Genomic DNA, 57,671 nt, shown 5'->3' on the forward strand with positions numbered 1-57,671 from the left:
CCAGTAGCAGGGTCATGTCAGAAATAGATCCGGTGCCTACGTCCAAATCGCCGACGAGGAACAGGTCGGCGTCACCGGTCAGATGCAGGCGCCCACCGATATTGGTATTCGCATCGAAAGTAACGTCATCACCGGCGCGCTGCGTCAGGTTACCCGTCACGGATAGGGTTTCGAAAACTTGCACACCGTCGGTGTCGATTACCGCATTGTTCGCAACGAGCAACTGACTGGAAGCCGCCATCTGCCAGCTCTGGGCCAGTAATGCGGAGGTCGCAATACCACGCAGGTTTCGGCCAACATCCAGCGTAACCCCATCATTAACAAACACATCGCCCTGTGTTTCCAATCGCAGGTTATTGCCAGTAGTCACGTCATTGGCAAACGTAATATCGCTGTCGCTATCCAGGGTCAGGTTGGTACTGGTAGTTACTTCACCAAAAGTGCTGTCGTCACCACGCAGGGTAAACAGCGCAGAGCCACTTGAGGTCATCTGGCTGGCCGCATTCGCAGCGACCGCACGCGCCGTCACATCAATAGAACCGGCATCAAGCAAGCTAGTTGCAGCAAGGGCGAAATCGTTACCTGCGTTCGCGAGGAACTGACCAGTGGTAAAGACACTACCGCCCAGCGTTACGCCTCCGGCACCCGACTGCAAATTAATCGATGCAACTTTGCTACCCGCGCTGCCAATATCACCCTGAATTTCCAGGCCGTTGGCCGCGGTAACCACGACATTGCCGTCGGTAAGCAGATCGCCGGTAGCCAGCAGGGTTTCACTATCAAGATTGATAACCCCTGAGGCAGTAACATCAACCAAGTTCAGCGCGTCGCGCGCATCAACGTAGACGTTGTCGGCCTGCAGATATACCGCATCGATATCACCCAGTGTTGTATCCAGCAGGTTTAATGCGGTGAGATTGATATCGCCATTCGCAATCAAGGATTGCAGGTTGAGGCTATCGACGGCAGTGAGCTGGATATCGTCTTCGCTGCGAATGAACTTGCCAGCGGACATGGTAATGCTCTGGGCATCTGCCAGCAGTCGCGCATCGCCACCAGAAGAAGCAGTGGTATAGGCAATATCGAGATCGCCATTTAACTGCATTGCGCCGGTTGCCAGCAGGTCGAGATCACCCTCAGTGGTGATATCACCCAAAGTCATCGCGCCAGCGGTCGCGTCCAAGTCACCACTGCCGATATCGAAGGTCACTTCATCGACATCGATATTGTCTGCGGAAAGTTTTGCCAGATTAGTGACGGTTACGGTTACCGCACCACTGTCGAGGATGTCCCCCGCGGCGAAGAGATCCAGAGCAGAAGCACTGATACCACCGTCAATGACCAGATTACCGCTGGCATCGATGCTGAGAACACCATTCAAATTTGCGCCCAAGCGCGCCTCAGAAGTACCCGCGATATTCAGCCAGGCGTTGTCGGCATTGATATCCAGATCGCCACCACCGGACATACGCAGATTCAATGCCTGAGTATTGCTGCCCAGGTCATCTCCAGCGACCAGTTGAATCGCACTACCGGAAACAACACTTTCGCTATCCAGGCCGAGGATATCTGCATTACTGGTCAGGCTTGCAATGCCGCCCGCGCTCACCGCGTCGACAATCAAATCACCACCAACCTGGGTAAGGTACAGGTTGTTGGCTGCGCCTGCCTGGCGCAGCACACCATCCAGGTCTACCTGGACGCGGTTGCTTACGCTACCGATATCGCCCTGGGTGTTGGCCAGGTACAGGTCGTTTGCGGAAATGTTGGTACCGCTGATCGCGTCGATGGCACCGTTCACCGCCAGACGTACATCGCCATCGGTAGAAACAATGCTACCCAAGGTCAGGCCGCTGGCAGACTCCGCATAAATCTCGTCGGTCGCGGCAATGTTCAGTACGCCGGTGGTATCGATCTTGATCGGATCCACTTGCGAAACGGTAAAGGTAATCAACGAACCATTTTCGATGGTTTCAATATCGCCGGGGCCTGCTTCCAACAACGCGATTTTTTGCGCGTCAGTAATGGTCGGATTATCACGATCGATAACGAATACCAGATCCGCGAGGTCTTCACCCACGCTGCCACCACTGACATTCAGGTCGAGGTTCGGCGCAACGATGTTGGCTTCGCGATTGGTCAGTGTTGCCTGCGCGTCCGCATTCAGGGCCGCCGCATTAATACTGATATCAAGCTGGCTCTGGCTCCACTGCGCACCCTCAATCAGGTCTGCATACCAGGAGCTGGCCTCATCGATCACCAGCGCGTAGTCCGTGTCATAGCTACTGGTCAGCAAGTCGCCGTAGTCGTAACCCTCCAGGGTACCTTTCTGCTCTACACCAATCGCATCTTCTTCATTCGCATAGACATCCGGGGCCGCGACTTGATCTGCGAACCAGTCTTCCAGCGCGAAGTACTCATCTTTCGCCTGCTGGGTCGCCTCGGCAACTGTCGACACGCCATAGCGGGACATAAAGGTGTCTTCGAAGGCGCCGTCAATGGTGAAACCGGCTTCGGAGGAATCGCTCAGACGTTGCTTGATCAGCCAGTACGTGTGGTACTTGCTAGTGAACTGGTTTTCATAACCAGTAACCGCAATTTCACCGGCATCGGCATCCTGCAAGCCGAGACGGTCCCACACGGTCTGCAGATAGGCCAGCTCTTCATCGGTCTTTTCATTCTGGCCAATACCATTGATCAGGCTACCGTCGCCAAGAGTGATCACAACATCTTCACTGGCGGTAATAGTATTTACCGCCAGATCGCCGGATGCCTGGTAGATGACAATATCGTCGGCTGCTTCCAGTGTGATTTCGTTGAGGTCTACATTGATGTAATCGTAGGTGGACGAGGTGCCAATGGTGCCCGCGGAACCGATGCTACCGGAGTAGCTCACCAGGTCGAGGGTATCGCCCTGAATATGGGTACCAGTACCCACACCCTCCAGACCTTTGTCCACTGTGCCGGCGATATCGTACTTCGCACTGAATTTTTCCAACTGCACCGCGCCGGACTTGCCGGTGATATCAAAATACACAGAGCCTTTATTCGCATCGAGCGACACGGTGTTGGTAGCGATATTCAGCGGGTCATCCAGGCTTCCCAGGTCACCCTTACCGGCGTAAAGGCGCAGGGTTTCTGCATCGAACGCGGCACCGGTGCTGACATCCAAAATACCACTGGTGTTAATGTCGGTAGTACCCAGCGGGTTATAGATATTGCCGTTGATACTGACGTTTGCTGCCGAATCAATATCGATGCTGCCGGTAGCTACACCAGTAAAGGAAATACCAATACTGTGATCGGCTTTCACATAGGTGTGGGTTTCCATATTGAGGTAATACGGGATGTACACACTTGGGTCGGTATCAGTCCAGTTAGAACCGTAGTATTTATCGTAACTGTAACCGATCGCCCACCAGTAACGGCTGATGCTATCCGCATCGTATTCCTGACGGATGTAATTTGTCGCAGTGCCGTTGGTACACACATCCGGGTTTGACGCGCAAGTAGTGTAGTAGCTGGCCTCAACATCCCACTCCAGAGCGCCGTTTGCACCAGTGCCCTGCCATTCGCCCACAGTGTTCGGGTACTTAGCCAGGTAGCCATCCGGGAAGTCGGTGTAAGAACGGCTAACGGACGCATCCTCACGGATGTAATACAGCTGTCCGGCGAGCGGATCGTAAGTGGTGCTAGACGTGGTGCCGGTACCACCGGAAGAACGAATAAATGCACCATCCTCGTAGCTTGTCGCATACGAAGTCGTTTCGTATTCCTGAATCTGTCCGCCGGGGCTGTGTACATACCAGTGACTGAAGTAATCGTTGCTACTGCCACCGTCGTTCATGTTTTTGGTGAAGTTGTAGTCGGTGATACGCACGATACCCACAGCATCGTCACCGGCATCCAAACTATTAATCACCAACTCGGTATTGGAATTATTGTCGATATCGATCTGGCCAAGGCCATCGCGTACCAGAATATTCCCGTCCGCTCCGGTAGAGGAAATCTTGGCATTAATCGACAGGTAGCCACCGCCGGAAACCGGTACGTCGTCCACCAGGAGCTGGCCACTGGCGACGTCATAGGTCAACGAAATACTTTCGGCGCCATTAAATTTAGAGATCTGCGGATCGACATAAATATAGCGATTTTCAAACGGCGTCACATAGGCGCTGACGTAATCTGGATTGTCGACCCTCAGGGTTTGACCTGGTTGCAGTTCGATCTGATCACCACCGGAGAGACCTGCCAGATCGATATATTGCGCAATGGCAGAATCAAATCCACTGCCAACACTTACCGACCAGTTGTTGTCGGTACCCACTTCAATGGTGCCATTGATATCGACGCGACGTGCGTTAATCACGACTTTCTCGCCAACTATCGTGGTACCCGGTGAGCCGACATCGCTTTTCACCGAGTTATAGCTGGCAGTACGGACCAAATTGCTCTGCTTATTTTCAACCGGCTGGAAGCGCCAGTTTCGGCCACCGCGACTACTACTGTCGGTCTTGAACTTCAGGCGAATTTCGTCATCACCATCGTACTCTTGACTGTTACTGAAGCCCCAGTTGAAGAATACGTGCACGGTATCGTAGTCGCCGGCGTAGTATGAGTCTTCGCTGTTATCGCTGTTACTACCAATAAAACACTCATTAGCAGTGGCACAGGCATAGAACCAATTGTTGAACTCATCAATACCGGTTGCATCAATATCATCTTCGTAGCGATGGTTAATCCAGTACTGAACAAAATCGTCAGCGTCGTCGGGCTTCCACTTGTCGACAAAATTCACCAGTGATGAAGGTGCACGACCGTAATACACATCGCTATTGCCTGCATTCACCACCAGGCTGCCGTTTTCCACGGTGAGATTGATGGTATTGGCTTCAATACTCGCCTGTTGCAGCAAATCGCCCTCTTCCAGGGTGATATCTACTGTGGATAACAGGTTGGTAATAGCACCATCAATAATGACGTCAGAATTAAGGTAGTTGGTGCCACCCGGGTTGTGGACAATATGAATTCCGGAGCTAACGCCCGTCGTACTGCTGTCTTCCTCGGTGATATAAGCCTCATCCAGGGAGGCGCCGCCGGTGACGTACACATTGCCACCTGTTTGGTTGGCAATATGCAGATTACCGACCAACAAATGCTGGTCATCGCGGTTGTTGATATCGATGTAGGCATCACCGCGAGCGATAAATTCGGGGCGATTATTACTGCCGCCTTGCAAGTCAATGGTGTCCGCCAGCAGGCTAACGTTACCCGCTGATGCGCTGATATCGGTCACTGCGATTACGTTATTTTCCTGTTCGGACAAGGTATCCAGAACCACGGAAAGCGCAGCAATTTCGGTTTTCAGTTCGACAATTTCGTCGGTATACGGGTTTTCACCGGAGCTGCCGGTGCCGACTTCGGTGCTGGTGCCGCCGCTACCGGTATCGCCGGTATCTTCGTTACCATCGGTCTTGCCGCCTTCGTTACTGGTGCCGGACTCGGTCCAGGCCTCGTACTCATCCACCAGCGCCTGCAGTTCATCGATGTAGGCCTGCAAGCTGGCACGGGAAGAATACTTGCCACTGAGTTGACCAGCTGTACCGTAGCCGGCGAGGTCAGAGGTGATATTGCCCGAGTCATCCACATCCACCCACTGGTAGGCATTTTGACCCGCAACCACAGAGCCGGAACCTTCAAACACCAGCGAGTTATCACTGCTGGTATCGTTGGAACCGAAAGTGGTTTCTGTGGAGAAGAGTTCCAGATAGGGGTTGCGCTCTACACCATCGGCATTGGCATAGAGAGAGCCCTCATTGGCTTCCACGGTAACGTGGCTGTCACTACCCAGATCAATGTCATCACCAAAGATGACGGTGTTGGTGACATTAATATCGGCGTCGGCATCGTTGCCCGCCGGAATCGGCACTGCAGTCCAGTTGTACACATTGGTGCGCGCATCGGCTACCAGCTGGTTTTCATACAGGTAGCTAGAACCACGGCCGGCATAGATACCGATATTGTCGAGGGCGTTAATGATTACGTCCTGGCCGATATCCACCGTGTTGGTCACGTTAACGTTCACATCGGATACGCCGCCGGCCACACCGGCAACGGCCCACACGCTGGTTTCCGCCTGTGCCGTTGCAGAACCAATGGTGTAAGTACCGATACCGATTTCGCCAATCGGGTTGTACAACACTACATCATCACCAATGGTGACGGTGTTTTTGGTGGTGGCGTCCACGTCGGATTCCGAACCGGCGCCCTGCAGGGCACCACCCACTTTCAGTACCGCCGCATCGTATACATAGAAACGCGTGTGCGCGTCGATTGCGATACCGTGGTCATAAAAACTGTCGAGCCAGGCAAGATCGCTGATCGCCAGCACGGCATTGTTGCCAATGGTCACCGCCGCCTCGACACCGGTAAGATCCTGGTACGACAGACCTGCGGAACCGTTCGCGGCACCACCAGCACCGGCATTAATGCTGGTTGAGAAGCCGGACTCCGCTGGGTCCTGAATTTGCAACGCGCTGTTGTCGGCTTCGATTTCGATTTGCAGCGCTTCGAAGCTGACGTTGTTGCCCAGCGTCACTTCAACATCGTTGTCGATATCCGAGCTGGCTTCCGCACCGGAGCCACCGACCACCGAAACTGTGGTGGAGTCGACACCGGAGAAGAACTGGCTTTCATGCGCAGCAGAAAGACGTACCTCGCCGCCGAGTACCGGCACCGCGGTGTAACCGGATGCCCAGTCTGCGATCTCAACACTCGCGGACTTGTTGGAATTCGAATTGTTGTAGCTGTTCGCGTTGGAAACCGCCGCAGAACCCGCGTAGTAACCGCCACCACCGGCAGTGGTGAAGCTCTGGTTTTCGTCGTAGTTGTAGGCGTCTAGGATAAAGTCGCCGGTGCGCAACACCGCGTTGGAAATCGGGTTGCTGCCGTACTCTACGCGCGCGGAGGTACTGGACTCTGCGGTAGACCAGTTAAAGCCACCGGCAAACAGACCAACGAAGTAGCCATCCGCATCCGCGTACTGTATCGCGGTATTGCGCGCGTAAACGCCGAAATCGTTGTCTGGAATACGCACGCCGTCGCCCACTTTGGCAACCGCTTGTGAGCTATTTTCTGCCAGCGCTTCGGAGCCGGCCACGCCGGCCAGCAGACCGCCGGATGCGGCAAACGCATTGGCATCGGCACTGACATAATCGTCATTTGAGCCATCACCGGTTTCGGCACGAACATTTACATCCGCATTGCCGGTGAAGTAGGTACCATCGCCAACTTCAGCCACCGCCTTGGCATCCGCGATGGCATAGGAGAAGGAACCACCCATGGCACCACCGGCAGCAACGGTGACACCGTAAGCGCGGGAGAAGACTTCGGGGGTCGCCTGGGCATCGATATTGACCGCGGCATCGGCATCAATGGTGCCGTACACGGTGGCATTTACATTGGACTCGTCACGGGCGTCGGTCACGACACCCTGAACACCGGCAATCAAACCACCGGCCAGAGCAAAGGCACTAGTTTTTACCAGGCCAGCGGAATAAGCATCCAGCTCGACCGTGTTGTAACCACTGATGGCCTTGCCAGTTTCGCCCAGCCAGGCATCCACATCACTGTTCTTTTCAGCAAAGCCAATGGACGCACCAATCGCGCCAGCACCGACGGTAACACTTAGAGAGCCTTCGGTAGGATCGGACGGTTTGCCCGCATCCAGGTCGCCAACACGCAGTTCGGTGGTATCACGGGCGGATACAGAAATATCACCACTGTCATCACCGGTGGCAGAAGACACACCGGCCACGGTGCGCAGTTCACTGCGCACATCGTTGTAGTTCACGGTAATACCGGTACCACCGCCGCTGATCACCCAGGACTTCATTTCGCCCGCGGCGTCATCATCGGATATGTTCATCACCTGTGCATCGACGGTCACGTCGTTGGCGGTGAGATCGGTATCCACGGTAGCAATCGTCATGTCATACAGACGGGTAACACCCACGGCACCGGAGATGGCACCGCTACCCAATGCAACTGCACCCAATCCTTGATAGGTAAACAGCAAAGTCTGGGCGTCGACATCCAGCGTATCCACATCGATGTCACCGCCGGAAATACGCGCGGCCACCACACTCTCACCACCAATTTTCAGCGAATTACCGGATTCGGTAGTAGTACTGGTGCTCGGCGCAGTGGATGCCTCGATGGTGGAGCCACTCTCTTCTTCAATCGCGGCAATATCATCGCTCGAGAGATGCGGGTTGTAGCCAGCGGTATCTTCCGCCAGCACATTATTCGCGGTCTGGCGAGACGGATCGAATTCGTCTTCCGCATTGGTGCCGTCTTCGGTGGTGGTATCCCCCTGACCGAACAGCGCGACACCAATACTTACTGCAGCGCCAAAGTTGGTAGAGGCACCACCGGCCATGGAGATCATCCATGCTTGACGCTGAGCGGTGGCATCGATATCGAGCGTAGTGGCGTCGATGTCGGAACCAACCACTTCGGAGTACACCTGACTGCGGCCGAGTACCACGTTGGCTACTGCACCTACACCGACACTGCTGCCAGCACCGATACCCAGGGTTTCCTGGTCAACATCGAGAATATCCTGCGCATTGACAGTGACACTGGTGGCATCAGAAGTGCCGTCCTGGCCAACAATCTGCGTAGTGAAGTAATCGTCGGCGGTATTGGAATTGGTGCCATTGTCATGCAGCAGGCCGTGTACACCTGCGCGGGTTTCGCCCTTGAATTCGGTAACGTTGATCATCGCCGCCACACCGTAACCGGTGCTGAGGCCGGCACCCAGGGAGTAGCTGTTCACGCTCTCCAGGCGGTCGGCATCGACGGTTACGTTATCCGCCTTGATCAGGGTGGTGTCATCATCACCGGAATCATCCAAATCATTGCCAATCAGTGCAGTGCTATCGCCGCCCACCAGGTTAACCGCAAGGCCAAAACCGACGCCCACGGTGGTGCCGATACCCGCAGAACCGGCCGCGGAATTCACATCCTGGCGTCGCTCGGCATTCACCACCACATCCGAGGCGGTAATGGTGCTGTCGTGCAGCCACGCCTTGGTGCCGCCCATCATTTTATTGATGGTCACAGAGGCCGCGCCGCCGAGGCCACTCTCGGCGCCCACACCCGCGGCAATACCGGCGGAAACCGCCTGTGCTAGCTGAGTGGAGTTTGCTTCCAGCACCAGCTCATCCGCATCGATGGTGCTGTTATCGATCTCCGCGTTCGCCTCTTTACCCATATGGTTGGTAGAGAAGCCACCGATACCAGAGCCACCACCAGAAATCGCGATACCAGCAGAAACGCCCAGCCCGTAGTCATGACTGGAGCCACGCACAACAACGTCCGCGGTATCCGTGCCAGATACACCACTATTGATGGTGGAGTTTTTAATGTAAGCGTCCGTGCTGGACTCAAACACATTGGTGGCGACGTTCGCAGTAATCGCAATATTTTTGCTGCCGGAGCCACCGACGGTAATCGCCTGCTGCTTAACAAAGCTGGTGGCGTTAACCCCGACACCGGTAACCGCTTCATTGCCTTCGCTCAAATTCTGTGAGCCAAATGCGGTGGTGAGGTCATCCATCGATACGTCGGAATTTCCGACTGCGTTGGAGTTGCCATCAGAGTCTTCGTCAGTGGCGGAAAGGTCCGGCAACGCAGTCATGCCGGCAAGTTCACCATCAAGAATATTGAAGGTGCCGCCAAGGCCCAGGGCCTTAACGGTTGCGTCTTCGATATAGGCCTGGGTCTTGCCGTATTCAGCTGCGGTGGAAATTGCGATCGCCCCCGCGCCGCCATTCAGTCCAACACCAACTGCACCACTACCCACCAGATTTTCAGTGTGGGCTTGCGCTTCAACCCCGACGTTGCCGTAGGCGTCGATGTCGGCCTTCTCTGCGATACGTGCCGTCACATTGCCGTCGACAACGCCGGTACCAATGGACGGGGCTACCGAGATCTGATTCGATGCGGCAACACCCGCGTCGATGGTGAGCAACCAATTATCGCGCAGGGCATCGACGTAAACGTGTTTTGCCGCGAGTACCGTGCTGGTATCGCTGCTATCGTCGCCAAGAATTTCCGCAGTCACATCAGAATCGATGCGGTTGACCGCCAACGCAACACCGCCTGCAGAACCGCTGGAAGAACCTGCGCCCATCCAGGCGGTAGACACACTATCGGTGTAATCGGTGGACTGCACGCGAATGGTGCCGCCGCTATTGGTCGCGGAGCCGTCGGAGTTTTCCCCAACATTTTTGATCCCCGCCTGTACCGTTTGGTCGACGTCGGTAACACCGATGGCACCAGCGAATGCGAGGCCAGAACCTCCGGTAGAAGCACCAATACCAATGGCGTTACCTACCAGTAGGTTTTCATCGCCGTCGGAACCGCTGGACGCTTTCACGGTAATATCATCGGACACTTCCAGATCAATATTTCCGATGCGTGCACGGGTTTCGTGCCCGCTGTCACCCACGAGATTTAGGGCAACCGCCAGGCCGCCAGCCGCACCACTACCGGTGGAAACAGCCACCGCGCCCGCAACGTTAACTGCGTCCATATCGTTTTGCGCGGTAACGGCCACATCTTCGGCGTGAATGAGACCGTCTTTACTGCCACTCCAATCACCGATCTCGGCTTTCACGGTGTTGTTAAGGCTATTCACGGCAACCGAACCAATACCAGAATACTTGCCGGTGGCTACGCCAACACCGATGGACACGGTGTATAGCAGGGCCTCATCACGGGCACTTACATCCACACTACTGGCAGCAGTATCGGACTCATTGATATTGGCGTTGCGAATTTGCGCGGTTTTTTCCGTGCTGACATCCGCGTGGGCATAGGAAATACCCAAGTTGCTTTTGCCTACCTGCACCACACCGGCAACCGCAATAATGCGCTCCCCTTCGGTGCCATAGTTGTAGGCGGAGCCGGTGCCATCATCACTGGTGTGCACTTCGGTATTATCGAAGGCACTTGCACCAGAGAAGTCGTAATCGTCGTTGATACTGCTGGAACCCAGCCCGTCCAGGATAGTGTCGAGGCTGCCGTTTTTGCTTCCGGCGACATTAACGGAAACCGTATCCGCGCTGGTGATATCCACATTTTCCAGCAGCGCTTTGCTATCGCTGCGGATTGAACCAATGGCGAAGCTACCCATAAAGCCAAAGGCATTTTCGGCGTTGTCGTTGTAGCCTACACCCGCTGCACCGATACCAATACGCTGCAAACCGCGCGCACTGATATCGATATTTTGGAAATCATTAATTTCACTATCGGTACCGGAGTAGTCGGTAACGACAGCTTCTACTGCTTTGCCGCTGTAGACGTCTTCGTTGTACGCGCTGCTCCAGATATTGTTGCCGTCCGGGTTGCTGTCGCCAATCAAGTCCGCGGGGTCATCAATATCCGCATAGGTAATCGCCAGGCCAAAACCTTGTTGACCGCCGGCGTACAGCGTACCACCACCCACACCGACATCGGTGTTGTTATAGGCAGTCACTTCCAGGTCTTCATCACCACCTTCACTGGAACTGATTGAAGAGCCTTCGATACGTGCGGAGGTGCCGTCGCGCACCATGGCGCCGGAAATGGAAAGTCCGGCAGAAGTGGACTTGCCACCCTGCGATGGTTTGTCCACCGCGAGCGCCAGGCCGATGGAGGTCAGGTCGCCGCCGTGCAGAGCCTGCACGGCGACATCGCCCGCATCCACTACGTCGGAGTCCACCAGCCACGCCAGCGCATCATTAAAAGTAATCTGGTAAGCAATGGCACCAGCCATTGCCTTACTGTTGGGAGTAGACGGGGACTGAGACAGGTTGACCGCCGCCGAACCGGAGGCGGAAGCCGATACAATTTTTTGCAGCGCCTGGATGTCGAGATTCACCTCATCACCAGCGCCGCTGTGCGCGCGAATATTTGCCCCATCAACGATGGACTTGGCATCCAGGTTGGAAACAGAAACCGTTACGCTACCCGCGCCGGCAAAGCTGGTCGCATCCGCATCAACCTCGGCCACGCTGTCGCTACTATCGGAAGAGCTGCCGTTCGAAGCATCACTGGATGCCTGGTTAACCGAACTTTTGCTGCTACTACTGCTACTGCTGGCATCGCTGTGCTTGCCCGACAGTTTGCCGGAAATCTTGCTGGCCAGGCCGCCGGTCTTGCCATCCAACCAGCCTTTCAACTTGGTGGACATGCCCGGCTCATCGGTGTGTTCCTGCAGCAACGCACCGGCCGCCGCGAGGCTGCCATTCGTACCGGACGATTTACTGCGCACTTCGACATTGCGCGCAACAATGGCACGCTCGGTAGGTGCCGGTGCCGACGGAGCATCCGGTGCGGGCTGGGAATCGTTTTTGAACGAAACCTTTTCTTTTTCCTCAGAGTTGTCACCAATAAACGCCTTGGTGTCGCCCTGGGTGATGTTGACCGCGATGGCCACACCCACGGCACTCTCGCCGGTGGTCCAGTTAACCGCACCCCCCGCAGCCCAGTTGCCCATCTGGTGGTCGGCAACGATCACCAAATCATCGGCAGTAACGAACGCGCGATTGCTCAGCGAGGCATGAGTCAGAGCTTCAGAATTCAGTACGGAAATCGCGCCGTTGAAACCAGTACCGGCACCCCAACCGGAAGAAGGGGTAACCACAAAGTGGCGCTCGTCGGTTTCTGCGGTAATGGAAATATCACCGGCCGCGGTAATGGTCGACTCGCCGATACCCGCGACCGCGTCCGCATTTTGCTGAACGAATACGATAGAGCCACCAACGGATTTACCTTCCTGGTTGGTACCGTTGGCGTTAGGGATCAGGCCGAGACTACCAATGTTGCCCGCGACGTTGGCGCTTTCGATTAAGTTGAAAGCGCGCACCGAGACTGACTCATCAAAGTCGAAGGTATAGGTTACCGTCTTGAACGGCTCGAAATCGTCGAGAATACCCGGCGTGCCGCTATTGGTTTCTACCTTGCGCTCAGCGCTCCAACTGCCGGTTCCGGTGGTGATAACAGTGGCGTTGTCACCGATCCAGGCTTTGGTGTCGATATCATTCCACACCACATTGACGGTGCCACCGTAGGCTTCCTTATCGGCACTCGCACCGGAGTTGGCAAAGGTAGTCAGGATATTACTTTCCAGCCCGCCGGTACTGCTGAATTTGTTCTTGATGTCGGACATGGTGTCCCACCGATCGTAGGTGGAAACGATCGGCATTTTCTGCTCGGCCACCACACCGAGATTTTGCGCGTTGACGGTAACGTAGTCACCGACTTCGGCAACGGCCTCGCCCTCATTGATTGCGAAGTTAAACGCGAGCGCGGCACTTTTTTCTGCATTGGCAACAACGTTGCCGCGCTTTTTCGGCGAGGAAATACTGGATTGCGCCGTGGTGCGATAGCCACCCTGGTCACCACCCACCGCACCGCGGCCATCACCGCCACCGATGGCATCGTTGTCGGTACCGAGATCGGTACCCGCCGCTACCAGTACATCGCCACTGGCGTTAATAGTGGGCGCTTCATCCGCGCCGGAAACATTGTTGCCGAGATAGGCGTAGGCTTCGTGATCAGACAGGTTGAGAGACAGCGCAAGGCCACCCTTCCACTCAACCTCACCTGGCTTGCCGTTATCTTCCGGAGATTCAGTACTTTCCGGCAAGTACTTGGTGAGCAGCCCGGATGCGCCGGACTGCACTTTGCTGGCGCCCTTGATCAACCGGGAACCGAACATCCGCAGGAGTTTGCCCGCACCAATTTTCACACCGGAATGCACGCGCTGCTCTACGGTGCGATCCAGTGCGGTCACGGTTACATTGCCGACCTTGTCGCCGATGCTACCAATATCCGCGCCCATTTCTGCGGTTGCGTTGGTATTAAAATCGCCCACGGCAACCGCGATACCGTAGCGGGTACCGGTGAGGCCATAAACACTGGATGAGGAGTAGAAACGGTTCAGGTTCTCTGCCGAGAGCACCAGGTTGGCCGCATCCAAGTCTGCGCCATTTTCAATGCGAGCGGTGGCATTAACATCACCCTCGGCCACTGACGCGGCAACCACGGCCTTGTTCGAGTTTTGCGCCTGGATAACAAAGGCGGAGGCTGCCACATAGGCCTCATTGTGCGCGGTAACGCTGAGGTCCTGCCCCGCATGCACAATTGCCCCGGATTGAATTTCGGTGGTACTGGTCGCATCGGAATGGCTGTAAATACCGGCCAGGGCAACGCCCGCAGGTGCGCCGCCAAGTACGGCCGCCAGCGATTCACTCATGGCATGGGATTCAGAAGCCAGGGTGATGTCATCGGTCGCATTGAGGTCGGCAGTGCCGGTCACGGTTACGGTGGCATCCGCCAGCGCTTCCATATAGTTAAATTCAACACCCAGCAGTTGGGCTACGGTCTTAACACCGAGCGTAGTGCCCAACTCAGCATACATGGAGCTAATGGCGATGCTTTCGGCCTTGGCGGTAATGTTCGCCGCATCGATCTCACCAGACAGGGTAATACTGGTGGTGGCACTCGCGGTGCCATAGCCAACTTCGCTCTTGTCGCTGGCAGTAATGGTGACATCACCATCCTTAGCCACCCCGGTTGCGTCCAGGTGGCTACCATCTTCCAGCGTGATCTCGCGACCATCGATGGTGATATCGCCACCGCCGGTGGACAAACTGCCCGCTACATTGATGGTGTCACCGTCCAGAGCGATATTCGCCGCGGTAATATCGGTAGCCGAAGAAACCGTGATGGTATCCGCAATCAGTTCGAGGTCGCCGCCGTATACCAGCGACTTGGTCCAGGTCAGGTCATCGGAATCCAGGGTAAGCTTCGCCGCATTCAGTCCGCTCAGGTCGAGACTGTCGTCGATCGATGAGCGCAGGATGATGTCGCCAGTGGCGTTGAGCGTGCCGCTGGTATCGAAGGTATCGACTTCCAGAGTAATGTTATCGGCAGAGACCGAAGTATCCGTGGTCAGCGTCAGGGTGCCGGCGCTAAAGCTGATGTCGGAACCACTGAAATCGAAATCGCCACTGTCTACCCAGACAATATCGCTCGCTGCAGCGCCGGTAACCGCACTGTCAGAGGCGTTATCGGAAAGCACAATGGTCGCGTCGGTAACCAGCGCCAGCTCGGAATAGCTGAGGTTACCCAGGTCGGCATAGCGCGCGCTTTGCTCCAGTGTAATGGTGCCAAAAGTCGCGCTGTCGCTATCGCCGGCATCGGCAATGGCGCTGCCATTGATTTGCGTGTCGGCAGAATCGAAGGAAATATTGTCTGCGGTAATCGAATTGCCGCTGGTTACGGAGATCGCGCCGGCGGAAAGCTTCAGCTCGCCATCGAAGTCGACCGCCCCCACCAGTTTGAAGTCATCGGCCCCTGCTGCCACGTATTCGCTGTCGGTGGCCGCGGCCGCAAATACCATGTGATTGCTGGTCACCAGCGACAGTATGTCGGCGCTGATTTGAGAAAAATCGAAATCGAGCGTGTTACCGCTCAGGCGGATTTCGCCCGTCGCGGCCAGCTGATCGCCTACCGAAAGGGCATTGCCCGCGGTCAGTACAATTTCCTCGGCGGAAATCGTGAGGCCGGATGTGGTTTCCAGTTTTTGCGCCTCAAGCTCCAGCGCATAATCCAGGTCGATCGCGCCGGAGGATTCCTCCCACACAAGATCGCCGCTGCTGCTGGATACCGAGCTGGCATCGCTGGTGAGGTAAAAATCGTTGGTGGTGACGACTTTGACACGGCTCGCGGAGATGTTGCCCAGGTCATCGTAGTTGGCATCTCCATCCAGCAATACCTGCCCGAGGCTGTCCGCGGCAGTGGCGTCAGCAGTCAGGCTGCCACTAATCTGGATATCACTCGCGTGCAGCGCCACATCGGAGCCGGACACGACGTTATCCGTGGTGATCTCGATTGAGCCCGCGCTCGCATCCAGAGAATCAAACGCATCCAATTCACCGACGATCACCATGTCACTGGCACCGGCAGAAGTCACCGCACTTTCGTCAATGGTGGCGGCCAGAATCAGCGCATCGCTGCCTGCATCGAGATTGAATTGCGGAGCATCCACATCAACGATACCGACCACGTACTCGTTCTCGTCATCTTCGGTGCCGATGCTACCCAGCGCGGTAAGGTTACTGGTTACGGTAACCGTTTGATCCGCGATGATACTGATATCACTTGCCAGTACATCACCGGCGAGAGAGACATTGTCCCCCACGAACATCGCGGTTGTCGCGGCTTCGGAGGCAACCGAGTCATCCCGCGCATCGATGGTCGCACCACTCTCAACAGCAATATCCGCCGCGCTGATGGTGATACCACCATCGGCCATCAGGTCTCCACCAACGGTCGTATCGCCCTCCGCCACAATCGTGATTGTGCCGCCCTCGACCTGCAGCGCCGTGGGCGCGGTGAAATCGCCCACGTTTACCATAGCGGCATCAACGTAGATCGCCTGAATGGCATTGCCCGCGGTCATCACCGCGCCGGCATCCACAACAACCTCATTTGCGAGGATATCGATACCGTCAGCGGTATTAACTTTGCCCGAAATCGTCACCAGACCACTGGCGGACACGCTGTAGTCGTCGTTGGCAAGTGCAGTGATGCCCTCGTCGGAAAAGTCCGGAGTGCCCACATCCAGCCAGCTATCGATCTCAGTTTGTGAGGGTGTTCTTACGGAAAGCTGACCGACATTGATTACCCCTGACGCCCCCACAAGAAAACCGTAGGAGCTGGCAAATACAACGTTGCCACCCAGTGTTCCGTCCTGATAGCTGTTCAGCACACCGTGAACTTCCGGACGGCTGTTGCGCACGATATTTACGAGCTGATCAACATCGCTATCCAGCTCAAGGTTGACCGTGTTGAGATCGCCTACCACGAAATCATTGAAGACGTTGACCCCGACCGATCCCTTCTTGTACTTGCTTTTGACTCTTTCGACGTTGCCGCCGAGATCTTCCACATCGGTAAACGCATCCACTGCGTCAACATTGTGCGTCGCCGCCAGCAGGTTGACCGCACCACCGGAGAGCAGCGCCCCCAGGGTCAGCTGCTTGCCCCTATGCGTACGATTACTGCGATTCAATTCGGCTCCGTTGCCGCGAACGGCATGGCGAATTGCACGAGCAAGCATATGGTGACGGAAGGGTTTCATGCTTTGGTCCTTGAAAACGGTAGGGGTTTTCTTCGTCGTTCTAATTTTGTGTACGACCGTCAAATAAACGGCCTTTTTACGATCTTGCTAAAACAGCAAAGCAGCCGCGCCAACAATTCGGCTTACGACTGCTTTGAACCTGACCCAAAATACTGACCAGGTGTTTCTTTGCTGAAAATTTCAGCGAGTGCGATTAATTCAACGCGCCGGCCTCGGCTTTCTCTTTCGCTTCGGCAACTGCGTTGGCCTGCGCCTGCTGCTTGGAGAGCTGACGCAGCGCGCCAAGGGAATGCAGGTGCGCATAGATCCAGGCCAGCTGGCCACTCTTGAACCAGCGCTGCACCTGCTCAGGCTCAACTTCCAGCAGTTTGGCCTCGTCCACTACGTGCAAGCCTTCCAGGCGCACGGGCTTTCCATCCCCAGCCATAACCTGCATATCAAAGGACTTGAACAGCTGCTGCTCGGCAAGGGTTGCAGAGAACTCCTGAGTCGCTTTGTATGACTTATCGAAGTTGGTCAGGAACTGCAGAACATTATTCAGGGTTGTGCTGTTCTCACCCTGCTCGTCGAACAGCGGCTCTCCAACCTCTTCGGAAAATTGCTTGCAGCCCTCATCGAAGCAGACCGTCTGGTTGCCGGTCATCGCAAATGGATAGCGACGGATAAACGCGGGGACATAGCTACCCTGCCAGCTGCCATCTTCATCCACTAATGCGTGCTGATTGTTGCGCAGCGACAGCAGGGCTAGAGGGAAGTACTGGCCGGACTCATTGCGGCTGAAGAAAATCGGCAGGTCGCGACTGGCTTCGAAGAACTCAATCCCGGTAAGTGGGACCGAATTGATCTCACGGGAGAACAGGAACTTGCTATCCGGAGAAAATTTGAGATTGCGGTGATTTTCCCGGTTAAGGGCTACCGGCTTACGGTAAAAAAGCAGTTCGCTCATCGGTAATGTCTCGAAACCATTGTGGATATCTCACGAGATATCTCTGTTTTTAATTCCTACTCGCTGCTGCCAGCGTAGAGGCGATCAATATGCGCAATTTAACGAATTTGGTGTGACGCGGTTAGCATTATTTTCGCCATTATTAGTGTTTTGTCACTTAAGACAGGTTTAAGTTGACGTGTACACCTAACTTCAATCACATCACTTTTCCGGCACTTATGGCGGTAGCCAGTTCGCCCCTCTACAGAGGCCAATATCCCACTCAACGGCTGGCCCCGACCTCGGTAGCGCCCCCTGGATTCGTCGAAATTCCTGGACGATCGACCACTTCTGACCGAGCACTCAGAATCACCAACAAAAACACCGAAATACCCAGCAGCCCCGCCACGAAATACTGTTTTGACATGCAGTGAGTCCCGCAAATTGCCAGGCCGACGGTCGAAGTCGAACCCGGGCAAAAAAAGATCCTTGAAATGAGTTACGTAAACGTGAAGCACTTTCCCTCAACTTGAGTCACCTTTTTTGAAAATTTTTGTTGATCCAATTTGCGACAAGATCTAAAACGGGCGTACTAGCGCAAACGCAAGCAGAACAACAAGCAGAACAACAAGCCATGCCCCAGCACGAGCAGTTACCCGAATTGACCGGACAACTCTATGAAGAGCTCCGGCGCTGTGCGCGGCGTATCCTGGCGAACCAGTCCGCAGAGCTGACCCTGCAGACCACCGATGTGGTGCACGAAGCGTGTCTGCGCCTGATTGAATCTCCGGCGCAATTTGAAAGCCGCACCCACCTGTATCGCTGCGCCGCCAAAGCCATGCGGCATTTACTGGTGGACCACGCCCGCGCAAAATCTGCGCAGAAGCGCAATGGAGTGCACATGCGCACGGTCTGGATGGACAACCTGCTGGGTGATATCGATGTGAACCTCGGCCTGCTCACCATCGACCACACGCTGACCGAGATGTCACAAATCGGTGAGCGACTGGAGAGCATTGCCGAGCTGCATTACCTCGCCGGCTTCACCCAGGCCCGAGTTGCTGAAATTTTGAACATTAGCGTGGCGACTGTTGAGCGCGAATTGAAATTTGCCCGGGCGTTCCTGACCGATCGCCTGCAAGAGCTCCACCACCCCACACCAGCCTGAATCCGTTATGCCCAACCGCAAAATCCGTCTGAAAACGGTTAAAGACCTGTTCGACCGCTGCGCTGAAGCGGCTATCAGCGAACGCGATGCGCTCCTCGCCTCGGCGGAGGCCAGCCCTGAAGAACTGCGCGAAGTAAAACGACTTCTGTCGTTTCACGATACGGTCGATGTCAGTGCACAGCAGACGCATATTATCGGCCAGCAATTACGGACGCTCAGTCAGAGCATTCCCTCCGGGCAGCAGCTGGGCCCGTTCGCAATCGAAGAAGAAATTGGCCACGGCGGCATGGGCATCGTGTTTCGTGCACGCAGGGCCGATGGCAGCTATGAGCAGCAGGTGGCAATCAAGGTAGCCCCAAGCTTTGCCAGCGCTGAAGAGTTAAAGCACTTCCATCAGGAACGGCAGATCCTGGCCAAGCTGCAGCACCCGAATATCGCGACACTGCTGGACGGCGGCGCTACCGACGATAACCGCCCCTACCTAGTCATGGAGTATGTATCTGGCAAGGCGATTCACGAACACTGCCTTACCCACAAGCTGCCGCTCAAGGCACGGCTTCAACTATTTATTGAAGTCTGCAAGGCGGTCAGCTATGCCCACAATCACCTGATTATTCACCGGGATATCAAGCCTGAAAATGTACTAGTCAACGAGCAAGGCCAGGTAAAGCTATTGGATTTTGGCATTGGCAAAGCTCTGCAAGGCGAGGCGGACCGCACTAATGCGACCGCCCTGCAAGGCATGACCCTGGCCTATGCCAGCCCGGAACAGATACGTGGTGAACGCACAACCATGGCCACCGATGTGTATGGGCTCGGAGCACTACTGTATTGCCTGCTTACCGGGCGGTCTCCCCACGGGCTGGGAAACAACTGTGCGGAGCAGGCGGTGGAAGCCATCTGCCGTACGGAGACAACCCCACCCAGTCGGATACGAGTGGAGAACGGGGGAATCCAAGACCGGAAATCACTCCGCGGCGACCTGGACAATATTGTCAGCAAGGCACTGCGTAAGGAGCCCGAAAGACGCTACGACAGTGCCCGTGATCTGCAGCGGGATATTGAGCGCTACCTGAACCGAGAGCCGGTGCAGGCAACCCCTTCGAGCTTGTTTTACCGCGCGGGCCGCGTACTAGCCCGGCACCCTGTCGCCAGCGGCCTCGCCGCCTCTGTGGTGGTTGCGATTAATCTCGGGCTCGCCGCATCTTTGTACCTGGCAGACCAGCTGCGCATGGAACGCGACAGCCTGCTCGACGCACAACGGGAAATCAAACGGCAGATGTACACCGCGGAACGCACAACGGCGCTACTAACGGACATGTTTGAAGCAGCGTCGCCTGCACGCGCCCAGGGCCGCACCGTCAACGTCGATCAGATCCTGGAAGACGGCGCACGCAAGATTCGCGAGACTCTGGACAATGACCCCGCCGTGAAATCACAACTGTTGAAATCGCTGGCGCAGTTAAATTACAACGTCGGCAAGTACCACGAAGCCGCGACACTTCAGCAGGAAGCACTGCAACAACTCGACACCGCCGCACTACTGCCGGCGGGTATCAGTGCAACGGAAGCCGCCCATATGCGCGCCGAACTATTAATCGGCCTCGGACGCTACCAGCGGGAATCCGGCGCGGTGAATGGCGCTGCAGCGGCTCTTGAGGAGGCGTTCACCCTGCTGGAGCAGTATCCCGACAAGCGCCTGCAGGCACAGGCGCTGCACCGACAGGGGCAGCTGATTTCCCGTGTTGGTTCACCGGATGACGCCATCGAAGTACTGAACGCGGCAAAAGGTATCTGGCAGCAAATGCCCGATCAGGGCGGCGCTCTGGGCTTGGCTAACAACCACAGCCTGTCCAATGCTTACTTCAACAAACCAGATTTCCCGATGGCCGCGCAAACCGAATCCGCAGTACTTGCCGAGCGCATAAAACTATTGGGGGAGTCCCACCCGGACACGCTCAATAGTTATCGTTTTGTCGCGCGGAGCTATATGCGTGTGGGGCGCTGGCAGGAAGCCCGTGAGCTCGCGCAGCGCGCCTATCAGGTGAGCGGTAAAATTTTCAGCACCGAAAATAAGATCTTTCGGCACAGCGCGATCACCTATGCGCGACTACTGGGCCGTCTGGGTGACTTTCAAGGGGCTGCCGAGGTACTGAACCCTTTTCTCGCAGGCGAGGTGCGCGAGCTGGAAACCACAGCGGAACTCTTCCACCATCGCGGCTACTTCAATTTCCACCTAGGCCACGTGGCACTGGCGCGCGCCGATCTGGAAAGGGCCGTGAAAATACTTGGCAAGATTTATCCACACAACTCCGATTCCACTTTTTTGCCGCGCGCCAATCTCGGTGAAGCTCTGGCGATAACCGGGGATGTCGCCGCCGGTATTGAGCTGATTAACCAGGTTAAGCAGGAAAACATCGTGCAATACGGGGCCGATGACTACGGGGTGGCGAGCTGGAACTTGCGTCTTGCACGTATCGCATTGCATGAGGGCAAACTGGAAGAGGCGAGAGAACTAAATCAGCTGTCGCACACCATTAACTTAAAGACCTTTAGCCACGACCACCCCATCGTATTGCAAAACGATGAAACAGAAATGCACATTGCCCTTGCGCAAAACGACAAATCAAAAGCGATACAAATCTGTAAACGGCTAATAGAAACCTACGAAAGTATTTTCCCCGAGGATGCGCCGATCATCGCCCGCCATCGACAATTACTAGAGCAGCTCACCAAGTCTGCCTGATTCGTGTTTATCCGGCACACGACCAATCCCCTCTGTCAGTTCAAAAACGCCGTTCATATCGCGGATAGACATATACAACGATGGACATGTCCCTTTAAGACCGGCGGCGGCAAACTAAACTGTCAGTAGAGGCAGTCATACATTAAACAGGAGGGATACGTCATGACCATGGCACCCACTGTCAGTCGATATCTTGATAACCATTCCGTCCACTACCGGGTGATTCCCCATGAACACAGCGCGACCAGCCGTGAAAGCGCGCACAAAGCGGATGTTCGTGAAGACCGGGTGGCAAAAGCGATCCTGCTAAAGGACGAGCAGGGCATGGTAATGGTGGTCATACCCGCAAGCAGCGGGTTGGATATGCGCGCGGTGCGCGATGAAACGGGACGCAACCAGCTGGAAATGGTGAGTGAATCAGAATTCGGCAACATCTTCAGCGACTGCGAACTCGGCGCTCTGCCACCACTCGGTCAGGCATACGGACTGACAACATTGGTTGATACTGGACTCGACAGTCGCGACACAATCTATCTGGAATCGGGCGATCATGAATCACTGGTGGCACTGGATGGAGAGGACTTCGACCGTCTTATGGCGACCAGTCGCCATTGCAACTTAAGCCGGGACTGGTGGTAAACCCGGTTACACAAAAATGAGAGACAAAAAAAGCCGCGGCATTTCTGCCGCGGCTTTTTTGCTTTCGATCAAGAGTAAATATTACTCGATGATCTTAGCTACAACGCCAGCACCAACGGTACGGCCACCTTCGCGGATCGCGAAGCGCAGACCATCTTCCATTGCGATCGGCGCAATCAGGGTAACGGTCATCTGAACGTTATCGCCTGGCATTACCATCTCGGTACCTTCTGGCAGTTCACACGCACCAGTTACGTCAGTGGTACGGAAGTAGAACTGAGGACGGTAGCCTTTGAAGAACGGGGTGTGACGACCACCTTCGTCCTTGGACAGTACGTACACTTCTGCTTCGAACTTGGTGTGCGGGGTGATGGAGCCCGGCTTAGCCAGAACCTGACCACGCTCAACTTCGTCACGCTTGGTACCACGCAGCAGCGCACCAATGTTCTCACCAGCACGGCCTTCGTCCAGCAGCTTGCGGAACATTTCTACACCAGTACAGGTAGTAGTGGTGGTTTCTTTGATACCAACGATCTCGATCTCGTCACCAGTGTTGATAACACCACGCTCAACACGACCGGTAACTACGGTACCACGACCGGAGATGGAGAATACGTCTTCGATCGGCATCAGGAACGGCTGGTCTACCGCACGCTCCGGCTCCGGAATGTACTCGTCCAGGGTTTCAACCAGCTTCTTAACAGCGGTAGTACCCATTTCGTTGCTGTCGTCGCCGTTCAGGGCCATCAGAGCAGAACCAACGATGATCGGAGTGTCGTCACCCGGGAACTCGTACTGGTCCAGAAGTTCACGAACTTCCATCTCTACCAGTTCCAGCAGCTCTTCGTCGTCAACCATGTCGGCTTTGTTCAGGAATACCACGATGTAAGGTACACCTACCTGACGAGACAGCAGGATGTGCTCACGAGTCTGCGGCATGGGGCCGTCAGCTGCGGAACATACCAGGATAGCGCCGTCCATCTGAGCAGCACCGGTGATCATGTTCTTAACGTAGTCGGCGTGTCCCGGGCAATCTACGTGCGCGTAGTGACGGGTCGGGGACTCGTATTCAACGTGAGAGGTTGCGATGGTGATACCACGCTCACGCTCTTCCGGAGCGTTGTCGATACCGTCGAAAGCAACAGCGTCGCCGCCCCATACTTCTGCACATACGCGAGTCAGTGCAGCAGTCAGAGTGGTTTTACCGTGGTCAACGTGACCGATGGTGCCCACGTTTACGTGGGGCTTGGAACGTTCAAACTTTTCTTTTCCCATTTTCAGGATCCTCTAACTAAAAAGTTTTAAAGGGACTAAGCCTTAAGCTTTGTTCTTTGCAATGATTTCGTCAGCGACGTTTTTCGGCGCTTCCGCATACTTCAGGAATTCCATGGTGTAAGTAGCACGGCCCTGGGTAGCAGAACGCAGGTCGGTGGCGTAACCGAACATTTCGGCCAGCGGCACTTCCGCGTTTACAACTTTACCGGACGCATTTTCGTCCATGCCCTGGATCAGACCGCGACGACGGTTCAGGTCGCCTACTACGTCACCCATGTTCTCTTCCGGAGTAACCACTTCTACCTTCATTACCGGCTCGAGCAGTACAGCACCGCCCACGTCTGCCAGCTTCTTGGTAGCCATGGAGCCCGCGATCTTGAACGCCATTTCATTGGAGTCCACATCGTGGAAAGAGCCATCGTACAGGGTAGCCTTCAGGCCCAGCAGCGGGTAGCCAGCCAGAACACCGTTCTGCATCTGCTCTTCAATACCCTTGTTTACTGCGGGGATGTATTCCTTCGGTACTACACCACCAACGATCTCGTTGACGAATTCCAGACCTTCAGCGGACTCGTCCTCTGCCGGCTCGAATTTCACCCAAACGTGACCATACTGACCGCGACCACCGGACTGACGAACGAACTTGCCTTCGATCTCAGAGGTGTTGCGGATAGTTTCACGGTAGGCAACCTGAGGCTTACCGATGTTGGCTTCAACGTTGAACTCACGACGCATGCGGTCAACGATGATGTCCAGGTGCAGCTCACCCATACCGGAGATGATGGTCTGGCCGGTCTCTTCGTCGGTCTTAACGCGGAAAGACGGATCTTCCTGAGCCAGCTTGCCCAGTGCGATACCCATTTTTTCCTGGTCCGGTTTGGACTTCGGCTCTACCGCTACGGAGATTACCGGCTCCGGGAACTCCATACGCTCGAGGACGATCTTGGCGTCTTCAGAACACAGGGTGTCACCAGTGGTCACATCTTTCAGGCCGATGGCCGCAGCGATGTCACCTGCCAGTACTTCTTTGATTTCCTGACGGTCGTTGGAGTGCATCTGTACCATACGGCCGACACGCTCTTTCTTCTGCTTCACGGAGTTGTATACCGCGGTGCCGCTTTCCAGCTTACCGGAGTAAACACGGAAGAAGGTCAGAGTACCAACGAAGGGGTCGGTCGCGATTTTGAACGCCAGTGCAGCGAACGGCGCATTGTCGTCAGCTTCACGGGTTTCAACAGTCTCAGCCGCGTCGAGCAGAGTACCTTCGATTGCCTTAACCTGGTTCGGCGCTGGCAGGAACTCGATAACCGCGTCCAGCATGGCCTGTACGCCCTTGTTCTTGAACGCAGAGCCGCCCAGAACCGGTACGATTTCGTTAGCCAGAGTACGCTGACGGATTGCTGCCTTGATCTCTTCTTCGGTCAGCTCACCTTCTTCCAGGTACTTTTCCATCAGCTCTTCGGTCGCTTCCGCAGCCGCTTCAACCAGGAACTCGCGCATTTCTTCGCACTCGTCCTGCATATCGGCCGGGATGTCGCCGTATTCGAAAGTCATGCCCATGTCATCTTCATTCCACAGGATGGCTTTCATTTTGATCAGGTCTACAACGCCCTTGAACTCATCTTCAGAGCCAATGGTCATTTGCAGAGGTACAGCGTTCGCATTCAGGCGATCTTTCAGCTGGTCCACTACCATGCGGAAGTCCGCACCGGCACGGTCCATTTTGTTTACGAATACCATGCGCGGTACTTCGTACTTGTTCGCCTGGCGCCATACGGTTTCGGTCTGAGGCTGAACGCCTGAAGAGCCGCACAGTACAACGACCGCGCCATCGAGAACACGCAGGGAGCGCTCTACTTCAATGGTGAAGTCAACGTGTCCTGGGGTGTCGATGATGTTTACGCGATGCTGCGGAAACTGCTGCTGCATACCAGCCCAGAAACAGGTGGTTGCTGCAGAGGTAATGGTAATACCGCGCTCTTGCTCCTGCTCCATCCAGTCCATGGTTGCGGCGCCTTCGTGCACCTCACCAATTTTGTGGGACAGACCGGTGTAGAACAGTACGCGCTCGGTAGTCGTGGTTTTACCGGCGTCTACGTGGGCGCAGATACCGATATTACGATAGCGTTCGATAGGCGTTTTACGTGCCACAGTTGTATCCTCGATATAACGGCAAAAGGCAGCTAGGCCCCAAGTTAAAAAACTGGCCCTGCTGCCTTTCGGTTTTAATTTCCGATGTGTGTATTCATCAGACTTAGAAGCGCCACTATCTTAGAAACGATAGTGAGAGAACGCCTTGTTGGCTTCCGCCATACGGTGCACGTCTTCACGCTTCTTGACCGCGCCGCCCTTGTTCTGGGAAGCATCGATCATTTCATTGGCCAGACGCTGGGCCATAGACTTCTCGCCGCGCTTACGGGAGAAATCTACCAGCCAGCGCATTGCCAGCGCGGTACGACGTGCAGGACGCACTTCTACCGGTACCTGGTAAGTAGCACCACCAACACGACGGGACTTTACTTCCACCATCGGGGCGATGTTTTCCAGGGACTCTTCAAAAATTTCAATCGGATCTTTGTTCAGCTTTTCTGAAACCAGATCCAGTGCACCGTATACGATGCTCTCTGCCACAGACTTCTTACCAGAGATCATGACATGGTTCATGAACTTGGCCAGAGTCACGTTCCCAAACTTGGGATCGGGCAGTACTTCGCGCTTGGCGACTACTCGTCTTCTTGGCATGGAATTGCCTCTCTTCAGGGTTACTCTGAGATGCCGCCGCATTCGCTAATAAATAGCATCTACAAATCGGCGAGCTCAGCCTTACTCCGGTTATTCGTTAAACCGAAACGCAAATTAACCTAAGGTTTATGCCTTAGGACGCTTGGCACCGTACTTAGAACGGCCCTGCTTGCGATCGTTTACGCCGGCACAGTCAAGTGCACCGCGTACAGTGTGGTAGCGCACACCCGGCAAGTCTTTAACACGACCGCCGCGAATCAGTACCACGCTGTGCTCCTGCAGGTTGTGGCCTTCACCGCCGATGTACGAAGTTACTTCGAAACCGTTGGTCAGGCGCACACGACAAACTTTACGCAGTGCGGAGTTCGGCTTCTTCGGTGTAGTGGTATACACACGAGTACAAACTCCACGGCGCTGCGGGCAAGCTTGCAGTGCAGGCACGTCGCTTTTTTCAACTTTGCGTTTTCTCGGCTTACGAACCAACTGGTTGATCGTTGCCATTAAAAATCACTCCAAAATAAAACGCCCCCACCAGTTACAGCAGTGAGGGCCTATCGTCAGTGCGCGATATTCCGGCGAACCCGAGGGTCGTCAGGCAATCGCACCCCATTAGCGGGGGCCGCATTCTATAAACGCCGCATCCCCGAGTCAACCACCAAGCGAAGTAAACACTCACATTCCTTGATGTTTGCGATCCGGAACTGACCGAAAGACGCCTTACAGGCAGAACTTTGCGGTCAGACTACTCCGTTCCGTTGACCTTATTCCCCGGAAGATTTCAGGGCTTCGGTCAGCGCCGCTTCCACCTCTTCTGCAGAAGGACCTTCGGCGAAGCCTTGAGTCTGCTGCTGGGTGCGCTTGCGCTTGCGCTCAGCGTGGTAGGCAAGGCCAGTACCGGCCGGGATCAGACGACCCACTACCACGTTTTCTTTCAGGCCGCGCAGGTTGTCACCCTTACCGGTTACCGCCGCTTCGGTCAGTACGCGGGTGGTCTCCTGGAAGGAGGCCGCGGACAGGAAGGACTCGGTCGCCAGAGACGCTTTGGTGATACCCAGCAGCAGGCGCTCGTACTGAGCTGGCTGCTTGCCTTCGGCACGCAGACGCTCGTTCTCTTCCACCACGCGCTGGTATTCCACCTGGTCGCCTTTGATGAACTCGGAGTCGCCCATCTCGAGGATTTCAACCTTACGCAGCATCTGACGCACAATGGTTTCAATGTGCTTGTCGTTAATGCCTACACCCTGGAGGCGGTAAACCTCCTGGATCTCATTGGTGATGTAGCGCGCCAACTCTTCCACGCCCTTCAGACGCAGAATATCGTGCGGGTTGGACGGGCCATCGGAGATAACCTCACCCTTCGCTACGGTTTCACCTTCAAACACGGTCAGCTGACGGTGCTTCGGAATCAGTACTTCGTAGTGATCCTTGCCATTGGCCAGCGGCTTGCCGTCCTGCGGGGTAATCTGCAAACGAACCTTGCCTTTGGTCTCTTTACCGAAGGAAACGGTACCGGAGATTTCCGCCAGGATGGACGGCTCTTTCGGCTTACGCGCTTCGAACAAGTCGGCAACGCGCGGCAGACCACCGGTGATGTCCTTGGTACCGCCGGATTCCTGCGGAATACGTGCGATTACATCACCAACGTTCACCTTGTCGCTGTCTTTCAGGCTCAGGATCGCGCGCGGCGGCAGTGCGTAGTGCGCCGGTGCGTTGGAGTTGGCCAGAGTCAGCTCTTCACCGTTCTCGTCCACCAGGGTCACAGCCGGACGCAGGTCTTTACCCGCCGCCGGGCGCTCAGCCGGATCGATCACTTCAATGGAAGACAGGCCGGTGATTTCATCAGTCTGCTTGCGAATAGACAGACCGTCTTCCATGCCGGACAACTTCACCCAACCGGCAACCTCGGTGATGATCGGGTGAGTATGCGGATCCCACTTGGCCACGATCTGGCCACCGTCGATGCTGGAACCTTCGTCAACGCTGATGATCGCACCATAAGGCAGCTTGTAGCGCTCACGTTCACGACCGGCAGGGTCGGCAACCGCCAGCTCACCGGAACGAGATACCGCAACCAGGTTGCCCGCTTCGGTTTTCACGGTCTTCAGGTTGTGCAGGCGTACGGTACCGCCCTGTTTCACCTGGATACTGTCCGCCGCAGAAGCACGGCTAGCCGCACCACCGATGTGGAAGGTACGCATGGTCAGCTGGGTACCCGGCTCACCAATGGACTGTGCGGCAACAACGCCCACAGACTCACCCGGGTTCGCGCGGTGACCGCGCGCCAGGTCACGGCCGTAACACTGTGCACAGATACCGTGAGCCGTCTCACAGGTAATGGCGGAACGCACCATAACCTCATCGATGCCCATGCCCTCGATACGCTCTACCCAGGCTTCGTCGATCATGGTGCCGGCCGGCACAGCGATTTCTTCACTGCCAGGCTTGGCTACGTCGCGCGCAACCACTCGGCCCAGGATACGGTCACCCAGGGATTCAATAACGTCACCACCCTCGATCACCGGCGTCATGGTCAGACCTTCGTCGGTACCACAATCGATTTCGGTGATTACCACATCCTGCGCCACGTCTACCAGACGACGGGTCAGGTAACCGGAGTTCGCGGTTTTCAGTGCGGTATCCGCCAGACCTTTACGAGCACCGTGGGTCGAGATGAAGTACTGCAGTACGCTCAGACCTTCACGGAAGTTCGCGGTAATGGCGTTTTCGATAATCGAGCCATCTGGACGCGCCATCAGGCCACGCATACCGGCCAGCTGACGAATCTGCGCTTCAGAGCCCCGTGCGCCTGAGTCAGCGTACATATATACGGAGTTGAAGGAGTCCTGCTCGGTATCCTTACCCTCGCGATCCACAACCGGCTCTTTCTTGATACCGGCCATCATCGCCTGGGTAACTTTGTCGTTGGTACGAGACCAAACGTCGATTACCTTGTTGTATTTCTCACCCGCGGTTACAAGACCGGAGGCAAACTGGCTTTCGATCTCTTTTACTTCCGCTTCTGCAGTCGCAATCAGGTCAGCCTTGGCTGCCGGGATCTCGAAGTCGTTCACACCAATGGAAGAACCGGACTTGGTGGAGAAGTCGAAGCCGGTGTACATCAGCTGGTCAGCGAAGATAACGGTGGCCTTCAGACCAACCTTACGGTAACACTCGTTCAGTACGCGGGAGATCGCCTTCTTTTTCATCGGCTGGTTAACCAGCTCAAATGGCAGGCCTTCCGGTACGATGTTCCACAGCAGCGCGCGGCCGACAGTGGTGTCGTATACGGTACGGGTTACTTGTTTCTCGCCGTCTTCACCGATCACGGTCTCGTCGATACGAACCTTGATCTTCGCCTGCAGGCCAACCTGCTTGGCGTAGAAGGCACGGCTGACTTCCTTGATATCAGAGAAGGACATGCCTTCGCCTTTATCGTTTACACGCTCACGGGTCATCCAGTACAGACCCAGTACCACGTCCTGAGACGGGACGATGATCGGCTCACCGTTTGCCGGTGACAGGATGTTGTTGGTAGACATCATCAGCGCGCGGGATTCCAGCTGCGCTTCAATGGTCAGCGGTACGTGTACCGCCATCTGGTCACCGTCGAAGTCGGCGTTGTACGCCGCACACACCAGCGGGTGCAGCTGGATCGCTTTACCTTCAATCAGTACCGGCTCAAATGCCTGGATGCCCAGACGGTGAAGAGTCGGTGCACGGTTCAGCAGTACCGGGTGCTCGCGAATGACTTCGTCGAGAATGTCCCATACCACCGCTTCTTCGCGCTCGACCATTTTCTTGGCCGCTTTGATGGTGGTTGCCAGGCCGCGAGCTTCCAGCTTGCCGAAAATAAACGGCTTGAATAGCTCGAGGGCCATTTTCTTCGGCAGACCACACTGGTGCAGACGCAGGGTCGGACCTACCACGATCACGGAACGACCGGAGTAATCCACACGCTTACCGAGCAGGTTCTGACGGAAACGGCCCTGCTTACCTTTGATCATGTCTGCCAGAGACTTCAGCGGGCGCTTGTTGGAGCCAGTAATGGCGCGGCCGCGACGGCCGTTATCCAGCAGTGCGTCCACAGACTCCTGCAGCATACGCTTTTCGTTGCGCACGATGATGTCCGGCGCGTTCAGCTCGAGCAGACGCTTCAGACGGTTGTTACGGTTGATCACGCGACGGTACAGGTCGTTCAGGTCAGAGGTCGCGAAGCGGCCACCGTCCAGAGGTACCAGCGGGCGCAGATCCGGCGGCAGAACCGGCAGAGCCTGCATGATCATCCACTCCGGCTTGTTGCCGGACTTGTAGAAGGCTTCCAGCAGCTTGAGGCGCTTGGACAGCTTCTTGATCTTGGTTTCAGAGTTGGTTGCCGGAATCTCTTCGCGCAGACGCTGAATTTCCTGAGGCAGGTCGATGTCGTTCATCAGCTCCTGGATGGCTTCCGCACCCATTTTTGCTTCGAACTCATCGGCGAACTCTTCCATCGCTTCGAAGTACTGCTCATCGTTCAGCAGCTGGCCACGCTCCAGGGTAGTCATACCCGGATCGGTCACAACGTAAGATTCGAAGTACAGTACGCGCTCGATGTCGCGCAGGGTCATGTCCAGCAGCAGGCCGATACGGGACGGCAGGGACTTCAGGAACCAGATGTGCGCAACCGGGCTGGCCAGCTCGATGTGGCCCATACGCTCACGGCGTACTTTCGCCTTGGTTACTTCAACGCCGCACTTCTCACAGATGATGCCGCGGTGCTTCATGCGCTTGTACTTGCCGCACAGGCACTCGTAGTCCTTTACCGGGCCAAAAATCTTGGCACAGAACAGACCTTCACGCTCTGGCTTGAACGTACGGTAGTTGATGGTCTCCGGCTTTTTCACTTCGCCGTAGGACCAGGAGCGAATCGTGTCCGGGGATGCCAGACCGATACGGATAGCGTCAAATTCTTCGAGCTGATCCTGGGCTTTCACCAGGTTTAACAAATCTTTCAAGGCCTTTCCTCCACTAGGGGGTAGTCTTCCCGGCCAACTGCCTCTGGGGCCGGGAGGGCCGGTGGTGGCCATTGCTGCGGGCCACCACCGGTCTCTGTCTACTAAATCCGATTAATACCAGTGTTATTCGTTTTCCAGCTCGAAGTTCATGCCGAGCGAGCGGATTTCTTTAACCAGTACGTTGAAGGATTCGGGCATGCCCGGTTCCATGCGGTGGTCACCATCCACGATGTTCTTATACATCTTGGTACGACCTTCAACGTCATCGGATTTGACCGTGAGCATTTCCTGCAGGGTGTAAGCAGCACCGTATGCTTCCAGTGCCCACACCTCCATCTCACCGAAGCGCTGACCACCGAACTGCGCCTTACCACCCAGCGGCTGCTGGGTAACCAGGCTGTAAGAACCGGTAGAACGCGCGTGCATCTTGTCGTCTACCAGGTGGTTCAGCTTCAGCATGTACATGTAGCCAACGGTTACCGGACGCTCGAAGGCATCACCGGTACGGCCATCGTACAGAGTGATCTGGCCGGAATCCGGGATGTCAGCCAGACGCAGCAGCTTCTTGATCTCGGGCTCTGCGGCACCGTCGAATACCGGAGTCGCCATGGGTACACCGCGACGCAGGTTTTCGGACATGGACAGCACTTCTTCATCAGACAGCTCGTCCAGCTCTTCCTTGCGGCCGCCGGTGGAGTTGTAGACGTCTTCCAGGAAACCACGGATCTTCGCCGCTTCCTGTTTCTCTTTGATCATGCGATCAATTTTCACGCCCAGGCCTTTCGCCGCCATGCCCAGGTGCATTTCCAGAACCTGACCAACGTTCATACGAGACGGAACACCCAGCGGGTTCAGAACCACGTCTACCGGCTCACCGTTCTCGTCGTACGGCATGTCTTCCACCGGCTTGATCACGGAGATAACACCTTTGTTACCGTGACGACCGGCCATCTTGTCACCAGGCTGGATGCGACGTTTGATCGCCAGGTATACCTTGACGATTTTCAGTACGCCCGGCGCCAGATCGTCGCCAGATTCCAGTTTCTTCTTCTTGTCTTCGAACTGCTCGTCCAGCAGCTTACGGCGATCGCTCAGCTGAGCTTCCGCTTTTTCCAGCTGCTCGTTCAGGCTCTCTTCTGCCATACGCAGTTTGAACCAGTCTTCGCGCGGCAGTTCGGACAGGATCTCAGCGTTCAGAACGTCGCCTTTCTTGACGCCTTTGCCACCAGCAACTTTCTCGCCTTCCAGAGCAGCCGCCAGACGCTCGAAGGTCGCGCCTTCAACAATGCGATACTCTTCGTTCAGATCCTTGCGTACTTCGTCCAGCTGCGCCTTCTCGATAGCGAGAGAGCGCTGGTCTTTCTGCAGACCGTCGCGGGTGAAGACCTGTACGTCGATCACAGTACCGCGGGTGCCGGAAGGTGCACGCAGGGAAGTGTCTTTAACGTCAGAGGCTTTCTCACCGAAGATCGCACGCAGCAGTTTTTCTTCCGGGGTCAGCTGGGCTTCACCTTTCGGCGTCACCTTACCAACCAGGATGTCACCAGCGCCCACTTCCGCACCGATGTACACGATGCCGGACTCATCCAGTTTGTTCAGCGCAGACTCGCCCACATTGGGAATATCCGCGGTGATCTCTTCGCTGCCCAGCTTGGTGTCACGGGCAATACAGGTCAGTTCCTGAATGTGGATGGTGGTGAAGCGGTCTTCCTGTACCACGCGCTCGGATACCAGAATGGAATCCTCAAAGTTGTAACCGTTCCAGGGCATGAACGCGATGCGCATGTTCTGGCCCAGCGCCAGCTCACCCAGGTCGACAGAAGGACCGTCGGCAAGGATATCGCCGCGCGCAACCACGTCACCGGTCTTCACGATCGGGCGCTGGTTGATGCAGGTGTTCTGGTTAGAGCGGGTGTACTTGGTCAGACCATACAGATCCACACCCGCATCACCGGCTTCTACTTCGTCGTTGTGTACACGTACAACTACACGGCTGGCATCCACACGCTCAATCACACCACCGCGTTTGGCAACGATACATACGCCGGAGTCGCGCGCTACGGTGCGCTCCATGCCAGTACCTACCAGCGGCTTGTCGGCGCGCAGAGTCGGCACCGCCTGACGCTGCATGTTGGAACCCATGAGTGCACGGTTCGCATCATCGTGTTCCAGGAAAGGAATCATTGCCGCAGCCACAGACACAACCTGACGGGCGGAAACGTCCATGTACTGGATCTCTTCCGGCGCTTTCAGGGTGAATTCGTACTGGTGACGCACGCTTACCAGGTCATCGGTGAAGCGACCGTTCTCATCTACTTCTGCGGAAGCCTGTGCAACGACGTAGTTGGCTTCGTTAATCGCAGACAGGTATTCGATCTCGTCAGTTACCTTGCCGTCGACAACCTTGCGGTACGGGCTTTCCAGGAAGCCGTAGTGGTTGGCACGGGCATAGGTCGCCAGGGAGTTAATCAGACCAATGTTCGGACCTTCCGGCGTCTCAATCGGACATACGCGACCGTAGTGGGTCGGGTGTACGTCTCGCACCTCGAAGCCCGCACGCTCACGGGTCAGACCACCCGGGCCCAGTGCAGAAACACGGCGCTTGTGGGTCACTTCCGACAGCGGGTTGTTCTGGTCCATAAACTGAGACAGCTGGGAGGAACCGAAGAATTCCTTAACCGCAGCGGCAACCGGCTTGGCGTTGATCAGATCCTGCGGCATCAGGCCTTCGGATTCCGCCATGGACAGACGCTCTTTCACCGCGCGCTCAACACGTACCAGACCAACACGGAACTGGTTTTCGGCCATTTCGCCCACGGAACGCACGCGACGGTTACCCAGGTGGTCGATATCGTCGACCATGCCGCGACCGTTACGGATCTCGATCAGAGTTTTCAGAACATCAACGATGTCGTCTTTGCTCAGGGTGCCCTCACCGGTCTCGTCCGCACGACCCAAACGGCGATTGAACTTCATGCGGCCTACCGCAGACAGGTCGTAACGCTCGTCGGAGAAGAACAGGTTCTCGAACAGGGATTCTGCAGACTCTTTGGTGGGCGGCTCGCCCGGGCGCATCATGCGGTAGATTTCTACCAGCGCTTCCAGCTCGGTGCGGGAAGGATCGGCGCGCAGAGTGTCAGAAATGAACGGACCGCAGTCCAGATCATTTGTATAGAGAGTGTTGAAGCTGTCAACATTCATCAGGCGCAGCTTGGTGATCACTTCTTCAGTGATCTCGGCATTAGCCTCGACAACCACTTCACCGGTCGCTTCATCGATGACGTCGTGGGCCAACACGCGGCCGTAGGCGTAGGAAATCGGCGCTTCCAGCTTTTCTACACCGGCTTTTTCCAGCTGGCGGATGTGACGCGGTGTAATACGACGACCTTCTTCAACGATCACCTTGCCGCTGCCGTCTTTAATGTCGAAGGACGCAACATCACCACGCAGGCGAGAAGGAATCAGTTCGAGACTGACAGTCTCATCGTTGAGATTGAACGTGCTGGATTCGAAGAACATTTCCAGCATTTCTTGCGAGCTGTAACCCAGTGCGCGTAGCAGAATAGTCGCCGGCAGTTTACGACGACGATCGATACGTACATACACAAGATCTTTCGGGTCGAACTCGAAGTCGAGCCATGAGCCACGGTAAGGAATTACCCGCGCGGCGTACAGCAGTTTACCGGAAGAGTGTGTCTTACCTTTATCGTGGTCGAAGAATACACCCGGGGAGCGGTGCAACTGAGACACGATGACACGCTCGGTACCGTTGATTACGAAGGTACCGTTTTCAGTCATGAGCGGAATCTCGCCCATGTACACTTCCTGCTCTTTAATGTCCTTAATGGACTTATTCGCAGATTCTTTATCGTAAATAATCAGACGAACGCGCACACGCAGCGGGCACGCGTAAGTAACGCCACGCAGGGTACACTCTTTTACATCAAAGGCAGGCTTGCCGAGGGTGTAGCTCACATATTCCAGTGCGGCATTGCCAGAATAGCTGACAATTGGAAATACAGACTTGAACGCCGCCTGCAGGCCGATATCCAGACGCTCATCCGGGCGCGTGTCGGCCTGCGTAAATTTGCGATACGAGTCCAGCTGTATCGCAAGCAGGAAAGGCACGTCCATGACCTTAGGCAGTTTGCCAAAATCCTTGCGGATACGTTTTTTCTCAGTGTATGAGTAAGCCATTCATATTCCCCAGCTTGATCGGTGACAAGACTTCATCAGAGCTACGGTCAGCAACCTGACGTTACGCAGCCCATCCGGGCGAGAAGTCTCTGCACATTGCGCTACGCTTTAAGGGCTGACCAAAAAACATACCACTCTGTGCACAAACCTCTCGGTTTGTTTGCCGTTTACTCTGCGACCTGCTCCTCACCAGTGGCGGGAAAAGCCCCATGCCGCAAACGGCAAAAAGGCCGGCGGACAAAAGTCCACCAGCCTTTCCGCCGGCAACCGACTAATCGGCCCCAGCGGTATTGTGTAAAACCGAATTACTTCAGTTCTACGGTAGCGCCAGCTTCTTCCAGCTCTTTCTTCGCTGCTTCGGCTTCTTCTTTGGAAACGCCTTCTTTCAGCGGGCTCGGAGCACCGTCTACCAGACCTTTGGCTTCTTTCAGGCCAAGACCGGTGATGCCGCGAACAGCCTTGATCACGTTTACTTTCTTGTCGCCAGCAGAGGTCAGAATTACGTCGAATTCAGTCTTTTCTTCTGCAGCAGCGTCGCCGCCAGCAGCGCCACCAGCAACAACAGCAGCCGCTGCGGTTACGCCGAACTTTTCTTCCATAGCTTCGATCAGCTCAACAACGTCCTTAACGGACATTTCGGCGATCGCATTGATGATATCTTCTTTAGTCAGAGACATGAGTTAGTACCTGATTTCGTGTGAGCAGCAAACTGCTCGTAATTTCTATAAAAGTGGATAACTGCCATTTCGCTTTTGCGAAACTATTAAGCAGCTTCCTGCTCTTTCTGGTCGCGAACGGCCGCAATAGTGCGAACCAGTTTGCCAGCAGATGCTTCTTTCATGCAGCTCATCAGCTTAGCGATTGCTTCATCGTAAGTCGGCAGGCTTGCCAACAGAGCGATGTCAGTCGCTACGCCTTCAAAGGCGGCACCTTTCAGCTCCAGCTTTTCATTGTCTTTTGCGAACGCCTTGAGGATGCGCGCGCCGGCACCCGGGTGTTCGTTAGAGAAAGCAATGATGCTGGGACCTACGAACGTCTCGATCAGACATTCGAATTCGGTACCGGCCAGAGCGCGACGCGCCAGAGTATTGCGGACGACTTTCAACCAAACGCCGTTCTCGCGAGCCTCTTTGCGCAGGGCAGTCATGTCATTCACGGTTACGCCACGGGAATCCGCAACAACCGCAGACAGAGCACCCTCAGCAGCCTGCTGGACTTCCGCGACAATCGCTTTCTTGTCTACGAGTCCAATAGCCATAGTGTCACTCCTGGATTTGAAAAAAGATTGGGATCTTCTGACCCCAATCCGTTCCGGTGCAAAAAGCTCAAATCCAGTAAAAATACTGGTTTGGGCAACACCGTCTGCGTAGGCTCGCACTCACTGTTGGCCAACCTGGCCGGAGCGCGGATTAAGCGGAGAGCATTTAAACCTCAAACACCCACCGCACCTACGGTCTTTGACGGCCCGCCGCGCTGCCTAAGCGACGCGGCGAACCCCAAAGTTCTTTTACAATCTGGCGCAGTAATTACTGTATGTAAATTACTTAACGTCCAGAGTAGCTTGATCAAGGATCAGACCCGGGCCCATGGTGGTGCTCAGGGTGATCTTCTTCAGATATACGCCCTTGGCAGAAGCCGGCTTGGCCTTTTTCAGGTCAGCAACCAGAGCTTCCAGGTTTTCTTTCAGCGCATTCGCATCGAAAGACACCTTGCCGATACCGCCGTGCACGATGCCGCCTTTATCAGCGCGGAAACGTACCTGACCAGCTTTTGCGTTTTTAACCGCAGTCGCTACATCCGGGGTAACGGTGCCAGTTTTCGGGTTCGGCATCAGGCCACGCGGGCCGAGGATCTGGCCCAGCTGACCAACAACGCGCATAGCGTCCGGGGAGGCCACAACTACGTCGAAATCCATCTTGCCAGCTTTAACTTCTGCTGCCAGTTCGTCCATACCAACGATGTCAGCGCCAGCTTCTTTCGCAGCGTCGGCGTTGGCACCCTGGGTGAATACAGCAACACGTACTTCTTTACCGGTACCATGCGGCAGGGTGGTCGCGCCACGAACAGCCTGGTCGGATTTACGCGGATCAATACCCAGATTGATCGCTGCGTCCACGGTTTCGGAGAACTTAACCTTGGAGAATTCTTTCAGCAGCGCTACTGCTTCTTCGATACCGTAAGCCTTGCCAGCTTCCAGTTTTTCAGCCATTGCGCGCTGACGCTTGGTCAATTTAGCCACTTACAGACCCTCCACTTCGATACCGGCACTGCGAGCAGAACCAGCGATGGTGCGCACCGCTGCATCCATATCGGAGGCAGTCAGGTCTGCTTTTTTCATTTCAACGATTTCTTCGATCTGAGCGCGGGTCACTTTACCGACTTTCTCGGTGTTCGGACGGCCGGAACCACTCTTGATCTTGGCAGCCTTGCGCAGCAGAACCGACGCGGGCGGCGACTTCATGATGAAGGTGAAGGAGCGATCGTTGTAAACGGAGATCACTACCGGTACCGGCAGACCTGGTTCCAAGCTCTGGGTCTGTGCGTTAAACGCTTTACAGAATTCCATGATGTTCACGCCGTGCTGACCCAGTGCAGGACCAACGGGAGGGCTTGGGTTGGCCTGACCGGCCTTAACTTGCAGCTTGATGTAAGCTTCTACTTTCTTAGCCATTACAGCTTCCTCTTTAACTGGGTATTAGCGCCTGCGCTGTACACTTATACAAACGTGCAACGCTCAGCTCCCCTGTTTTCCCATCCAGCCAGAGCATTTTCAGCACTGGGTTTTCAGGGACGCGAAAGCCCTCTTCCGCCGAAACGAAAGAGGGCCGAATCCTTTCAGCTCGAAATCAGCTCTTTTCTACCTGGCTGAATTCCAGCTCTACTGGCGTGGAGCGACCGAAGATCAACACCGCCACCCGCAGGCGGCTCTTCTCGTAGTTGACTTCCTCAACCACACCATTGAAATCATTAAACGGACCGTCGATAACACGCACCATTTCACCCGGCTCGAACAGCGTTTTGGGCTTGGGCTTATCAACAGAATCGTCAATGCGATTCAGAATCGCTTGAGCTTCACGATCGGTGATTGGCGCCGGCTTGTCTGCCTTGCCGCCAATAAAGCCCAGCACACGAGGGGTCTCTTTAACCAGGTGCCAGGTGTCGTCGTTCAACTCCATTTCCACCAGTACATAACCGGGGAAGAATTTACGCTCACTCTTGCGCTTTTGGCCGGCACGCATTTCCACCACTTCCTCGGTGGGCACCAGCACCTCACCAAAGAGGTGGTCCATTTCGTGCAGCTCAATGCGCTCCTTCAGAGAAGTCTTTACACGCTTCTCATAGCCGGAGTAGGCCTGAACCACATACCAATGCTTTGCCATGGATTAACCTTTAGCCAATGATCTTGGAAGCAATCCAGCCAAGACCGGAGTCCAACGCCCAGAGAATGACCGCCATCAGCAGCACAAACACAACCACGATTAGGGTGGTCTGGGTTGCTTCTTGACGGGTCGGCCATACTACGCGGCGCACTTCATTTTGCGCTTCCCGCAGCAGATTCCAGAAGGCATTACCCTTCTCGGTCTGCACTGCAACAAATACCGCAACCAAGCAAAGCGCAACGATTGCCAGCACACGATACAACAGGGGAATTTCGGCGTAGTAGGAATTACCGGCAACAGCAGCGCCAATCAACGCCACGACTACCAGCCACTTGAGGCCGTCAAGACGAAAGGTTTTCGCCTCTACTTTTGCATTCATACAAAGAAGCCTTTAGTGCGCCCAGATACTGCAAGGCGCCTTTATTGCCTACGACCACAAAGAGCGACAGCAGTACAGGATAGCCCAACTGCAGGCCCCTTGCGGGCATCTGAAAGTTGGCAGGCCAGGAGGGACTCGAACCCCCAACAGTCGGTTTTGGAGACCGATGCTCTACCAATTGAACTACTGGCCTGAAACACTTCCGGAGGCAGACTGCGCCATCTCCGGAAAAAATGAGGGGCGGATCATACCACCGACCCCAGCATTTGCAAGCGCGACTACAGATTCACATTGTAGTCGCGCTTTTCACCGATTACTCGATGATCTTAGCTACAACGCCAGCACCAACGGTACGGCCACCTTCGCGGATCGCGAAGCGCAGACCATCTTCCATTGCGATCGGCGCAATCAGGGTAACGGTCATCTGAACGTTATCGCCTGGCATTACCATCTCGGTACCTTCTGGCAGTTCACACGCACCAGTTACGTCAGTGGTACGGAAGTAGAACTGAGGACGGTAGCCTTTGAAGAACGGGGTGTGACGACCACCTTCGTCCTTGGACAGTACGTACACTTCTGCTTCGAACTTGGTGTGCGGGGTGATGGAGCCCGGCTTAGCCAGAACCTGACCACGCTCAACTTCGTCACGCTTGGTACCACGCAGCAGCGCACCAATGTTCTCACCAGCACGGCCTTCGTCCAGCAGCTTGCGGAACATTTCTACACCAGTACAGGTAGTAGTGGTGGTTTCTTTGATACCAACGATCTCGATCTCGTCACCAGTGTTGATAACACCACGCTCAACACGACCGGTAACTACGGTACCACGACCGGAGATGGAGAATACGTCTTCGATCGGCATCAGGAACGGCTGGTCTACCGCACGCTCCGGCTCCGGAATGTACTCGTCCAGGGTTTCAACCAGCTTCTTAACAGCGGTAGTACCCATTTCGTTGCTGTCGTCGCCGTTCAGGGCCATCAGAGCAGAACCAACGATGATCGGAGTGTCGTCACCCGGGAACTCGTACTGGTCCAGAAGTTCACGAACTTCCATCTCTACCAGTTCCAGCAGCTCTTCGTCGTCAACCATGTCGGCTTTGTTCAGGAATACCACGATGTAAGGTACACCTACCTGACGAGACAGCAGGATGTGCTCACGAGTCTGCGGCATGGGGCCGTCAGCTGCGGAACATACCAGGATAGCGCCGTCCATCTGAGCAGCACCGGTGATCATGTTCTTAACGTAGTCGGCGTGTCCCGGGCAATCTACGTGCGCGTAGTGACGGGTCGGGGACTCGTATTCAACGTGAGAGGTTGCGATGGTGATACCACGCTCACGCTCTTCCGGAGCGTTGTCGATACCGTCGAAAGCAACAGCGTCGCCGCCCCATACTTCTGCACATACGCGAGTCAGTGCAGCAGTCAGAGTGGTTTTACCGTGGTCAACGTGACCGATGGTGCCCACGTTTACGTGGGGCTTGGAACGTTCAAACTTTTCTTTTCCCATTGCGGGCCTCCCAATATAAGCGTGAGCCGCACTCGCGGCCTTACCAAGAACAACCCCCGGAAATCCGCTCGGGAGCCTTTTGCACCCAGGCCGCAACAACGCAAAACCCGGATACAAATAACCGCGGAGACACAGGCCACCGCGGTTACGAATAATGGAGCTCATGGGCGGATTTGAACCGCCGACCTCACCCTTACCAAGGGTGTGCTCTACCCCTGAGCTACATGAGCTTACTCCAACTACCGGCAATCCAGCCGGCGCAGGCGGGGCCGCCTGCTTTCTTGCAACCTAAGCTGCAACTTCCAAATGCCTTTCCAAACAGGTCCCACACAAAGGATTGGAGCGGGCAGCGGGGATCGAACCCGCATCATCAGCTTGGAAGGCTGAGGTTCTACCATTGAACTATGCCCGCGCTATCGCGTGCGAAAACCTCCAACCAAAAGAGCAACAACCTCTTCCGGCCTCGATGCCAGCACACAGGCATCTAAATAATGGTGCAGGGGGGTGGATTCGAACCACCGAAGCTTGCGCGTCAGATTTACAGTCTGATCCCTTTGGCCACTCGGGAACCCCTGCTCGAAAGCGGTGCGTATTTTCTACAGCGACCCATTCGATGTCAACAAGTTTTTCCTTAAAATTCACACACTTAACTGAACTTCTTCAGCATCCTGCGGAACAGGATAGAGATGGAGCTGACGAGAGGAGTCGAACCCCCGACCGGCTGATTACAAGTCAGCTGCTCTACCAACTGAGCTACGTCAGCATCTCCAAAATGAAGCCTTGCGACTTCTCCGTGAAGCCCGAGGGCTCACGCACTTCAAAGGTTGTTGATCCCCCCTGAAGTGGAGGCGGGATTCTAGGGGAAGTGATGGCGACAAGCAACAGCCTGTTGTCGTTTTTCTTCACCCCAGGCAGACATTTCACTGTTACTGCTCGGCACTGGCCTCACGGATCTCGCTACACACATTTTGGCGACGTCCGATATCCGGGTAATCCAACTGTAGCTGCTGCCAAAACTCCTCGCCCACAAGCTCTTGCGCGCCACCATCCACAGCAGGCCCAGCACTGCTGAGCACGACCCAGCGCTCCAAATACGTTTGTGGTTCTTCGCGATATTCTGCATCAAAGCCGCGCGCACGTAACTCCTCGGTTAACGACTGCGCACGGTCAATCTCGGAAAAAATACCAAAGGAAATACCATTCTCCAGTGAGCCCTTGGGGATAACATAACTATCCACCCCCGCAGCCTGGAGCTCGCGCAGCTTGCGGAAGGCATCTTTGGAAGAGTTCAGTGGTGCCAGATACACCCAGTAGCGCATTTGCCCCTGCATCTCTATGTCGCGCAAATCCGCCTCGACCTGCAGCGCCTGCAGACGGCGCACCACATCCACCCCCTGATAGGCCTCATCAAACGGCCCGACCATGGTGCACAAGGGGTCGGTAACCGTACCGGTTGCAGGCTCCGGAGGCGCAGGCGGCTGCGCCTCAGCGACAGGTGCCCGCGCCGCAAGCTCTTCAGGGTCCAATTCGCTAACCAGAGATATGGTGTCAGCACCGCGGTCTGCCTGCGACACCACTACTGCCTTTGCTGGCGTGCGCTCGGTGGTCATAAACCAGCCGAACAAACCCAGATTCACAACTACCAATAAGAAAAATATCCAGCGCATAGAGACTTCGTTGTTCTATTCCACGTAATTAATTCAAACGCGCCCGCAGCAGTGCCACTCCGGATTCGCGCGTTGCCGCCCGAAAGAGCGTCGTGCCGAAGCGAAAAAGCAGAGCGCTAGACCTCTTCGAGATCCGCAAATGCCAACCCTTCCATCACCAGTTCATCCAGAACCTCAACCGCACCCCGATCGTAAGACTGCGGCAACGAGGCAATAAAAGGCCCATCACCACCGGTAAACAGCAACCTGGGGGCCGCTACCTCTGCGCCCTGGGCAGAGGGCAACTGGCGCAGTAACTCACGCTGTGCCATCTCAATGGCGCCCAGCGCCATTAAAGGCAAGCCGTGATTGACCGCCTGCTCGGTATTCATGCCCGGGGCAAGCGACATGCCGCGGGAGAATACCTCATCAACCTTCACCGCGTCGGTGTCGCTGTAGAGGGCGCGCCGCATCAGCCCCAAGCCCGGCACAATGTAGCCGCCCAGATGCTGACCACCCTCGCCCAGCAAATCCAGGGTGATCGCACTGCCGCAATCTACCACCAGCGCCGGGGAGTTATCGCGCGCGTAAGCCGCCAGTATGGCCAACCAACGATCCACCCCCAGGCGGCCAACCTCCTGATATGCGCAGGTTACACCGGCACACGCGGGCGAAACCTGGGCAAAGGCCACAGGAGCGGCAAATTCTTGCTTTAGTCGCGTAGCGATCTGATGCGCCACCTGCGCCCCGGCAACATTGCCACAGCGAACTTGCACTGGTCTGTGCTGAAACCAGGCATCCGGCAGGTGTTCGGCGGACCACCAGGGACCTGGGGCAAATGCTCCACGCGCAACCACCTGAGAGGCACCAGCGGGGGCGACGCGCAGCAAACGCCACTTGCCGCGGGTATTCCCCTGATCCAATTCCAGAATCATCTCGGCCAAATTTTCACTCTCAACAGGGAAACTTCAAAGGCCCCCAAGCATGCAGAGGTCCACTTAGATAGACAATCACGACGCTGGGCGCAGGGAGACCTCACCACCGTGAAACACCTGTGGCTGGCCATCCACTTCCAGCACCAATGCGCCACTGTCATTCACTCCGCGCGCCACACCACACCAGCGCTGCTGCGCGGATTGTACGCACACTTCGGCACCAGAAAATTGATCCAGTGCCGACCAGGCCTCCCGCCATGGTTCGAAACCACTCTGAGGGTAGGCCGCCAGCATCGGCAACAGCTCATCCAACATGGCTGCCACCAGCGCATTGCGTGAAATCCCGGGCTGAACCTCCTGCAGGTCTATCCACGGCTGACCAATCGCATCCGACACCGACTCGGGCAAGCGCATATTCAGGCCAATGCCGACCACCACACCACAGCGGTCGGTCAGGTCACCACTCAACTCCAGCAGTACGCCCGCAAGCTTGCGGCCACGACACCAGACGTCATTCGGCCACTTGAGCCGCACATCCGGCACATCAAAGCGCGACAACGCTCTGGCCAGCGCAACACCCACCGCGAGGCTCAACCCCTCCAGCAACTGCACACCACCATTGAACTGCCAACCGATGGAAAGACTGACCCCGGCCGCGAACGGACTCTGCCACTGCCGCCCACGACGTCCGCGCCCGGCAGACTGCTGCTCGGCGAGCATCACCATGCCGTGGCCGCGACCGCCTTCCAGCGCGGACAGTACCCGCGCATTGGTCGAATCCACCAAATCGAGTACATGCAGCTCGGATAGCAGGGTCTCCGCATGTGGCGCCAGGCCACTGTGGATATGCTCCTCAACCAACAAGTCCAAGCCGCCCGGCAGGCAATACCCACGCCCTTTTACCGACTCCACGAGTAGACCGAAGGCCTCGAGCTTCTGCAACTGCTTCCACACTGCCGCGCGGCTTACGCCCAGCGCTTCACCCAGCGCCTCTCCAGAGTGCACATTGCCGTCTGCCAGCAACTCGAGCAACGGACGCAGGGCACCGAGCGCTTCATTTTTTGGGGACACCGGTGAGCCAGAGGTATCAGGGGAACTCAAACGTTTTACTCCAACAGGTAAATTGGCCAAGTGTAATTAGCCGTAGACACGACAGTAGCGGCGCCCCAGAGACGTGAGGATCTCATAGCCAATGGTATCTGCGGCCACCCCCATCTGGTCCACGGTCAGGGATTCATTCAGAACCTCGATGATTTCCAGTCGCGTCCGCTGTTTTGCAGTAAGGACGGAAATATCGAACACCGAAGTGTCCATGGAGACACGCCCTATCATGGGCACTTCAATACGCCGATCGCCAATGATCGCGCAACCGCGGCCGCGACCGCTTTGCGCGCGCAATATTCCGTCGGCGTAGCCCCCTCTCACCACCGCCAGCCAGCTACCGGCTGCAACAGTTTCGGTGGCACCGTAGCCCACCGCACTATCGGCAAAAATTTCCCGCTGCTGCAGCACCGGCAAGCGCAAATTGACCACCGCATCCATAGGGTTAATCGCCGCAGGTGTTGGATTAACCCCATACAGCGCGGAACCCGGGCGCACCAGATCGAAATGATATTCCTCACCGAGATATATGCCGGAAGAATTGGCAAAGCTGGCACGCACCTGTGGATGCAAACTGCGCAGCTTTATCAGCAGATCCTTAAATAAGTTCAACTGCTGTCGATTCTGCGGATGCGCAGCCTCATCAGCACAGGCCAGATGACTCAGGAATAACTGAACATTGGCGCCGGCCAACAGCTGCTTATGCTGCAGCAGCTGATGAAATTCAACGGTGGTCATGCCCAGCCGGGTCATGCCGGTATCCACCTTGAGCGCGCAGGGAGCCGCGATACCATTTGCATCTGCGGTAGCCTGACACCACCGGAGCATCTGCTCCACACTGACCAGCACAGGTATCAGTCCCGCTGCCGCACACTCCGCCTCGCACCCGGGACGCAAACCGGTCAACAGGTAGATGTGCACGGCCTCGCGTGTAGTATCTGGATCCGCTAACTCTTCCGCAGAAGCCTCGGCAAGACTCTCCGCAAAAACAGACTCCAGCACTGCCCGCAATTGCTTGCCCTCGGCGAGGGTGGCAACAAAAAACTCGCGACATCCGGCGCGGTAGAGAGCCGGGGCAACCTGTTCGATACCCAAACCATAGGCGTCAGCCTTGACCACAGCACCGCACCGGCTGCGATCGACAAGCCGGGAGCGCAGCGCGCGATAGTTGGACGCAACTGCCCCCAGGTCAATTCGCAGCAGCCCTTCGCATTCCTGTTCCGATATCGTCACCGATTACCCCAACACACTCTTTTCACACCCGCACAATGGGAAATACCTAGGCTGCCGACAGCAGCGATTCCCGCCGCAGCGCCCTGGCCCCCAGCAAGACTGCAGCCACCACACACAGTAGCGTGACCGCGGAACCCGCCAGCACCACCGGCAGAGAAACCACTTCGCCGACCAACAAATCTTTCAACCACTGCTGATGACTTACCAGTGGTACCAGCTGCCAACTCCCCTCGAGGCTTACCTGCGCCATATCCAGCGCCATCAGCAGCATCAGCGGGGCTATCTGTAAAATACTGAGCTGAGTCTGCGCATCTTTGAATGACTGCGAGCGCAGGGCCAACAGAATCTGCAGCACGGCCACCAGCAGCGCCAGCGGCAACAGCAATAGCCCCATACTGAAAACACCAGACAGTGTGGTCGCCTGCTGGATACCGAGCTCTGCCAGTGGCATCAACGGCATTAATAGTACCAATGCGGTGATGGACATCAGTGAACCGAGCCACCCCAAACTCGCCACTGCCAACATTTTCGCCGTGATGACCTGCCACGCCGGCAGTGGTTGTAACAACAGCGTCTCCAGACTGAGGCGCTCACGCTCTCCCGCAGAAGTATCCACGGAGGTGGCGAGGCTTGCGACAAACAAGGTGAGAATCAAAATCCCGGGAACCATAGCAAGCAGCAACGCCCCTCGCGCGGACGGGCTACTGACATCCCGCATCTCAAGTTTCCACGGTGCCAGCACCTGTGCAGCCACTCCGCGCGCCACAAGGCGCTGGGTGACGACTAATTGCTGCAGCGATGCGAGTCGCTCCTGCAACTGTCGCTGTGCACGGCCACTGCTGGTATTGGTCGAGTCCACATACAGGTACAACGACGGGGCCAAGAAGTCGCGATAGCGCTGATCAAACTCGTCACCAATAACCAGTACCAGATGATACCCCTGACCAAGCAGACTGCGTGGCTCGCCGTCCTCAAGACTGGCAACCTCCATTCCGGGGCCACCTAATTTTTCAGCCAGCAACGGAGCCTGAGCGCTACCGAGTACCGCGACGCGGGTTACCTCCTCGGCTTTTTTCTTGATCATGAAGGTAGAGCCCCCCGCAATCATCACCGGAAACAGCAACGCAAAGCTCACCGCCATAATCAGGGCGCGCCGATCGCGCCAGGCTTCTAAAAACTCTTTGCGCAACAGCGGCAACATAAGCTTGAGTTGCAGCATCGTGTATGAACTCGCTGTAGCACCGCGTTTCGGATTAGCACCCTGCATCACACCACCTCCCCGGCAACCGGTGTGCGCTCACCGTAGGCCAGCGCCACAAAACTGTCCTCGAGATTTCCACAGCCGGTCTCTGCAATCAGCTCATCCGGTGAACCGCGGCCGACAATCCTGCCCTGCGACATCACCAGCACCCGGTCCGACAGCTCTGCCACTTCCGGCATCACATGACTGGAAAACAGGATCGCAGTACCCGCGGATCGCAGGCGCAACAGCGTGCGCCGCAGCAGGCGCACCGCCAGCACATCCAGCCCCCGCGTGGGTTCGTCGAGAATAAGATGTTTGGGCTGGTGCACCAGCGCCCGTGCCAGCGACACCTTCATCCGCTCGCCCTGGGAAAACCCGCCCATACGTCGCTTCCACAAACTCTGCAGCTCAAGCTCCTCGCACACCGATGCCAGCGCGGACTTGAGCGCGCCCCCGGAAAGTCCCTGCATGCGGGCAAAAATATCCAGGTACTCGGCCACGGTGAGACGCTCGTAGAGCCCCTCGCGATCACCGACCACCCCCAGCTGGCGACGCACGCCCTGTGGATCAAGCGCCGGGTCCACACCGCCCACCAACACCTGCCCGCCTTCCGCACGCAGCAACCCACACAGGATGCGCAAACAGCTGGTTTTGCCGGCGCCGTTGGCACCAAGCAAGGCCGTGATACGCGCATCGGGCACCTCAAAACTCAGTTCCCGCAGAACCCGCTGGCCGGCGAACGACTTACTGATACCTTGCACCTGTATCATGGCTGCGCCTCCTCTGTTGAGGCCGCAACCTCGCTCTCCGGATTATTCTGGGGCTGTATTTCTTGTCTCAACTCTTGCCTCAGCTCTTCCTTCAAAGAGGGCCCAAACATGCCGGCCATAAACGGCGGGCGCTGAATATCGGCGACACACGCCTGGTCCAGTGTCTGACCACCGCTATTTAAGAATTCTTCCATCAAATCAGGAATACAGCCGCGCGCGCTATTGATATGCCCGCCGCCCTGCACAATCAGGTGCTGGCGATTTTCCAGGTGATCGAGGGTCTGCTCGGCATAAATGGGCGGCGTGATGGGATCTGCGCTGCCGGATATCAGCAACACGGGATGTGATCGAGGCTCGCTCACCGGGTACTCGCGCGAAGGAACCGGCCATTGCGCACAGCCGCGCACAAATGGCTGCACAAACGCCTCCCCGAGGAAGGTACCTGCGGCATCTGCGAGAATTTCATCGCGCTGCATGCGGCTCAGTTCTTCGGCACAGGCCACAGAGAAGGTGAGGCCCATCGCCATACTACCCTCCAACCTGGCAAACAGCCCGACGATACCGGACAGTGGCAACAGATTACCCTTGGCTGCCTGGTCGATCGCGAACGGCAGCTGCGCGGCGACACTGGGATCATACAAAGCGGTGCGCACCGCATTGGCCAGCATCCAGCTCTCGACCGGCTCTTCAGACGGGAGGCCAGTGAATGGATCCGGGAAACTAACTGCGCTGGCTTTATCCCAGTTTGCCAATATCAGATCCAGTGCACTGCGCCAGTCGCCGAAACCGCGACACACCGGGTCCGCAGAACAGGCTTGCTGCAATTCCACCAGCGCGGCTTCCGCGGCCTGCGCAGTGAGGAAAACCTTGCTATCGATGGGGGCAACCCCGTCCAACACCAGGCTTTGCAAGGACTGCGGATACCATTGCTGATACAGGAGCGCAGTGCGTGTACCCCAGGAGCCGCCCCACAGGCTGATCTTTTCGTGCCCCAGCGCCGTGCGCACCTGCTCAAGGTCTTCCACTGTCTGGCGACTATTAAGCGCCAGCGGACGCTCGGGGTTCGCTTGATAGCAATCGGCCAGCAGCTCGACAAAACGCTCGATATCCGCCGGGGGCGAGTCGCTCAGGCCACAATCGAACACCTGCGAACGCCCGGCGCCGCGCCGGTCGACAAACACCAAATCCCTCTCGCGGTTGATCTTGCGCAGAGGATTGAGCAACTTCACCAGATCGGAGGATGCCTGCCCCGGCCCCCCGGCGAGCAGGTACAACGGCTCGCGCTGGGCCTCGCTCAGCGCGGGAGCCACCAGCACAGTCAGCTCCGTCGCTTGCCCGGCCTGCAAACCGGTAACCGGTATTGCGTAGCAGCGCAGCGCATCCGCCCAGCCACTGCCATGGCATAAAGTCGGTTGCAGTGCGGCGGCACTTGTGGGGCCTTCGTTGTCGGCGCGTGTCCCGGTCGGCTGGGCAAACGCCGCTGCCCCGGCGAACAGGCACAGGGCCGCCGCCGCTATTCGTCGTTTCATTTCGCTAGTCATTCGCTGCAGCTTCATCCCTGATTGGCTTTGCGGTACCGATGCATCAATATTCATTGCCGCAGTCTACCGAAGTTTTTGTCCCATCGCTGCGCTATGACCCCACAAGGCCGTAGCGTCAATTGGCCCCGAATGGTATTGTTTGCGGTCGCTTGATTACAGAACAACCACCGCGAACCCGCCGAAATGAGCTTTTCAGACAGAGAGAAACAACTGGTACGGGCTGCTTTTGCCTGGGGCCAGATCACCCAGAAAGAAGGCTATACCCTGTCTGACCTGGAAATTGAAAAATCGGTACTATTCCGCCGCCTGCTTGCAGGCCGGCCGCCCCTCGCCTTCCCCCCACCCCTGCGCCACGGTTTCCCCTGGTACGACGTGATTGAAGGCCGCAGCGAACACGTGGTCAGCGCCTCCGAAGCCTCTCCCGAACACAGTTTTATTGCCCCCGGCAGCAAGCCGGGTGATACCTATATTCTGATCGACGGCGCTTTCTGGCGCGTTGCGGAAACCCTGCGCGAGCGCGAAGACTACCTGGTGGAATGGGGTGAGTACCCGATGCAGTGGCGCCTGCAGAAGCAGTGGGAGGTCAACTATGAAATGACCCAGCAACTGCACAACTTCCGCCAGCAAAACCCGGATGCCAACGTGGACCTTGCGCCCGGCAATGGCCAGCGCGAATACAGCGAATTCCGCGTGGACGACGATCAGACGGTATGGCTCTCTGAATGGCACCTGACCCGTATCGGCCTGCCTGGCTGGGTGTGGGTTGGCAAGGCGGTGGATGCTGACCCGGCGATCCTCGAGCTGGCTCCCATTTGCCAGGATCAAGGCGGCCCTCTGGTACTGGGTGTTGCCGGTGCCGAGCGCGGCCCGGGCTGGCTGCGCATCGAACAGGCCGATGGCGATTCGCGCTACATTAAGTTGGGGGAAGACCTGGAATACAAACAGGTGATTGCTTCTGCGGTCACTGAGTTCGACCGCCTGTTACAAGGTGTGCGCGGTGAAGTGCTGGAAGTAATGGATCGCCGCGGCGACGATGTGCTGCGCTGCTATCAGGTACCCATGCACCTGGCACCGCTGGAGCACTTTGATTTTGCGGATGTAAATTACGATCTGGTACCGGATAACGCCTACAACGGGTAACTCAGGCCAGATGAGACCTCGTAGCACTCTCCCTGGCGGCACTGCCGTTGGGGAAGCTTGCGAGACACGCCGTGAACCCATCCCTGGGGGCTCTTCTAAAACATCCCTGTTTTAGAAGGTCTCGCAAACTTCCCCAACGTCAGCGCCTTCATTCTCCCCCTCTAATCTTCGACCAACCTTCACGTCGAAGTGCTTAACTCCAAATTGAAGCTGGAGTATCGGGGTGTTGTTTTTGGAAGCGTCGCAAACAGGGATGTTTGCGACGCAGCGTACAGGGACGTATTCACAGCGGTTCCAAAAACAACACCCCGGTGCTACAGCGCCACTACAGGGTCGAAAGAAAAGCGGAGTTGAGAATCAGCACTAAAGCTGAATCAATCCACATCTCGTCCGCGCCCCGCGCGCAATAGTTCAAACCACTCTTCCCGATCCAGCTCAAGCTCCAAAGCAGACAGCGCCGCTTCCAGTCGCTGTGGGTTACCGCTACCCAATACCGGAATCATGTTAGAGGGATGCTTCAGCAACCATGCCAGTGCCAGCTGCATAGGCCCATCTTCAGCATTCAGGCCGCGTGCCGCGCTCAAGTGTTTGAGTTCCTGCTGCACGCGCACTGCATCTTCATCGGTTCCGCTAAACAGGCGACCACCGGCAAACGGTGACCAGGCCATGGGGATAACACGGTGCTGCTGGCAGTGGTCCAGCTGGCCATCGAACATGGCCACCGAGTGCAGCAGTGACGCTTCGATTTGATTGGCCACCAGCGGCGACGACAAGCGCGATTGCAGCAGGTCAAACTGATGGGGCAGGAAGTTGGATACGCCCAGCTGTTTTACCTTGCCCTCTTGCACCAAGGTTTCCAGCACCTTGGCCAGCGCGTCGGCATCCATTAATGGGTCCGGGCGGTGCAGCAGCAACAGGTCCATTTGCTCCACGCCCATATCGCGCAGGCTGGTTTCAACGGCCATGCGCACGTGGGCGGCACCAGTGTCGTAATGGTTGATGCGCGCACCAGAGGCTTCACCGGCAAGCCGGATACTGCACTTGCTTACAAGCTCTATGCGCTCGCGCAGCTGTGGTTTCAGGCGCAGCGCTTCGCCGAAAAACTGCTCGCAGCGGTAGTCACCGTAGATATCCGCAAGATCAAACGTGGTCACGCCCAGATCCAGCATGCGCTCGAACAGGGAAACACGCTCGGCCGGTGAATAGCCCCAGTCGGTGAGACGCCATAAACCGAAAGCAATGCGGGAAAGAGAAAACTCGGGAGCGAGAGAGGAAGAAACGCGCTGCATAAAAAAATCCGCTGGATCAAATAGATTCCAGCGGATTTTCACATAAATTGCGGGGCGAATGGTCCTCCCCCGCTGAGGCTTACCCTGGCCTAGGGCAGCTGCAGGGTTTCCGCGATATCGGCCCAGGAAACCAGCTTGAAGTTCTGGCTCGCACTGGGCATACGATTGCGGCCGTCTTGCACCACCAACAATCCCTGTGGATATTGAGCGCCAAGCGCCGCACTGGAAACTTCCAGGCCGTCAGTTTCAGAGCTGCCATCCAATCCCTTGTCCAGATTGATATCTACCTTGAAATGGCCCACAAACTCACTGCCATCGCGGTTAAACAAGGCATAGCTGTTGTTGCCCTGACTGGACACCACCAGGTAGCTCTTGTCCGCGGCGTGATAGAAACCCATACCTTCCACATCTGCCGCCAAGCGCTCGCCATCCACCGGAGCAATCAGCTGCGGCTTGGCCTCGCCAGCGAGGTATGCGGCAATGTCCAACCGCCAGATACCACCGTCTTCTTCGCCGAAGAACAGCATCTGCATTTCGTCATCCACCACACAGCCTTCCACCTGGCTGGCCACTTCCAGTGAAGCCACCTTGCGCAGGCTCCAATCCACATTGCCGGTGCCCGGAACAATCTGCAGTAGCTGCACGGCACCTTCCTTATCAGACACCCAGGTCATCAGGTCGGCACCTTTGCGGTACACACACAGGCCGTAGGGGTCTTCCATTTCCAGGTTGCGCAGCCCCAGGTATTCCACCGCACCCGCAGCGGTAATGCCGAACAGGCTGACGCCCGGATCGGTGCGATTGGTGGCCGCAGCGATAGCGACAAACTTGCCGTGCTGCATCGGACGCAGGTCCACGTTGTTTACCCGGCCGACCTCAAAGTGCTCCACCAGCTTGCCGCTCAGGTCGTACACACTGAGACCACTCTTCTTGTCGGTACCCAGGATCAGGCTGGCGCTGGGCTTGGCCGGGTTGACCCAGATTGCCGGGTCGTCGGCGGCATCGCCACCGGAAGCGACCGGCGCGGTCTGGCCGCTGGCGCGCACGCGCGGGATCTCGACCGGGCCACGGAACGCCTGCATTTCTGCGGGAGGCTGCGGCAGGGACACCGCAAAGCGGTGCACCTGATCACTCTCTTCCTCCAAGGCCAGCAGCGCTTCACCCTGCACCGCTGCAGATACCGGCTCTATGTCGGCAAGCGTTTCCACAAACAGCGGCCCCTTGGCGGGATCGTTGATATCAAAGGCCATGACTTTTTCTGCAACGGTCAGCCACAGGTTGCCGTTGACCTCATCCAGCCACAGGCCACCGAATTCACCCGCAGGCAAATCGCTCGCCGCAATAAAAACCTGGCGCGCCTCATCCATTTCCGCATCGGCGTTCAGGCTCCAGATACCCAAAGGTGGCTGGGCAACCAGCAACTTGCCCCTGCGATCATCGACGACGCAGGAAGAAACCTGCTCACCAAAATATAGTGGCCGCAAACCGGTAAACGTCCAGGCCTGTTCACGGGGGTGTACCACATACTCGTGACCAAGACCGGTTTCATCAATCGCAAACAAATGCGTGCGCCCCGCCTGCGAGGAAAAACACATGGCTACTTGTGGGGCGTCCGTCGCCATCGCCGCGAGGTAGCGGATCCGCGGGCTACCCTCTTCCACATCCAGCAGGCGCAGCTGCAGTTCACCACTGTCTTCGTCGTAGACGGCAATCAGCCAGCTGCCCTGCTCCAGTGGATGTAAGGCGAAGCGCTCTACGGTACCGCCATCCAACGCCAGCTTCTCATTTCCTTCCTTGTCCACCAGAACCAGGCCGCGCTTCTCGCTGGCCAGCAACAGGTACTCATTCCCGCCGAGGGATAGCGGCGCCAATTGGCTCGATACAACATCGGTGAGTGCCAACTGGTGCTCCGCGGCGATACCTTTGGGTGTCGCCGCCTCTTTGCCTATCTGCGGTCCACACGCGCTAATCAAGGCCGCGGCGGCCAATGTGCTGAACAGTTTTAACAAGGTTTTACACGCCATAATTCTTTCGTTTCGCAGGTTCTTAATGTGCAGGCCCGGTCTAATTTCCTGACAGACCACGCCAGTGCATCGGCCAAAATACGCCGCTCCCGTGACAGGAATGTGGCAAACAGATGACCAATGAATCCCATGTAAAAAAATAGCAGAAAGCCCGGGCGCACCAGGTACTCCTGCTGCGCTCAGGCTTGCTGCTGTGACCTCCCGCACTAACTCTCCGCGGAGCAGTTAGCACAAAGAGATCGCGAATAGCCCTTTATTAGAAAGTGCTATAGGTCACACCCAGTACATAGGCGGGACCGTACTCTTCGTACTGGCCGTTGTAGCCGCGACGATTGGCGTAGAAAGGTTCATCGGTCAGGTTGACCGCGTTGAAGAAGACCTGCATACCGTTTTCAAAACGGTATTTGGCGGACAGGTCCACCTGCATGTGAGTGTCTTCGTAGAGGTCGAAGGCCTCATCTTCCAGATCCACTTCCAACAAGCGCTCGCCCTTGTAGGCGGTGGACAGACGCAGGCTCAACGCATCGCGTTCATAGCCAACGATAAAGTTGGCAACCAGATCCGCTTGCGAGGGCAAGGCAACTTTGCTGCCGCGCTCGGCACCGGCACCTAGTCCCAGGTCCGCTTCCGAATCGGTCAGGGTAGCGTTGGCACGCAGCAGGAAGCCATTGTCAAAACCGCGGGTCCAGGAAAGTTCAGCACCGCTCAGAGTGGCCTTGTCGCCATTCATTGGCTGGAAGATTTCCGCTTCATCCACGGTCAGGCTGCCCACATACACGCTGTAGTCTGCAACGCTGGACACATCTGCCGTCACTACAAAGTTGTCGATCTGCTTGTAGAAGGCACCCACGGAGAACATACCCAGGGCATCCGCGTAATACTCGAAGGAGGCATCGAAGTTACGCGCTTCATAAGGATCCAGCAGCGGGTTACCGGCTTCCACCTTCAACTCGCCTTCGTCGTACTCGATCTCTGCCGGGGAGGGGTTCAGCGCGCCGAAGGACGGGCGGGACAGGGATTCGGTGTAGGCTGCGCGCAGTACAATGTTATCGCTGTAGTCGAACTTAACGTTCACGCTCGGGAACAGCTTGCTGTAGTCGTTCGCGTGTTCCACTTCAGACACGTAAACGTCTTCAGCAATCTCTACGGCACCTGGGATCGCTTCGCCAGCTTCAACCACGCGGTAGCCCTGGCCGGAGAATTCGGTGGCTTCATAGCGCACGCCGTAGACCAGATTGGTACGACCGAAATCGATGTCGTTCATTACGTAAATCGCGGAGATGTCTTCACTCATCACGTAGTCGCGCGCGGAATCCAGCGCCGTGCTGGTCTCATCAATTTCAAAGCTGGCCAGGTTCGCATTGATAAACGCGTTGATAGCGCTTTTGCTGACGCTCGGGCCAAAGCTACCCAGGCCATAGTCGATGCTGTTGGCGGCGAAATCGGCGAGGGTGTAGTCGCCACTGAAGCCATCGTAGATGGTAGCGTTCAGGTCGCCGGTTTTTTCGCGACGGCGCTCGTGTAGACCCAGCTTCAGTTCAGAAGGGTTACCAGCTACTTCGATATCGCGACGGAAGTCGATACGCAGGCTGACCTCTTCGTCGTCGGTGTAGTTATCCTCGATCACCAGCTCGTCGAGTTCGTAGCTGGCCGCATCCACGGCACTGGCATCCGCAGCAAACATTTGCGGGATTTTGCCCGCGCTGGAGTAGCCCAGTTCCAGACCTTCCTGAACAAAGGTGGTGTCGCGGCGATGGGGTTCAGACTCTTCCGCGTGGGAATAGCCCAGTGCGTACTCCACGCCCCAGCTATCCATGTCGTGTGAACCACCGGCAACCAGTGAAAGGATTTCCTGCGCCTCGTAACGGTCTTTCAGCTCCTTCTCTAGGGCTGCATCGGACCAGGTGGCGGAGTTGGCAGAAACACTGGAAGGAGTGTCATTTTCTTCATCCAGCTTGAAAGAGTTGCGCTGGCGCTGCTCGTCATCGGAAAAATCGGAATACAGGCTGTGCAGATACACTTGTTGGCCTTCACCAATTTCCAGATCGAAATTTGCCGCGAGACCGGTCCGCTCCCGGGTCACGGTGTAGTCGCGCTGCTCGATTTCCGCAGCGGTGATGCCCTCGCTGCCGTCCAGCGCGGTAAATTCTTCCCACACACCATCGGTTTCGATGTTCTCGGAGCCGAAGTTACGCTCCTGATGCGACGCGGCAATGGCAACGCCCAAAGTGCGACCATTCACGTCAAATTTATTGGTGTAGGTACCGGCGAACTTCGGGCTGTTTTCGCCCTGCAATTCGCTGTAGCCATTCTCGATGGTCACCTTATAGGTCTGACCGTCGTAATCCAGCGCATTGATGCTCTTGATTTCAATGGCACCACCGATGGAATCGGCGCTCATATCGGGAGTCAGGGTTTTGAACACTTCCAGGCTGGCGAGAAGGTCTGCCGGGATAACATCGAGAGCCACCGCGCGGCTATCGGTTTCCGGCGCCGGCAGGCTCATGCCATTGATGGTGGAAGCATTCAGGTTCGGGTCGATACCGCGCACACCGACAAAGCGGCCTTCACCCTGGTCACGGGAAATAAATACACCCGCCATACGCTGTAGCGCTTCCGTGACGTTGGCATCTGGCAGCTCGCCAATTGCTTCAGAAGTTTGCACGGCAACAACTTTATTGGAATCACGCTGACGCTCGATATCACTGCGTGCGTTAGCGGCCTGGGCGGTGACCACAATGGTCTCCATCAGTTCGCCTTGTTTCTCTGTGCCCGTATTCGACACTTCCTGTGCGCCTGCATTGACACTGATTACCGCGGCCGCAAGCGGCGCCAGCATTTTCAAATTAAATACCGTCTTAGTCATAGTCCCCATTCCCGTTGGAGGTGGTGTTGTAAACAGAAGCCGTTGAGCGACCGGTAATCTGGCGTGTAAATCCAAGTCCGATCTTTTGATTTGCGAGCGCAGGCTAGACTCGGGATGTGAATCTTCCGTTACGTTTTTTTTAAATTTGTCATATTGCGCCGCTAGGCTTGGTTCCGAACGTGTCACATGCCAGAAGAATCTAGCGACAAGTCAGCTTCTGGCGCCGCGCTAGACCAACGATTGGGCCCGCGAAGAAAGCAAAATAATTTTTGGTGAAGAATTTATGACAGACCACGAACACGACGACCTGGCACCATGTAACGCGCAGCGCAGGACGTTGCTGAAAACAATCGGTGCCACCGCAGCGGCCACCGCCGGTGCGAGCTTCTTGCACGGCTGCAGCGACAAAAACAGTGCCAAAAGAACAGCGCAAGGTGTACAAAACCTCAGCTTCGCGGAAATTCCTCACGGGCTGGATTTCAAACATCACCTGCCAGATGGCTATAGTGCGGACCTGCTGCTGCGCTGGGGTGATTCCCTGGATGCCTTTGCCGGCGCCTTCTCCCCAGACACCCTCGACGCCGGCGAACAATCCCGTCGCTTTGGTTACAACAACGACTTTCTTGCGTTTATGCCACTGGACCCAGACGCCGCACCCGGCGAGGGCAACCGGCATCACTTGAGCAATAACAGCAATCGCGGCCTGCTCTGTGTAAACCACGAATACACCCAGC

Annotated in this window: 30 protein-coding genes, 5 tRNA genes and 1 pseudogene (2 of these 36 running past the window's edge); 5 read left to right on the forward strand and 31 right to left on the reverse strand. The window is 56.3% G+C overall.

Going from position 1 to position 57,671, the window contains the following annotated elements; genetic code table 11:
• Nucleotides 1-17,200, reverse strand: the 5' portion of a protein-coding gene (locus Mag101_RS14800; RefSeq protein ID WP_077406691.1) for a leukotoxin LktA family filamentous adhesin. The gene continues 4,802 nt to the left of window position 1, outside the view; only the first 17,200 of its 22,002 coding nucleotides appear in the window; the start codon lies at nucleotides 17,198-17,200; its stop codon lies off the left edge, out of view.
• A gap of 193 nt (nucleotides 17,201-17,393) precedes the next feature.
• Nucleotides 17,394-18,146, reverse strand: a complete 753-nt coding sequence (locus tag Mag101_RS14805) for a SapC family protein (protein WP_077406694.1) — start codon at nucleotides 18,144-18,146, stop codon at nucleotides 17,394-17,396.
• A 613-nt stretch (nucleotides 18,147-18,759) separates the two neighbouring features.
• Between Mag101_RS14805 and Mag101_RS14810 the strand changes: the two genes are divergently transcribed.
• The 3 genes from Mag101_RS14810 to Mag101_RS14820 all read left to right on the forward strand — a co-directional run bounded on the left by Mag101_RS14810 (nucleotide 18,760) and on the right by Mag101_RS14820 (nucleotide 22,678).
• On the forward strand, nucleotides 18,760-19,293 hold the full coding sequence (locus Mag101_RS14810; protein WP_077406697.1) for an ECF-type sigma factor: 534 nt from the start codon (nucleotides 18,760-18,762) through the stop codon (nucleotides 19,291-19,293).
• 7 nt (nucleotides 19,294-19,300) lie between these two features.
• A complete protein-coding gene (locus Mag101_RS14815) occupies nucleotides 19,301-22,039 on the forward strand; it encodes a serine/threonine-protein kinase (protein WP_077406701.1) in 2,739 nt (912 codons plus the stop codon).
• A 162-nt stretch (nucleotides 22,040-22,201) separates the two neighbouring features.
• Nucleotides 22,202-22,678 (forward strand): aminoacyl-tRNA deacylase, encoded by a 477-nt coding sequence (locus tag Mag101_RS14820; RefSeq protein WP_077406704.1) that lies wholly within the window; start codon nucleotides 22,202-22,204, stop codon nucleotides 22,676-22,678.
• Nucleotides 22,679-22,759: 81 nt separating this feature from the next.
• Here the strand turns inward: Mag101_RS14820 and tuf (Mag101_RS14825) are convergent, their stop codons facing one another.
• The 26 genes and pseudogenes from tuf (Mag101_RS14825) to Mag101_RS14945 form a co-directional block, all read right to left on the reverse strand.
• Nucleotides 22,760-23,953 (reverse strand): elongation factor Tu, encoded by a 1,194-nt coding sequence (tuf, locus tag Mag101_RS14825; RefSeq protein WP_077406707.1) that lies wholly within the window; start codon nucleotides 23,951-23,953, stop codon nucleotides 22,760-22,762.
• A gap of 42 nt (nucleotides 23,954-23,995) precedes the next feature.
• The gene (fusA, locus tag Mag101_RS14830) at nucleotides 23,996-26,104 is read right to left on the reverse strand and encodes an elongation factor G (protein ID WP_077406711.1); all 2,109 of its coding nucleotides are present in this window, start codon (nucleotides 26,102-26,104) and stop codon (nucleotides 23,996-23,998) included.
• A gap of 120 nt (nucleotides 26,105-26,224) precedes the next feature.
• Nucleotides 26,225-26,695 carry a 30S ribosomal protein S7 gene (gene rpsG, locus Mag101_RS14835; RefSeq protein ID WP_010130334.1) on the reverse strand — a complete coding sequence of 157 codons (471 nt, stop codon included), beginning with the start codon at nucleotides 26,693-26,695 and terminating at the stop codon, nucleotides 26,225-26,227.
• A 126-nt stretch (nucleotides 26,696-26,821) separates the two neighbouring features.
• Complete coding sequence (gene rpsL / locus Mag101_RS14840) at nucleotides 26,822-27,196, reverse strand: 30S ribosomal protein S12 (protein WP_077406714.1); 375 nt, start codon at nucleotides 27,194-27,196, stop codon at nucleotides 26,822-26,824.
• A 260-nt stretch (nucleotides 27,197-27,456) separates the two neighbouring features.
• Nucleotides 27,457-31,686 (reverse strand): DNA-directed RNA polymerase subunit beta', encoded by a 4,230-nt coding sequence (gene rpoC, locus Mag101_RS14845; protein WP_077406716.1) that lies wholly within the window; start codon nucleotides 31,684-31,686, stop codon nucleotides 27,457-27,459.
• Nucleotides 31,687-31,809: 123 nt separating this feature from the next.
• The gene (gene rpoB, locus Mag101_RS14850) at nucleotides 31,810-35,883 is read right to left on the reverse strand and encodes a DNA-directed RNA polymerase subunit beta (RefSeq protein WP_077406719.1); all 4,074 of its coding nucleotides are present in this window, start codon (nucleotides 35,881-35,883) and stop codon (nucleotides 31,810-31,812) included.
• 305 nt (nucleotides 35,884-36,188) lie between these two features.
• The gene (rplL, locus tag Mag101_RS14855) at nucleotides 36,189-36,560 is read right to left on the reverse strand and encodes a 50S ribosomal protein L7/L12 (protein WP_077406722.1); all 372 of its coding nucleotides are present in this window, start codon (nucleotides 36,558-36,560) and stop codon (nucleotides 36,189-36,191) included.
• A gap of 86 nt (nucleotides 36,561-36,646) precedes the next feature.
• The gene (gene rplJ, locus Mag101_RS14860) at nucleotides 36,647-37,141 is read right to left on the reverse strand and encodes a 50S ribosomal protein L10 (protein ID WP_077406725.1); all 495 of its coding nucleotides are present in this window, start codon (nucleotides 37,139-37,141) and stop codon (nucleotides 36,647-36,649) included.
• A gap of 282 nt (nucleotides 37,142-37,423) precedes the next feature.
• Nucleotides 37,424-38,122 carry a 50S ribosomal protein L1 gene (gene rplA, locus Mag101_RS14865; RefSeq protein ID WP_077406729.1) on the reverse strand — a complete coding sequence of 233 codons (699 nt, stop codon included), beginning with the start codon at nucleotides 38,120-38,122 and terminating at the stop codon, nucleotides 37,424-37,426.
• Nucleotides 38,123-38,554, reverse strand: a complete 432-nt coding sequence (gene rplK, locus Mag101_RS14870) for a 50S ribosomal protein L11 (RefSeq protein ID WP_077406732.1) — start codon at nucleotides 38,552-38,554, stop codon at nucleotides 38,123-38,125.
• Nucleotides 38,555-38,729: 175 nt separating this feature from the next.
• The gene (gene nusG, locus Mag101_RS14875) at nucleotides 38,730-39,263 is read right to left on the reverse strand and encodes a transcription termination/antitermination protein NusG (protein WP_077406736.1); all 534 of its coding nucleotides are present in this window, start codon (nucleotides 39,261-39,263) and stop codon (nucleotides 38,730-38,732) included.
• Between the two features lie 10 nt (nucleotides 39,264-39,273).
• Entirely contained in the window at nucleotides 39,274-39,642 is a 369-nt protein-coding gene (secE, locus tag Mag101_RS14880) for a preprotein translocase subunit SecE (protein ID WP_010130322.1), read from the reverse strand.
• Between the two features lie 117 nt (nucleotides 39,643-39,759).
• Nucleotides 39,760-39,835: transfer RNA gene (locus Mag101_RS14885), tRNA-Trp, on the reverse strand.
• 120 nt (nucleotides 39,836-39,955) lie between these two features.
• Nucleotides 39,956-41,149 (reverse strand): elongation factor Tu, encoded by a 1,194-nt coding sequence (gene tuf, locus Mag101_RS14890; RefSeq protein WP_077406707.1) that lies wholly within the window; start codon nucleotides 41,147-41,149, stop codon nucleotides 39,956-39,958.
• Nucleotides 41,150-41,304: 155 nt separating this feature from the next.
• Nucleotides 41,305-41,379, reverse strand: a tRNA-Thr gene (locus Mag101_RS14895).
• A gap of 108 nt (nucleotides 41,380-41,487) precedes the next feature.
• Nucleotides 41,488-41,561 (reverse strand) — tRNA-Gly (locus tag Mag101_RS14900).
• 80 nt (nucleotides 41,562-41,641) lie between these two features.
• Nucleotides 41,642-41,725: transfer RNA gene (locus Mag101_RS14905), tRNA-Tyr, on the reverse strand.
• A 111-nt stretch (nucleotides 41,726-41,836) separates the two neighbouring features.
• A tRNA-Thr gene (locus tag Mag101_RS14910) sits at nucleotides 41,837-41,912 on the reverse strand.
• Nucleotides 41,913-42,075: 163 nt separating this feature from the next.
• Nucleotides 42,076-42,816 carry an SPOR domain-containing protein gene (locus tag Mag101_RS14915; RefSeq protein ID WP_077406739.1) on the reverse strand — a complete coding sequence of 247 codons (741 nt, stop codon included), beginning with the start codon at nucleotides 42,814-42,816 and terminating at the stop codon, nucleotides 42,076-42,078.
• A gap of 116 nt (nucleotides 42,817-42,932) precedes the next feature.
• Nucleotides 42,933-43,730, reverse strand: coding sequence for a type III pantothenate kinase (locus tag Mag101_RS14920; RefSeq protein ID WP_232325217.1), 798 nt, complete (start codon nucleotides 43,728-43,730; stop codon nucleotides 42,933-42,935).
• Nucleotides 43,731-43,805: 75 nt separating this feature from the next.
• Nucleotides 43,806-44,831 (reverse strand): bifunctional biotin--[acetyl-CoA-carboxylase] ligase/biotin operon repressor BirA, encoded by a 1,026-nt coding sequence (gene birA / locus Mag101_RS14925; protein WP_077406745.1) that lies wholly within the window; start codon nucleotides 44,829-44,831, stop codon nucleotides 43,806-43,808.
• Between the two features lie 36 nt (nucleotides 44,832-44,867).
• A complete protein-coding gene (locus Mag101_RS18335; protein ID WP_418287769.1) occupies nucleotides 44,868-45,272 on the reverse strand; it encodes an alanine racemase in 405 nt (134 codons plus the stop codon).
• Nucleotides 45,273-45,353: 81 nt separating this feature from the next.
• Nucleotides 45,354-46,064, reverse strand: a pseudogene (locus Mag101_RS18340) (alanine racemase); the annotation flags it as partial.
• A 46-nt stretch (nucleotides 46,065-46,110) separates the two neighbouring features.
• A complete protein-coding gene (locus Mag101_RS14935; RefSeq protein WP_232325042.1) occupies nucleotides 46,111-47,283 on the reverse strand; it encodes an ABC transporter permease in 1,173 nt (390 codons plus the stop codon).
• 47 nt (nucleotides 47,284-47,330) lie between these two features.
• Complete coding sequence (locus tag Mag101_RS14940) at nucleotides 47,331-48,077, reverse strand: ATP-binding cassette domain-containing protein (protein WP_077406754.1); 747 nt, start codon at nucleotides 48,075-48,077, stop codon at nucleotides 47,331-47,333.
• Nucleotides 48,074-49,606 (reverse strand): alpha/beta fold hydrolase, encoded by a 1,533-nt coding sequence (locus Mag101_RS14945; protein WP_077408364.1) that lies wholly within the window; start codon nucleotides 49,604-49,606, stop codon nucleotides 48,074-48,076. Before Mag101_RS14945 ends, Mag101_RS14940 begins: the two co-directional genes overlap by 4 nt.
• Before the next feature lie 195 nt (nucleotides 49,607-49,801).
• Between Mag101_RS14945 and Mag101_RS14950 the strand changes: the two genes are divergently transcribed.
• Complete coding sequence (locus Mag101_RS14950) at nucleotides 49,802-50,758, forward strand: hypothetical protein (RefSeq protein WP_077406757.1); 957 nt, start codon at nucleotides 49,802-49,804, stop codon at nucleotides 50,756-50,758.
• A gap of 374 nt (nucleotides 50,759-51,132) precedes the next feature.
• Here Mag101_RS14950 and Mag101_RS14955 read toward each other — a convergent pair whose 3' ends face one another.
• From Mag101_RS14955 to Mag101_RS14965, 3 genes are all read right to left on the reverse strand, one after another.
• Nucleotides 51,133-52,047 (reverse strand): aldo/keto reductase, encoded by a 915-nt coding sequence (locus Mag101_RS14955; RefSeq protein ID WP_077408366.1) that lies wholly within the window; start codon nucleotides 52,045-52,047, stop codon nucleotides 51,133-51,135.
• An 89-nt stretch (nucleotides 52,048-52,136) separates the two neighbouring features.
• A complete protein-coding gene (locus tag Mag101_RS14960) occupies nucleotides 52,137-54,071 on the reverse strand; it encodes a phytase (protein ID WP_077406760.1) in 1,935 nt (644 codons plus the stop codon).
• A gap of 256 nt (nucleotides 54,072-54,327) precedes the next feature.
• Complete coding sequence (locus Mag101_RS14965; RefSeq protein ID WP_077406763.1) at nucleotides 54,328-56,937, reverse strand: TonB-dependent receptor; 2,610 nt, start codon at nucleotides 56,935-56,937, stop codon at nucleotides 54,328-54,330.
• Nucleotides 56,938-57,220: 283 nt separating this feature from the next.
• Between Mag101_RS14965 and Mag101_RS14970 the strand changes: the two genes are divergently transcribed.
• Nucleotides 57,221-57,671 carry the beginning of a PhoX family protein gene (locus Mag101_RS14970; protein WP_077406766.1) on the forward strand. The gene runs 1,505 nt beyond the window's last position, so only the first 451 of its 1,956 coding nucleotides appear in the window; its start codon is at nucleotides 57,221-57,223; its stop codon lies off the right edge, out of view.

It is taken from the genome of Microbulbifer agarilyticus, assembly GCF_001999945.1.
Taxonomy (GTDB): Bacteria; Pseudomonadota; Gammaproteobacteria; order Pseudomonadales; family Cellvibrionaceae; genus Microbulbifer; species Microbulbifer agarilyticus_A.

What these genes read in the sequence shown, in the direction of transcription:
- rpoB (WP_077406719.1), bottom strand. Translation starts at nt 35,883, where the DNA reads ATGGCTTACTCATACACTGAGAAAAAACGTATCCGCAAGGATTTTGGC.
- nusG (WP_077406736.1), bottom strand. Translation starts at nt 39,263, where the DNA reads ATGGCAAAGCATTGGTATGTGGTTCAGGCCTACTCCGGCTATGAGAAG.
- rplK (WP_077406732.1), bottom strand. Translation starts at nt 38,554, where the DNA reads ATGGCTAAGAAAGTAGAAGCTTACATCAAGCTGCAAGTTAAGGCCGGT.
- rpsG (WP_010130334.1), bottom strand. Translation starts at nt 26,695, where the DNA reads ATGCCAAGAAGACGAGTAGTCGCCAAGCGCGAAGTACTGCCCGATCCC.
- Mag101_RS14965 (WP_077406763.1), bottom strand. Translation starts at nt 56,937, where the DNA reads ATGACTAAGACGGTATTTAATTTGAAAATGCTGGCGCCGCTTGCGGCC.
- Mag101_RS14815 (WP_077406701.1), top strand. Translation starts at nt 19,301, where the DNA reads ATGCCCAACCGCAAAATCCGTCTGAAAACGGTTAAAGACCTGTTCGAC.
- secE (WP_010130322.1), bottom strand. Translation starts at nt 39,642, where the DNA reads ATGAATGCAAAAGTAGAGGCGAAAACCTTTCGTCTTGACGGCCTCAAG.
- Mag101_RS14945 (WP_077408364.1), bottom strand. Translation starts at nt 49,606, where the DNA reads ATGAAACGACGAATAGCGGCGGCGGCCCTGTGCCTGTTCGCCGGGGCA.
- Mag101_RS14915 (WP_077406739.1), bottom strand. Translation starts at nt 42,816, where the DNA reads ATGCGCTGGATATTTTTCTTATTGGTAGTTGTGAATCTGGGTTTGTTC.
- Mag101_RS18335 (WP_418287769.1), bottom strand. Translation starts at nt 45,272, where the DNA reads ATGGATGCGGTGGTCAATTTGCGCTTGCCGGTGCTGCAGCAGCGGGAA.
- Mag101_RS14940 (WP_077406754.1), bottom strand. Translation starts at nt 48,077, where the DNA reads ATGATACAGGTGCAAGGTATCAGTAAGTCGTTCGCCGGCCAGCGGGTT.
- tuf (WP_077406707.1), bottom strand. Translation starts at nt 41,149, where the DNA reads ATGGGAAAAGAAAAGTTTGAACGTTCCAAGCCCCACGTAAACGTGGGC.
- Mag101_RS14955 (WP_077408366.1), bottom strand. Translation starts at nt 52,047, where the DNA reads ATGCAGCGCGTTTCTTCCTCTCTCGCTCCCGAGTTTTCTCTTTCCCGC.
- Mag101_RS14950 (WP_077406757.1), top strand. Translation starts at nt 49,802, where the DNA reads ATGAGCTTTTCAGACAGAGAGAAACAACTGGTACGGGCTGCTTTTGCC.
- rpsL (WP_077406714.1), bottom strand. Translation starts at nt 27,196, where the DNA reads ATGGCAACGATCAACCAGTTGGTTCGTAAGCCGAGAAAACGCAAAGTT.
- Mag101_RS14920 (WP_232325217.1), bottom strand. Translation starts at nt 43,730, where the DNA reads ATGATTCTGGAATTGGATCAGGGGAATACCCGCGGCAAGTGGCGTTTG.
- Mag101_RS14810 (WP_077406697.1), top strand. Translation starts at nt 18,760, where the DNA reads ATGCCCCAGCACGAGCAGTTACCCGAATTGACCGGACAACTCTATGAA.
- rplL (WP_077406722.1), bottom strand. Translation starts at nt 36,560, where the DNA reads ATGTCTCTGACTAAAGAAGATATCATCAATGCGATCGCCGAAATGTCC.
- Mag101_RS14960 (WP_077406760.1), bottom strand. Translation starts at nt 54,071, where the DNA reads ATGGCGTGTAAAACCTTGTTAAAACTGTTCAGCACATTGGCCGCCGCG.
- Mag101_RS14805 (WP_077406694.1), bottom strand. Translation starts at nt 18,146, where the DNA reads ATGAGCGAACTGCTTTTTTACCGTAAGCCGGTAGCCCTTAACCGGGAA.
- Mag101_RS14820 (WP_077406704.1), top strand. Translation starts at nt 22,202, where the DNA reads ATGACCATGGCACCCACTGTCAGTCGATATCTTGATAACCATTCCGTC.
- tuf (WP_077406707.1), bottom strand. Translation starts at nt 23,953, where the DNA reads ATGGGAAAAGAAAAGTTTGAACGTTCCAAGCCCCACGTAAACGTGGGC.
- Mag101_RS14935 (WP_232325042.1), bottom strand. Translation starts at nt 47,283, where the DNA reads ATGCTGCAACTCAAGCTTATGTTGCCGCTGTTGCGCAAAGAGTTTTTA.
- rplJ (WP_077406725.1), bottom strand. Translation starts at nt 37,141, where the DNA reads ATGGCTATTGGACTCGTAGACAAGAAAGCGATTGTCGCGGAAGTCCAG.